The following is a 56,811-nucleotide window of genomic DNA, read 5'->3' as shown; positions in this document are numbered from 1 at the left end:
ATGAACTGGCGGGCGGCATCCTTGTCTTCGGCAACAATCGCATCTGTGTGCCCCGACGAATGCGCCTGCACAAAGCCGATGGCCTCGTCCAAGCCATCCACGACACGCACCGACATGATGTTGCTGAGATATTCGGTGTCCCAGTCCTCATCCCTGGCGGCGGTCATATCCGGCAGGATCTTGCGCGCAGCGGCGTCGCCGCGCAGCTCGCAATCGTGCAAGGCCTGCGCCAGCAGTGGCAGAGCAGTTTCCGCAATCGCCGCGTCGATCACCACGCATTCCGTTGCCCCGCAAATACCGGTGCGGCGCATCTTGGCGTTCTGGACGATGCCCACGGCCTTTTCGATGTCGGCGCTGGCATGCAGGTAGGTGTGGTTGTTGCCGTCCAGATGCAGCAGCGTCGGCACGCGCGCCTCTTTCTGGACCAGCGACACCAGACCGCGCCCGCCGCGCGGGATCACCAGATCGACGGTTTCGGTGCTGTGCAGCAGCAGTTTCACCGCCTCGCGGTCGCGGGTGTCGACCAGCTGCACCGCATCCTCGGGCAGACCGGCGGCACGCAGCCCCTGTTTCATGCAGTCCACGATCACCCGCGACGACTGCAAGCTTTCCGAGCCGCCGCGCAGGATCACCGCATTGCCCGACTTGATGCACAAGGCCCCGGCGTCCGATCCGACATTAGGGCGCGATTCATAGATCATCGCAATGACGCCAATCGGCACGCTCACCCGCTCGATCTTCAGCCCGTTGGGCCGGTCAAAGGTGGCCAGCGTCCGCCCCAGCGGATCGTCCTGTGCCGCGATGGCATCCAACGCGTCGGCCATGCCGCCGACCCGTTCCGCGTTCAGGGTCAGACGGTCGACGAAAGCGGCATCCTTGCCGCTGTCCTTGATCGCGTCTACATCACCCGCATTGGCGCGCAGAAGATCGTCCATATTGGCGCGCAGCGCCTCGGCTGCCTTGGTCAGCGCCAGATTGCGCTGTTCGCCCGAGGCCATCGCCAGCCCCTGTGCCGCCGCCTTGGCGCGGGCGCCAAGATCGGCCACTACGGATTGGATGTCTGTCGTGCGTTCCAGAGTCTCGGTGTTCATATCGCTCACTCCTTTATTTCAATTCAACGGCGCGCGTGTACGCGGCATTCACGGTGTCGTGCAGCAGGCTGTGCAACTGGCCGTCGCGCATCAACTGCTCCAGCCCCGCCTGCGTGGTGCCGTTCTTGCTGGTGACCGACTTGCGCAGATCCTCCAGCGTTTCATCCGACTGGCGCGCGGTCTCGACCGTGCCGGTAATGGTGTCGAACACCAGCGCCCGCGCTGTTTTCTCGTCAAAGCCCAGGTCCATCGCCGCCGCCACATAGCTGCGCAGCATCTCGAACACATAGCCCGGCCCGCTGCCGCTAACGGCGGTCAGACGGTCAATGCGGTCCTCGCTGTCAACCGGCACGCAGGTGCCCGTCTGGTCGATCCATGCCGTCACATCGGTCTTTTGCTGCTCGGTGCAGGCGTCATTGGCATAGAGACCAGAGACACCCAGCCCCACCATCGCCGCCATGTTCGGCATGACGCGCACAATCGCACGGTCGCCCACGATCTTGCGAATGCTGTCCACGCTGCAGCCCGCCGCGATCGACACGAAACAGCCATCAGGCTTCAGCGCAAAGCTGTAGTCCGGCAGCACGTCGGCGATCATCTGAGGTTTGATTGCAATCAGGATCACATCAAATTCAGCCTCGGACAAAGATGTCGCTTTTGACACATGACGCACGCCTGCGGGCAGGTCGGGTTTGACCGGATCGGCAACCGTGAACTGGTTGCTGTCATCCTTCGCCCACTGGCGCAACATCGCGCCGCCCATCTTGCCACATCCGATCAAAAGTATGTTCATTTTCGTCTCCGGTTGTTCCGAAACGTCCTGGCCCCCGGACACTTGGTTCAGTGTCGCGAAGATGCCAGATCGTCCGGATTTTATTTTTCGTCGCCGCAGGGCAGTATGTGATGCTGCAATGCAGCACTTCAAGGCGGCCCGTTTGCATTCACGTACGGGGTACGTGTTATACAACGGCGAATCATTTGAGCGCCCAGTGCTACAGGTCGGCGCCTCGATTGGCAAATCGGCCTGGCAATTGCGTTTGAAACCAATAAGATACCGGAGCAGAACATGACCAAGAAGAAAAAGATCGTTGTCAAAATCGGGTCCAGCCTGCTGGCGAACGAAGACAATCTGACCCTGCGCTATGCCTTTATGAACGGTTTGATGAGCGATCTGGCCAAGCTGCAAAAGGCCGGTCACGACATCATCCTGACCTCTTCCGGCTCGGTCGCTTTGGGCCTGAACATGGTCGGCAAACGCCCCGAGGATGCGGGTATTCTGGACAAGCAGGCGGCCGCGGCCTGTGGTCAGCCGCTGTTGATGAACGCCTATCGTCAGGTCGCGTCCGAATATGAACTGGACGTCGCCCAGATGCTGGTCACGGTCGAAGATATGGAAGATCGCCGCCGTTTTCTGAACATCAAGAACACCATGATGAAGTTGTTCGAAAACGACATCCTGCCGATCATCAACGAGAATGACTCGGTCGCCACCCGCGACCTGCGCGTGGGCGACAACGACCGCCTGTCCGCCAAGGTGGCGCAGATGATCCAGGCCGATCTGCTGATCATCCTGACCAGCGTTGACGGCCTGTATGACCGCAACCCCTCGGACGCCGATGCCAAGTTCATCGCCGAGGTCGAGGACGTGACCGAACACCTGGAATCCACCACCGGAATTTCCGATCTGGGCAGCGGCGGGATGCTGACCAAGATGCTGGCCGCCAACATGGCCCAGAACGCCGGAGTCGAGACGATCATCGCCGAAGGCATCATCGAACGCCCCATCTCGTCCCTGCTGGGCGAGGAACGCCGCTATACCCGCTGTCTGGTGACCGGCGAAACCGCGTCGCCGCTGAAAATCTGGCTGAGCAACCGCTTGCAGGTTTCTGGCACGCTTGTGATCCCCAACGCTGTGGCCGACTCCGTGGTCGCGGGCGATTGTGGCATCAGCCGCGGCGACGTGATCTCGATCCAGGGCGAGTTCACCAAGGGCGACGTGCTGCACATGTACAACGAAAGCGGCGTCGAAGTGGCGCGCGGGCTGACCAACTTCAGTTCCGAAGAGATCATGCTGCTGGCACGCAACCTGGACATGCCGGTCGAGGCCGTGATCGGCTACAAGACCAAGAGCGACGTGATCGGGGCCGAGAACATCCTCGTGCTTGACGACAACCACCTGCTGCTGGACGCGCCGGAAGACGACCAGAAGCTGGTTGTACCGGTATAAAAGGGACACGGGGCGGGGTGCGTTCGAGCGCCCTGCCCTAACCTTTTCAGAACCAAACCAAATCCTTGGGGGCTGGGCCTGATCAGGCAAACCGCGCAGCATACGCGTGACGATCAGCCTATTGGCCCGCGTATTTTGTCATTGATAAATATTGGTGGGAAAATGGTGGGTGATAAGAGATTTGAACTCCTGACATCTTCGATGTGAACGAAGCGCTCTACCACTGAGCTAATCACCCTTGCAGGGGCAGATACAAAAATGCGGCCCCCCTTGCAAGAGGCCGCATCAAAAATCTGGGCGGATTGTGCAGAACTTATTCCGACGCGCTGTCCTCTGCGGCTGCGGCGTTGGCGGCTTCGATGGCTTCGGGTTTGCGCTGGCGGATCTTGGTGGTCAGGACGCGGGCCTTGACCATGTCCTTGGCGCGGCGCACCTTGACGCTGCCAAAGGGGTGCAGGTTCAGCTCGCGGCCATCGCGCAGGGCGTTGCCCATGACCTTCAGCATCGCCTCGACAACCGGCTTTGCGTCTTTCTTCTTGGCACCAGAGGCCGCCACGACCGCGTCGATCAGTTCTTTCTTACGCATCATCGGCCCTGTCACGACCTCTTCGGCACCGCCTGTTGTTGCGACATTCGCCGCTTTGGGCGCCTTCGAGGTGCGGGCTGCCGTGGTGGCCGTTGCGGCCTTGCTTGCAGCAGCAGCGGTGGCTGCGGCGCTTTTGGTGCGGGGGGTTTTGGACGTTGCCATGCTTATGCCTTTGGTCACGTGTGAAGTTTGGCACGAGGTTAGTCGCATTTTGCGCACATTTCCACTGAACACTGTGATCCGACACGGCCAGCGTGCGCTCTGAGCCAATTTCGTCACGAAAATCAGCGGTTGCATGCCAAGGTGACCAAATTCCACCCCGAAACGCAAAACGCCCCGCAGTGTCCTGCGGGGCGTTTGTTCGGGCTTTCAGCGACGGATCAGTGGGCGGTGGCCCCTGCCCCGGTCTCTTTCGATGCGGCAGCGGCGGCGGCGGCGGCTTCTTCTGCCGCCTCGTCCCACTCGATCGCCTCGGGTTCACGCACCAGCGCGTGCTTCAGCACTTCGGACACGTGGCTGACCGGAATGATCGTCATACCCTGTTTCACGTTGTCAGGGATTTCGGCCATGTCCTTTTCGTTTTCCTGCGGGATCAGCACAGTCTTGATGCCGCCACGCAGGGCCGCGAGCAGTTTTTCCTTCAACCCACCGATCGGCATGGCGTTGCCGCGCAGGCTGACCTCGCCCGTCATCGCAATGTCCTTGCGCACGGGGATCTGGGTCAGAACCGAAACGATCGACGTCACCATCGCCAGACCAGCCGATGGGCCATCCTTGGGCGTGGCGCCGTCAGGGACGTGCACGTGGATGTCCACCTTGTCGAACTGCGTCGGCTTCACCCCGATTTTCGGGCTGATCGACCGCACATAGCTGGAGGCCGCGTCGATGCTTTCCTTCATCACGTCGCCCAGCTTGCCGGTGGTCTTCATCCGGCCCTTGCCCGGCAGGCGCAACGCTTCGATCTGCAACAGCTCGCCACCGACAGAGGTATAGGCCAGCCCGGTGACAACGCCGATCTGGTCCTCAAGCTCGGCCAGACCATAGCGGTGTTTGCGCACGCCCAGGAACTCGTTGATGTTGTCCGAGGTCACCGAAATACTCTCGGCCTCTTTCTTGACGATCTTGGTCAACGCCTTGCGCGCCACCTTGGCGATTTCGCGCTCCAGGTTCCGCACCCCCGCTTCACGTGTGTAATAGCGGATGATGTCGGTCAGCCCTTCATCGGTCAGCTCGAACTCGGACTTTTTCAGACCGTGGTTCTTGATCTGCTTGGCCAGCAGGTGATGCTTGGCGATCTCGCGCTTTTCGTCCTCGGTGTAGCCGGCCAGCGGGATGATCTCCATCCGGTCCAGAAGCGGGCCGGGCATGTTGTAGCTGTTCGACGTGGTCAGGAACATCACGTTCGACAGGTCATATTCGACCTCGAGATAGTGGTCGACGAATGTGCCGTTTTGTTCCGGGTCCAGCACCTCAAGCATGGCCGATGCGGGATCACCACGGAAATCCTGACCCATCTTGTCGATTTCATCGAGCAAGATCAGCGGGTTGGTGGTTTTCGCCTTTTTCAGCGCCTGGATGATCTTACCGGGCATGGAGCCGATGTAAGTCCGGCGGTGACCACGGATCTCGGATTCGTCACGCACACCGCCCAGGCTGATGCGGATGAATTCGCGGCCCGTCGCCTTGGCCACGGATTTGCCCAAGGATGTCTTGCCGACGCCCGGAGGGCCGACGAGGCACATGATCGGGCCTTTCATCTTCTTGCTGCGTTGCTGCACAGCCAGATATTCGACGATCCGTTCCTTGACCTTCTCAAGGCCATAGTGGTCGTCATCCAGCACCTTTTGCGCGCGGCCCAGGTCCTTTTTGACGCGCGATTTCACGCCCCACGGGATCGACAGCATCCAGTCCAGATAGTTGCGCACAACGGTGGCCTCAGCGCTCATCGGGCTCATGTTCTTGAGCTTTTTGATCTCGCTATCGGCCTTTTCGCGGGCTTCCTTGCTCAGCTTGGTCGCGGCGATCTTGGCTTCCAGCTCGGCAACTTCGTTCTTGCCGTCCTCACCATCGCCCAGCTCTTGCTGGATCGCTTTCATCTGTTCGTTCAGATAATACTCGCGCTGCGTCCGCTCCATCTGGGATTTGACGCGGGTCTTGATCTTTTTCTCGACCTGAAGGACGGACATTTCGCCCTGCATCAGGCCGTAAACCTTCTCAAGCCGCTCGGAGATGCTGAGCGTTTCCAGAAGCTCCTGCTTCTGGTTCACTTCAATGCCCAGGTGCCCCGCCACAAGGTCGGCCAGTTTCGCAGGCTCGACCGTGTCGCTGACCGCTGTCAGCGCCTCTTCGGGCACGTTCTTGCGGACCTTGGCGTAGCGTTCGAATTCATCCGCCACGGTGCGCAGCAGCGCCTCGGTGGTGGTGACATCGCCCGGCATCTCGGTCAGATACTCGGCGCGCGCTTCGAAAAAGTTATCGTTTTCAAGGTATTCGGTGATGCGCACCCGCGCCTGCCCTTCGACCAGCACCTTAACGGTGCCATCGGGCAGTTTCAGCAGTTGCAGCACATTGGCCAGCACGCCGGCCTTGTAGATGCCTGTCGCTTCGGGATCGTCCTCGGAGGGGTCGATCTGGCTGGACAGCAGGATCTGCTTGTCATCGGCCATCACTTCTTCAAGCGCGCGTACGGATTTGTCGCGGCCAACGAACAGCGGCACGATCATATGCGGAAACACCACAATGTCGCGCAGCGGCAGGACCGGGTACGAAGCGTTAAGGGGCTCTTGCATGCTCTTTTCCTTATCTAGCAAGACGACCGGTCCCTGTTTGCGGCAACCTGATGTCGTCTCCTGGTTTCAGAGTAGTAAACTGTGTTTGACCACTGCCTGTTTCAAGGTTTCACAATGACGGCACGTTCAGAGCTGCGCAATGGGACCTTGCAAAGTGACCGAAATTTTTGGCGCGGTTTTGTACTTTTTCAGCCGAAATATGTACAAAATCCGGGTTTGTATGCGCTTGGGGACAATTTGCGTGCCCTTGCAAACCCTGACATCACAATTGTTCGATGTCCCCGTTCGCGCGGTTCGCGTGAAAATCGGCCTGCCATTGGGTAAAGCTGCCCGCGGCAATCGCCGCGCGCATTTCGCCCATGATCTGCTGGAAGTAATGCAGGTTGTGCCATGTCAGCAGCATCGAGCTGATCATTTCCTGGCTGCGGAACACGTGATGCAGATAGGCACGCGAATAATTGGTGCAGGCCGGGCATGTGCAGGCATCGTCAATCGGGCGCGGGTCGTCCTGATGGCGGGCGTTCTTGATGTTCAGCACACCGTGGCGCGTGAACACCTGCCCCGTGCGCCCCGAACGTGACGGCAGAACGCAGTCCATCATGTCGATGCCGCGCGCGACGGCACCGACGATGTCGTCGGGCTTGCCCACGCCCATCAGGTAACGCGGTTTGTCCTGTGGCAACTGCTCGGGCGCGAAGTCGAGACAGCCGAACATGGCCTCCTGCCCCTCGCCCACGGCCAGACCGCCCACGGCATAGCCGTCAAAGCCGATCTGCGTCAGCGCCTCGGCGCTTTCGGCGCGCAGGTCTTCTTCCAGCCCGCCCTGCTGGATGCCAAACAGCGCATGGCCCGGACGGTCGCCAAAGGCGTCGCGCGACCGCTCTGCCCATCGCATCGACAGGCGCATGCTTTCGGCAATCCGCGCCTTGTCGGCGGGCAGCGCGGGGCATTCGTCGAAACACATCACGATGTCCGAGCCCAGCAGCTTTTGAATCTCCATCGACCGTTCCGGCGTGATTTCGTGGCGTGAGCCGTCGATGTGGCTTTTGAAGGTCACGCCCTTTTCGGTCAGCTTGCGCAGGGCCGCGAGGCTCATCACCTGAAAGCCGCCTGAATCGGTCAGGATCGGCTTGTCCCAGTTCATGAACTTGTGCAGCCCGCCCAACCGGTCGATGCGCTCTGCCGTGGGACGCAGCATCAGGTGGTAGGTGTTGCCAAGCAGGATGTCCGCCCCCGTCGCTGCCACGCTTTCGGGCATCATCGCCTTGACGGTGGCTGCTGTGCCGACCGGCATAAAGGCAGGCGTGCGGATATCCCCACGCGGGGTGTGGATGGTGCCGGTGCGCGCGCGCCCGTCGGTGGCGGCCAGTTCGAATGAAAAACGTGTCATAGCCGCGCTATAGGCGCTTGCGACGGCGCGCGCAATGTTGCGCGGTTTCCCTCAGGGGACATTGCGCTATATCGCTGGGATACTTAAAAACGGGAAAGGAACCCCGCCACATGACACGTTTGCTGCACCCGCTCGCGTCGGCCCTGTGGTTGCGCCTTGGCGCCTTTCTGACGTTGGTTTTCCTTGCTTGTGCTGCCCATGCACAGGCCGAGATCGAATTTTTTGAAGTCGATGCCCTGAACCCCGGCCTGCCCGCCGGTCCCGAGGGGCTTGACCGGGCCACCCCGATGAGCGCGATGGACAGCTTTTTCGACATGGCCGAAGAGGGACGTTTCGAAGACGCAGCGCAGGTGCTTGATCTGACCAACCTGCCCCGCGAGGAACAAAGCGCCAAAGCCGCCCAGCTTGCACGGCAGTTGTTCGTGCTGATGGATCGCAAGGTCGTGGTGCCGTGGCGGTCGCTTTCGGACCGACCCGACGGTTGGCTGATCGGGTCCACCGAATCCGACAACACCGGCCGCGTGCGCCGTTCGATTGTCATCGACTGGCTGGAGCTGGGACGTCACGACGTGGCGCTGCGGCTGAACCGGGTCATGCCGCCGGACGGCACGCCGGTCTGGGTGTTCTCGCGCGAAACCGTCAACCGCATCCCTGCCTTGTATGAATTATACGGGCCGACATCGCTGGAACAGGCGCTGCCGCAATGGGCCCGCAATGATGCGTTCCTGGGCATGTATGTTTGGGAAGTCATCTTTGTCCCGCTCATGCTGTGGGTGGCCGCCGCCCTGGGCTGGCTGACTTACCGCTCTGTCACCATTTTCGGACGCAAGATGAACACCGCCCTCAGCCACTCTATCGTGCGGGCGCTGCGCTGGCCTGCGACCATCGCGGTGACAACCACCGTTGTCGGCGTATCGACGACGCGGGTGCTGGTGGTCTCGGGCGTATTGGACAGCCTGATCAGCCCGATGACGATCATCGGTTTTGTCACGGCGGCCACGCTGGCGGTCGTGTTTGTCATCGACGAGATTTTCGACCGCATCAGCTTCAACACCCCCGACGAGCTTGCCGACCCGAGCAATGCCCATATGCGCAGCATGGCCACGATGATTTCCGCAGCGCGCAAGGGCGTCATCGTCATCGCGCTGCTGGTGGCGTCGGGCATTGTGCTGTCCTCGGCCAATGCGTTTCAGTCCATCGGCCTGTCGCTGCTGGCCTCGGCCGGTGCGCTGACCATCATCCTCGGCTTTGCCGCGCGCGAGGTTCTGGGCAATATTCTGGCCTCTGTGCAGATCGCTTTGAACCGGTCGGCGCGGATTGGCGACATGGTGATCTTTGAAGGGCGGTATTGCACGGTCGAGCGGATCAACTTTACCTATGTGCAACTGCTGATCTGGACCGGGAACCGCTATATCGTGCCGGTCAGCTATTTCGTGAAGGACGCCTTTGAAAACTGGTCCATCGAAGACACCAAGATGACCCGTGTGATCGAACTGACCCTGGCGCATGGCGCTGACGTGGACCGCCTGCGCAAGGTGTTCCTGGACACCGTGGAACACGAGGACGGCGACGACACCGGCCCCGTCGACCAGGCCGCGGTGCATGTGAACGATCACAATGTCTTTGGTCAGCAAGTGTGGTTCGAACTGCCCACGCCCAACCCCACAACCGCGTGGGCGATGCAGTGCAAGATACGAGAAATGCTGATCCGCGCGGCGCGCCAGATTGAACGGGAAACCGGACAGCCCATGCTGCCCAGCGATGCACCGCGTGAGCTGCCCGCCCCCGAAACCAAGGATTTGACCCAACGGTTCTAGGGCCGAAGCCCCGGCTGTCACGCTTGCTTTATCCCGTGACTGGGGCCAAAACAGATCCATTGTTCCGGATGAAGGATTACGCACGTGGACATCGAACAAATGCTTCTGGATCTGTTGCAGAACAACCTTGTGTATCTCCTTGCCGCGCTTTTGCTGGTGATTGTGGTCTTCAAGTCGGTAAAGATCGTGCCGCAGTCCGAACAGCACGTGGTACAGCGTTTTGGCCGTTTGCGGGCGGTGCTGGGCCCGGGCATCAACATGATCGTGCCCTTTATCGACCACGTGGCACACCGGATTTCCATCCTGGAACGGCAGTTGCCCACCGCCAGCCAGGATGCGATCACCCGCGACAACGTGCTGGTGCAGGTGGACACATCGGTGTTCTACCGCATCATCGAGCCGGAAAAGACCGTCTACCGCATCCGCGACGTGGATGGCGCGATCTCGACCACCGTGGCAGGGATTGTACGCGCCGAGATCGGCAAGATGGACCTGGACGAGGTTCAGGCGAACCGGTCGTCGCTGATCACCACCATCAAGGCCAATGTCGAGGACGCGGTGGACAACTGGGGCATCGAAGTGACCCGCGCCGAGATCCTGGACGTGAACCTGGACGCCGCGACCCGTGCCGCGATGATGCAGCAGCTGAACGCCGAACGCGCCCGCCGCGCGCAGGTGACCGAGGCCGAGGGCAAGAAACGCGCCGTTGAACTGGGGGCCGATGCCGAGCTTTATGCCTCGGAACAATCCGCCAAGGCCCGCCGCGTTCTGGCTGACGCCGAGGCCTATGCCACCGAGGTCGTGGCCAAGGCCATTGCCGAACACGGGATCGAGGCCGCGCAATATCAGGTCGCCCTGAAACAGGTCGAGGCGCTGAACGCATTGGGCAACGGCACGGGCAAGCAAACCATCGTGGTCCCTGCCGCAGCACTCGAAGCCTTTGGCGACGCGTTCAAGCTGCTGAAGGGCCGCGGCTGATGGCGGGTCTGGTCGGCATCTGGTGGATCTGGCTGGCCTTTGCCATCGCCCTGGGCGTGGTCGAGGTTCTGTTGCCCGGTTTCATCTTTCTGGGTTTTGCGCTGGGGGCGCTGGCGATGGCGGCCATCGTGGGCCTTGTAGTCCCTGCGATTGGCGTGGCGCCGGCAATGGCGCTGTTTGCGGGTCTGTCGCTGCTGGCATGGATTGTGCTGCGGCTGGCATTCCGCCGCCAAAGCTCGGGCGCACGGCGGGTGATGCACGACATCAACGACGGCTAGGTGATCTGGGGCGCGGCTTGCTGGCCGCTGTCGAAGGGCAACCAAAAACCTTCAAGAAACACTTGGGTTTTGAACAGGGTTCTTGGCAGCGTCGAAAAGGGGTGGTTTGCGAGTGTTCCAAAAGCGAGCGATTTTTGCAGCATGTGTTGCCGTCTGTTTTCGAGAGAAAACAGACGTAGGCGTACTGCGTGCCAAAGCCTCACAACACCCAATAACATCACACTAAACAGAAGTTGCAAAATCTGTTTAGCTCAACCTGCAAGATTGAAACGTCAAATGATTAAACTCATGATTATGGAGCAGCTTCCTACATGCCTGAATTGACTTTGGCAGAGCGCCTTACTCTAACCACTACGCGCATTTCAGCCTCGCTGAACGGCGCCCAGGTGGGGGTCGGAACTGGATTTTTCTTTAACTTCAAGGTTACGGAAGACCAGTTTATTCCAGCAATCATCACAAACAAACATGTCGTTAACGGATGCGACCAAATCACTGTAGTTTGCCATACCGCAGAAGAATCTGGACCTTCAGGAAAATTCATTCCTTGTCATCTGGATGCCAGACCTGGCGCTGTATTGCTTCACCCAGACCCAGATGTTGATCTGTGCGCAATACCATTTGGACCAATTTTGAATCAAGCAGAGGCCAATGGCACTCCATTATTCTATAGTCCTTTAGGCTTTGAGGTCGTACCAAAAGACGATGATTGGCAGTACTTTGATGCATTGGAAGAGGTCATAATGATTGGATGTCCTAGAGGCATATTTGACGACTTCAACAACCTGCCAATAACGCGACGAGGAAATACAGCATCTTCGTTAACCAAGCTATACGGAGGCAAACATGAGTTCATGGTAGATATGGCCTGTTTTCCGGGCTCGTCTGGGTCGCCGATCTTCGTATATGACCGCAATGGATACCTCGACCGAAGAACCAACACCTACAATATTGGGGCTAGTAGGATCCATTTTGTTGGCATCCTTTATAGTGGCCCATTAATTACAAATGATGGCAAGATAGTACTGCAGCAACAACCTAAGGTTCAGGTGTCGGCCATGATGCACTTAGGCAATGCAATTCGATCATCTCAATTATATGGAATTGAGAAAGAGATTTTAGCCCGTTTCCCAAAAGAAGCGCCAAAAAATGACGATGTAGGCGAGGTCAACTTCGATCCTTGAGTGGCCTACACTTAGTCACAGCCAGAACCCATAACAGCTTGTTGTGCGGTGTCCGAGACATCCTGCACCGTCCTTTGTGCTAATAAGTGTGCGGTGCAGAATAGGCCACAATGGCTCGAAAGGGACACTCACGACCTTCCAAAACCCACCGATTGTCGAACGGCTGTAGCAGCGCACTGCATCCCGCTCCCATGTGACGAATGCCTCTCGCGCCCCACCCCGCCGGATCGCGTTGCGCACCATTGCCGCGCCATGGCATACTGTGCCAAAGGAGCCGCGATGAACCAGATGCAGACCCCAGATCTTGTCACCTGTGATGTGACCGATGGCGTGGCGACGCTGGCCCTTGGCGGCGGGGTGGCCCATGCGTTGTCGCTGGGCATGATCAGGACACTGCACGCAACGCTGAACGATCTGGCCGCAGATGATACCGTGCGTGTCGTGGTGATCACCGGCCCCGGCCACATCTTTTGCGCCGGTCACGACCTCAAGGAAATCGCCCGCCACCGGGCGGATGCGGATCAGGGCCGCGCCTTTCTGACCGAGTTGTTCGAAGCCTGCGCCGCGATGATGACGACGCTGGCCACCTTCCCCAAGCCGACCATCGCCATGGTGGACGGCATCGCCACGGCGGCGGGGCTGCAACTGGTGGCCTCGTGCGATCTGGCTTTCGCCAGCCCGCGTGCCACTGTCTGCCTGCCCGGCGTGACCAACGGCGGCTTTTGCACCACGCCAGCGGTGGCGGTCTCGCGCAATGTAGGGCCGAAACACCTGATGGAGCTGACGCTGACCGGCACGCCGATGACGGCGGACTGGGCGCAGGCTGCGGGGCTGTTCAACCGGATCTGTCCGGACGGAACGCTCGACGCCGAAACGACGTCTTTTGCCACCACCCTTGCCACCCGCAACCCCGGCGCTATTTCCTCGGGAAAAGCCGCGTTGCAGGCCCACCGCGACCTGCCGCTGCACGAGGCCTATGCGGTGGCGACACCGGTGATGATCGAACACTTCTTGGACCCCGGACGTCTTGCAGCCGAAGCCGCCAAGGCCACTGTGAAAACGTTCAAGGCCTGACAGCCCCTTAACATCTTTGACACAATTGCCGCGCCACATTGGCGCCGCCCGCCTTTGACAGGAGTACCCAATGGACAGTCTACATTTCGGCTGGGAAGAATGGATCGGATTGCCCGAACTGGGCCTGCCCGCGCTCAAGGCCAAGATCGACACCGGCGCACGCACCTCGGCGCTGCATGCCCATGACATCGAAGTGTTCGGCCCCGCCGCCAAGCCCAAGGTGCGCTTTAACGTATACCCTGTCGCGGGACAGACGCAGGTACAGGTGACATGCTCGGCCCCGATCAAGGACCGCCGCGAGGTGACCTCGTCCAACGGCGAATCCGAACTGCGCTATGTGATCGAAACCACGCTGTCGGTCGCAGGGCAATCGTGGCCCATCGAAGTGACCCTGACCGACCGCTCCGGCATGACCAGCCGCATGTTGCTGGGCCGTCAGGCCCTGCAGGATCACATCTCGATCACTGCCACGGAAAAGCGTCTGCAACCGGACCTCAGCTATGATGTCTACCATTCCGCAGCCGTCCGTCGCGCCGCCCCCAAGCGCGCCCTGCGCATCGCCGTGCTGAGCCGTGAGGACAATTATTCCACCAACCGGCTGGTCGAGGTCGGCGAGGCACGCGGCCACACGGTCGAGGTGATCGACACCACGCGCTGCTACATGGCGATCAACACCATGGCGCCCGAGGTGCATTACGACGGCAAGCGCCTGCCCCGCTATGACGCCATCGTGCCGCGCATCGGTGCGTCGATCACGCCCTATGGCACTGCCGTGATCCGCCAGTTCGAAACCATCGGCACCTATTGCGTCAACGGAAGCGCAGGCATCACCGCCAGCCGCGACAAGCTGCACGCGCATCAGGTGCTGGCCAGCAAGCGCATCGGTATGCCGACAACCGCCTTTGCCGCCTCGCCAAAGGACACCGGTAACCTGATCGGTCTGGTGGGCGCGGCCCCGCTGATCGTCAAATTGCTGGAATCGACCCAGGGCAAGGGCGTTGTTCTGGCCGAAACCAAGAAGGCCGCCGAAAGTGTCATCGACGCCTTTCGCGGCCTGCGCGCCAACTTTCTGGTGCAGCAGTTCGTCAAGGAAGCCGCGGGCGAGGACATCCGCTGTCTGGTGATCGACGGCAAAGTGGTCGCATCGATGAAACGCACCGGGGCCGAGGGCGATTTCCGCTCGAACCTGCACCGGGGCGGATCGGCCAGAACCGTGCGCATCACCAAGGAAGAACGCGACACCGCCCTGCGTGCCGCACGGGCTTTCGGTCTGGGCAAGGCGGGCGTTGACCTGTTGCGGTCGGAAACGGGGCCGAAAGTGCTCGAGGTCAACTCGTCACCCGGGTTCGAGGGCATCGAAAAGGCCACTGGCAAAGACATCGTCGGCATGCTCTACGACATGATCGAGGCACGGGTGAAACCGCAGCCAGTGCGCAAGCGCAAGGGGTGAGGCACCGGACCGGCCAGCAAGTGCGGCGCAGCCTGGTTGCGCACCCAAGTCCCCACAATGCCCAGACAGCGTCATGAACTGACCATTTTTGTCCCTCAGAACCAGTCGACGCCAGTTTTGAGGGACACAGATTATGTCAGCCAATCCAACGATCATCCTTGATCTGATCTCGGGAACCTACACCGACACCACGGACGGCTGGCGTGACACCAGCTATACGCTTGTGTCGATGCAGGACTTTCAGGGCAGCACCGTTCAGATCTACCTGGGGTTCGACACCGCGCTGAATGCCGAAAATCTGTTCAACGACGTGTTGCTGGCGGGGATGACTTCGGAAGACGATTTTACGCTGACCCAAGCCGGCGGCAGCCAGTTGAACTTTGCCGATGGCGCGCGGGTGGGCAGTGCGGATCGTGATCTGTTCACGCTCGACGGGGGCATCATTGCCAGCGCAGGTACGTTGACCTTTGACGGCGAGACCGCATTGCGCAACGTGTTCTTTGACAACGATTTATTCGATCTGAATACCAATGGCCCCGCCGGTCCCGGCGGAACCGTCAACCGCGCCGTAAACGTGGTTTTCGAACAGTCCGACAAATTCTATCGCACGGCGACCTGGGACAGTGTTGAACTGGACGGAACGGCCACGACGGACAAATTCACCAGCCTGGACATCGATGACAGCTATATCGGGGGCACCCTGACGGTGGGGGGTGGTGCACAGTTTGACAACTCGGAATTGTCCGGCCTGCTACGACTGAACGGGACTGAGGCGTTCAGCGCCTACAGTGCCTCTCAACTGACCTCGGCCGATGGGCGCGCAGGGGCGCTTGTTGTACTGGGTGATCGCGCAGGGAACCGTTTGGAGGGCGCATTTGACGTCATCGGGCGCATCGACATGGGTGACGGCAGCGATCTTGTCGACCTGACCGGTGATGTGCACGGGCGCATCATTCTGGGCAACGGCAGCGACACGCTGACCCTGACGGGGACCGTCACCTCGAAGATTTTCGGCGGGCGTGGAGCGGACACCATCAACCTGTTCGACGCCACCAACGCAGGCATCAGCGTTCACGGCGGCAATGGCGACGACCTGATCTATGGCTCGTCCGGCAACGAGGTGATCGTCGGCGATGGTGGCAACGACACGATCTCTGGCGGCGCGGGCCGTGACATTCTGGTGGGTCGTTCAGGGGCCGACGTGTTCGTCTTTGCCGCCGGCGACAGCACGCCCGAAGCGCGCGATATGATCCGCGATTTTTCAAAGGCCGATGGCGACAAGATCGACCTGACCTTTACCGCGAACCATTTCCACGACGGCAACAGCTTTACCGGCGCTTCGGGCGAGGTGATCGCTGTGGGCCGGTTGGTTCAGATCGACATCGACGGCGACCGCGTGGCCGATATGGAAATCGACATGCGCAGCGATCTTGGCCTGACGGCGGATGATTTCATCCTGACCTTCGGGTTTGAAATGTTCTGATTTTCAGCCCCCCTGCCACACCATCCGGCTTTTGCCCCCCACACAACCGTGTGCCGGGGGCAAAAGGCCGTGTCGAAGGGACACAGTCGGGGACGCAAGTTGAGAAAAAGGAAAAAATCCTTGCCACACAATCGCCACATTTCCTAACGTGCTGCCCATCGCATTGAATTATATGTGACTTTTTTCTACTTTGAATTGAAAGAGACTGCGCATGCCCATCACAACCCTTCGCCTGGACGCCTCTTTCGAGGGTACAATCCTGGAAACCTCGGACGCCTGGTTTGACGAAACAGACACCCTGGTGTCGATGGACGATTTCGTCGGTCAGACCGTCGACATCATCCTGGACGCCCCGCCCAGCGTACCGCTTCAAGCCAATCAGGTTTTCAACAATGTCGTGATCAACAGCATCACCAGCAATGGGGCTCAGTACCTATCCGGCGACAGCCGCGACGATCTATATCGCGTTGTCGATGGTGGCGTGATTGGAAATGGCAACGGCGACCGGATCTTTTTCGATTACGGGGCTTTCGGCAGCACAGGGACGATCAACTTTGACGGTCTGGTGCGGTTCTCGTCCATCGAATTTGACAACGAAGAGTTCGCCGGCCTTGAAGAAACACCGCTGTTCCTGAGCTTTATGCAATCCGATGCGGTGGACCGTTCGATCAGTATCAGTTCATCATCCGTTTACGCCGACGTCATGACCGATGAATATTCACAGCTTGATATGATCTATTCTTCGGTGATTGGCGGGCACACGCTGACGGTGAACGGCGGCTTGCTGACGGGTGTGTTTTATCTCCAAGGACAGATTTTTCTGAATGGTGAGGACGCATGGGTCAACCGTGCCGGAAGCAGCACGGTCACCAACGCGACCAATGATGCGACGGCCCTGACCGTTCAGGGCGACAACACCGCAAACACCATCACCGACAACACCACGCTTTCGATCACCGGCAGGATCGACATGGGCAGCGGCTTTGACAGTGTCACGCTGAACGGTGCCGTAAACGGCGACATCGCTTTGGGCGGTGGTGCGGACACGCTGGTGCTGACCGGCAGCTATATCGGCAACATCACGGGCGGCAAAGGCGATGACATCGTGGACATGAGCCTGAGCAAGTCAAAGGACGTGCGCGCGACGCTGGGCAACGGCGACGACGTGTTCCTGGGCGGTTCGGGCGACGAGACCATTCTGGGCAGCGGTGGCAACGACACGATCTCTGGCGGTGCAGGACGCGACATCATTGTCGGCGGCAAGGGTGCGGACGTGTTCGTGTTCGTTGCAGGCGACAGCGATCCGTCGGCGCGCGACCAGATCCGTGATTTCCGCAGACCGCAGGGCGACCTGATCGACATGTCGGGCATCGAAGGCGCGTTTTTCAACGATGCGGGCAGCTTCTCGGGCACCGCGGGAGAAATCATCGCAGTAAGCAAATACATCCTTGTCGATGTGGACGGCGACGGTTTTTCGGACCTGGAGATCGACATGCGCAAGAACCACTTGCTGACCGAGGCCGATTTCATTCTCGATATCGCCTGACTGTGACGGCCTGCCCCTCTGGACGCTTGGGTGTGTTATCCCTATATAATCAGTCAGGAACCAGAGTGAGGCCCCATGGACCAGTCCAAAGAAATGCTAGAGGGGACGCCGCTGATTGCGCCGTCCTCGACCGACCACCCGCTGTACGACGCGGTCGTCGATGCGTGTCGTACGGTTTATGACCCTGAGATTCCTGTGAATATCTACGAACTGGGCCTGATCTACACCATCGACATTTCCGACGATGGCGCGGTGCGTGTGATCATGTCTCTGACAGCTCCTGGCTGCCCTGTGGCCGGTGAGATGCCCGGCTGGGTTGCCGATGCAGTGGAACCTTTGCCCGGTGTCAAAACCGTTGATGTCGAACTGACGTGGGAGCCGCCCTGGGGCATGGAAATGATGTCGGACGAGGCGCGGCTGGAATTGGGGTTCATGTAAGGGCTTCGCGTCTGACGCGCCCCAGAACATCCTTCAAAAGCGCATTGCGCAAGTCGGACAAAAGCGGGACCAATGGCCCCGCTTTTTTCAATTTACTTCCCGCCGATGCTCTCTGCCGAGGCCATGCCGGGAGCCTTGGATTTTCCGCCCAGCTTCTCGCGCACGGCGGCTTCGATCTTGTCACCCACATCGGCGTCGATGTTCCGCCAATACTCGAAGGCGCGCACCAGGACCTTTTCGCTGACGCCGTCGCACAGGTGGCCCGCCACGTTCGACACCAGCCGGTCGCGTGCCGCATCGTCCATCACGTCACGCACCAGCGCGCCCGCCTGGCTCCAGTCGTCGTCATCCTCGCGCAGCGTATAGGCCTGGCGCACCATGTCACCGTCGGTGTACCACAGCCCCGCATCGTGTGCCGTGGGCTGCGCGGACGGTCCGCCGTAGGAGTTCGGCGCATAGACCGGATCGGCCACGTTCTGCGTGCGCCCTGCCCCGTCCCTGGAATAGCTGTTCACCTCGGATTTGGCACCGTTCACCGGGATTTGTTTGTAGTTCACCCCCAGCCGCGCACGGTGCGCGTCGGCATAGGCAAATCCGCGCGCCAGCAGCATCTTGTCAGGTGACAGGCCGATACCCGGCACCATGTTGTTCGGCTCGAAGGCGGCCTGTTCGATCTGGGTGTGGAAATCGGTCGGGTTGCGGTTCAGCGTCAGCTTGCCCACCTCGATCAGCGGATAGTCGGCATGCGGCCAGACCTTGGTCAGATCAAAGGGGTTGATGCGATAAGTCTTGGCATCCTCGAAGGGCATCACCTGCCATTTCAGCGTCCAGCTTGGGTGATTGCCGTCGCGGATCGCGTTGAACAGGTCACGGCGGTGATAGTCGCCATCCGTGCCCGCCAGTTTGTCGGCCTCGTCCTGCGACAGATAGGCATTCCCGTCGCCCTGATCGGTGTGAAAGTGGAACTTGACCCAGAACTTTTCACCCTCTGCATTGACCAGCGAATAGGTATGGCTGGAATAGCCGTTCATCTCACGCCATGTTTTCGGAATGCCGCGGTCGCCCATCAGATAGGCCACCTGATGCGCGCTTTCAGGTGACAGCGTCCAGAAATCCCACTGCATGTCGTGATCGCGCATGTTGTTGTCGGCGCGGCGCTTCTGGCTGCGGATGAAATGCTGGAACTTCAGCGGGTCGCGGATGAAGAAGACGGGCGTGTTGTTGCCCACCATGTCAAAGTTGCCTTCGTCGGTGTACATCTTGACCGAAAACCCGCGCGGGTCACGCCAGGTGTCGGGGCTGCCACGTTCGCCGGCCACGGTGGAAAAGCGCATGACCACGTCACAGCTTGCACCCTTCTGGAAGATACCGGCCATGGTGTATTTGGACATATCCTGCGTCGTCTCGAAGGTGCCGAACGCCCCCGACCCCTTGGCGTGTGGCTGACGCTCGGGGATGCGCTCGCGGTTAAAGTTCGCCATCTGCTCAAGCAGGTAGTGGTCGTTCAGAACAATCGGGCCATCCGGGCCTACGGTCAGCGAGTGTTCGTCGCTCTGGACGCGAATGCCTGCGTCTGTCGTGGTGTGCGGGGTGTCTTTGCGATCTGCCATGGCCATTTCTCCGATGTCTGGTGCGTCACGGGGGAAACGGATGGCACGACGTTAAGTTCCCCGACGCAATTCGCACCCTGTGGCATAGAGAGGCCCGCGAATTTGGCCTCGGTGCACCAGCAGATTCCCGCCCAGATAGAACGTTGATTTTACGCGAGCTTCGCAAAATGATCACAGATCTGTTACACACAGCCTCCAGAAGGCCTTGAGATAACAATCTGACAATCGGAGCTTTTCATGCGTATCACATTGATCGCGGCCACCCTTGCCGCGCTGCCTGCCGTGGCTTTTGCCGACGGTCACGGCCAGTCGACAGCCGTATCCTACGGCGCCCGCCCTGCCTATCTGGTCGACAAGCTGCCCGAGGGTCCGCTGAAGGAAAAGCTGGCAAGCTGCATGGGGCAGACACCCGCGCCGACCGCCTTTTCCATCGGTCACCGTGGTGCGGCATTGCAGTTCCCCGAGCATACCGACCAATCCTATATCGCCGGTGCCCGTCAGGGCGCAGGCATCCTGGAATGTGACGTGACATTTACCAAGGACCACGAACTGGTTTGCCGCCACGCACAGAACGACCTGCACACCACCACCAACATCCTGGTGAGCGATCTGGCCGACACCTGCAACACCGCGTTCACACCTGCGTCGGGCGACACCAAGGCCAACGCCGAATGCCGCACATCCGAGCTGACGCTGGACCAATTCCGCACGCTGACGCCGAAGATGGACAGCGCCGACGCCACGGCCACCACCGCCGAAGCCTATCAGGGCGGCGTCGCGGGGTACCGCACCACGCTTTACACCGACAAGGCCAACCTGATGACCCACGCGGAATCGATCGAACTGATCAAATCGCTGGGCGCCAAGTTCACACCCGAGTTGAAAAGCCCGTCGGTCGAGATGCCGCATGACGGTTTCAGCCAGGAAGACTATGCGCAGAAGATGATCGACGAATACAAGGCCGCAGGCATTCCTGCGTCCGACGTCTGGGCGCAATCGTTCAACCTGGACGACGTTCTGTACTGGGTGAACAACGAGCCCGAATTTGGCAAACAAGCCGTGTATCTGGTGGAATGGTCCGACGGCTTTGACGAGCAGGACAAGGCCACATGGAACGAAGATTTCGCTGCGCTGAAAGAGCAAGGCGTGCAATATCTGGCACCCTCGCTGAACATGCTGCTGACCGACGACAACGGCGCGATTGCCGCGTCGGCCTATGCGCTGGCCGCCAAAGAAGCGGGTCTGAAGCTGATTGCATGGACACTGGAACGCTCGGGCCCGCTGGCCTCGGGTGGCGGCTGGTACTTCCAGTCGGTCGGTGACGTGGTCAAGGACGACAGCGACTATCTGGTGGCACTGGACGTGATCGCGCAAGACATCGGTGTCGAAGGCGTGTTCTCGGACTGGCCTGCAACCGTGACCTATTACGCCAACTGCATGGGTCTCTGAGTACCCCCAACCCTATGCGGTGATCGGGCCGTCCTTTCGGGGGCGGCCTTTTTTGTCGAAGATCGCGTGCGAAGCAGCACCAACCCGTTGTCCTGTTTTGCCATATCACCGCAGGGACAGTCTGGCGCACGTTCACCCCAGCGCTATAAAGCCTGCATGACACGTCTGATCCCCCTCGACCTGCCCGTGTGGCGTATCCTGCCTTGTGGCCTGCCGCCGGCGACGGCTGCACGCGCGCCCGAGGGGCGGTTCCACCATTCCGGCCAGATCGCCGCCTATGCCTCGCTCAGCGCCGAGGGTGCACGGGTTGCGATCCAGCGGTATCTGACCGATGCAGTTCCACGCGAATTGGTTCCGATGTGGCTGACAGCGCCGCATGTCGTCGACGAACGCGGCAACCTCGCGGCATCGGTCGTCTGGCAGGACATTCGTGCGGGCGGCAAGCCCTCTCCCACATGGGCCATTTCCGATGCCGCGCGTGCCACGGGTGCCCAGGCCATGCTTTATTCTTCCCGGTCGCGCCCCGACCTGTCGCATGTCGTGGTCTTTGACCCCACCCGCCTGCGCGCGGTCGGTCCGGCCACACCGTTCGTCCCCTGAGATCCCTTTTTTAGCCCGCCCGCCTGCGGGACAGTTGCAAGGCCGTGGATTTGCCCGCACAACTGGACGTCAAAGAGGAAGCCCAATGCCGCAACTGGCCGTTCTGACCGGAGACATCGTGAAATCATCCGCCCTGCCCGAGGGCGGGCTGGCGCAGGTCTTTGACGGGCTGGACGCCGCTGCGGCGGCCGTGGCGGAATGGCAGGACGTGGCCCCCCGTCTGACCCGTGCGCGCGGCGACAGCTGGCAGGCGGTCTGTGCCGCGCCCTTTGCCTTGCGTGCAGCACTGGTGTTCCGCGCGGGCGTGCGGATGACAGGCAAGGGGCATGACACCCGCATCGGCCTGGCCACGGGTGACGGAACCGTCACGGGCGCGGATTTGTCCGATGCCGACGGCCCCGCCTTTGTCGCCTCGGGCCGGGCGCTGGACGATATGGCCCGCACCGCGCGACTGGCGACAGATACCGCCCCCGTGGCGCTGCAAACCGCCCTGCCCCTTGCCGATCACATCAGCAGCCGCTGGACCGTGCGGCAGGCGCAGATCGCGCTGGTGTCGCTTGCGCTGCCGACGCCGACCCAGGACACGCTGGCCGCGCGCTTTGACGTCAGCCGCCAGACCGTTCACAGCCTGCAAGAGGCCGCAGGCCTGCGCGCGTTGATCGAAGTTTGCGAGATGCTGGAACATGGCTGATTTCTTAAAAAGCAGTCAAATTCGGCTGCATATAGCAATAGCAGCCAAAAACGGCTGCCTCTCTGCGCTATGACCGAGACAGCCCTGGCCCTGATACTGGCGTGGTTGCTGGCCTTTCACCTGCTGCCTGCCCGCGCGCCGCTGGCCCTGCGCATCGCAGTGGTCTTTGCGCTGGGTTGGGGGGCGCTGGGCGGTGCTGCGCATATGGCAGCGGCTGCTGCCCTGGGTCACACGGCCGTGGCCTTGGCCGCGAAACGGTTGCCCGTGCATCTGTGGTCCTATCTGGGCACGCAAGCGGCCCATGTGATGGTGATCGTTGCCGTGCTTTTGTGGATGCCAGGGGCTTTTGCCAACGGCCTTTGGGGCGCCTATGCCCATACAATCGCGCCCATCGCGGTCATGCTGGGCGGCGTGATTGCCGCCACCCTGATGGGTGGTCCCGCCGTTGGCCTGTTGATGGCCCCCTGGCGCGCCGCCGCACAGATCGAAGGACTGGACAACGCGGGCCGCATCATCGGGTTGATGGAACGCGCGCTGATCTACCTGATGGTGATGATTGGCGAGCCAACCGGCATCGGATTCCTGATCGCGGCCAAATCCATCCTGCGGTTCGAGACAGCCTCGCGCGATCAAAAGGCCAGCGAATACGTGATCATCGGCACTTTGGCATCCTTCGGCTGGGCGCTGGCCTGGGGCTTTGCCGCACAAAGCATAATCGCAATGCTGCGATAGCTTGAGATTGCAGCACGACGCCCTTACATTGTGGTCAAAGGAGTTCTGTTTATGTTTTCCATCCCCGGCAAGCAGGCCGTCACCATCACCCCCCGCGCCGCCGCCCAGATTGCCAAGCTTATGGCAGCGGACGGTCACAAGGGGCTGCGCATCGGCGTCAAGAAAGGCGGCTGTGCAGGCATGGAATACACCATGGAGTATGTGGACGAACAGGACCCCAACGACGAAGCTGTCGAACAGGACGGCGCGCGGGTGCTGATTGCGCCGATGGCGCAGATGTTCCTGTTCGGCACCGAGATCGACTATGAAACCTCGCTGCTGGAATCGAGCTTTAAGTTCAACAATCCCAACGTGACCGAAGCCTGCGGCTGCGGCGAGTCGATCAAGTTTGCGGACCCCGCCGAAATGGCCGAACATCTGATCAAGGGCTAAGCGCCCGTGGCCGTGTCCGGTGAAGCCGTTGAAATGGCGCTGGACCTCTTGCGCGACGTGGGGCCGGTGACAACGCGGCGCATGTTCGGCGGCATGGGGTTTTACATCGACGGCCAGATCTTTGCCCTGCTGATGTCCGATGGCCGCCTGATGCTGAAGGGTGCGGGCGACATGCAGGCGCGGTTCGACGCGTTGGGCATGGTGCGCTGGACCTACCAACGGCCCGGTCAAAAACCAGCGGCGATGCCCTATTGGGAGCTGCCGGACAGTGCGCTGGATGATCCTGACGAGGCGACCGATCTGGCGCGGCAGGCGATTGCCCGTCTGTAGAGGTTAAACCGCATCCTCAGCTCGCGCCGACGGTCTCAGCTTGCGATCAGCGCCTCGATAATCGGTGTGAAATCCTGTGCCTTCAGGCTGGCACCTCCCACGAGCGCGCCATCCACGTTGTCGCATTGAAAAATCTCGACGGCATTGCCCGGTTTGACCGAGCCGCCGTACAGCAACCGGATTGCATTGCCGACCTCTGCGCCAAACCGCTGCACCAGACGGGCGCGGATGAAATCATGCACCTCGTCGATCTGTGCGGTGGTGGCGACCGCACCCGTGCCGATGGCCCAGACAGGTTCGTAAGCGACCACCAGATTGTCGCCCGTGCTGCCGTTTGGCACAGATCCCGACAATTGCCCCGCGATGATATCCAGCGTGTTGTCGGCCTCGCGGTCCTCGGCGCTTTCTCCGATGCACAGGATCGCAACCAGCCCCGCCTCCCAGGCCGCCTTGGCCTTGGCCCGCACATCGCTGTTGCTTTCGCGATAGGCGTCGCGGCGTTCCGAATGGCCGACGATCACATGGGTCGCACCGGCATCCGCGATCATCGGTGCCGCGATGTCGCCGGTAAACGCCCCTGCGGTTTCGCTGTGACAGTCCTGTGCACCGATGGTCACCGCACTGCTGCGTGCAATTTCGCTGGCGCGGAACAACAGGGGCGCAGGCGGGCAGATCACGATGTCAGTGTCGGTGTTGTCGGCATGGGCCGCCGCGAGATCCGAGATCACGCTGAGCGCGGCGCTGCTGCCGTTCATCTTCCAGTTGCCTGCTGCCATCTTGCGCCGCATCTTTGTCCCGCCTGTTTGTGGATTGCTTTGCCCTGATTTAGCATTGCGGTGCCGGGCGGGCAATGTAGGGTTTGGCGGGCAAGGCGGCGGCCCGCACAATGAGGTGAAGGTACCAGACATGATCCCCAGACTGGACGCGGCCAAGATCGCGGCACGCGACGCGGACACCATCGCAGCCTTGTCGCAGGCGGCACAGGGCACCGGGTTTGCCACAGTTCACAACACCCCGCTGACCGAGACGCGCGTGCGCGAGGTGATCGAAACCTACCGCGCGTTTTTTCACCTGCCCGAGGCGCAAAAGCGTGACGTCGACATGGCCCGCACCGGATCGAACCGTGGCTGGGGTGCGGCGGGGTCCGAACAGGTCGATCCCGACGCCAACCCCGATTACAAACAATTCTTTGACGCAGGCTTTGCCCTGCCCGCGGATGATCCACTGGCAGCGCTGTCGGTCTATGCGCCGAACCGCTGGCCCGCGCAGCCGGAAGCGTTCCAAGCCGTGATAACGGCCTATTACCGCGATGCTTGCAACGTCGCGATGACAGTGCTGCGCGGCATTGCCGAGGCGATTGACGCGCCCCGCGATTACTTTGATGCGGCGTTCGACAAGCCCATGGCGCTGTTGCGTGGCAACTATTATCCGCAACGGCCCGCCTGGGCGACGGCGCAGGATTTCGGCATCGCCACGCACACCGACTATGGATGCCTGACCCTGCTGGCCACGGATGGCACGCCGGGGCTTGAAGTGCGCAAGCGCGGTGGCGGCTGGATTCCGGTGCAGGCGCCACCGGGCGAATTCATCATCAACTTTGGCGAGATGATGGAGATGTGGACCAAGGGCCGCGTTCAGGCCACACCGCACCGCGTGGTGGGCACCGATGCCGAACGCATTTCCGTCCCGCTGTTTTTCAACCCCGCCCATGACACCAATGTGGCCCCCATCGGCTCTGCGGACGTCATCCGCGCGGGCGATCACATGGAAAAGCGGTTTTCCGAGACTTACGTGCACCTGCAAACGCGACCCGCTGCGCCATAGGCACAGCCAAAGCCGCGCGGATAGCCTCGTGTATACCCCCAATCTGACGCCCCAGAGGCACAAACGAAACAACCCCCGCAGTTTCCTGCGGGGGCTTACTCTCCGGGTCACAAGGTGGCCCGACACTCATTAAAAACTATTTGGTGATAATCTCCGGCCCCATCATCATCGTGGGCAACCAGGTTGAAATCGCCGGAATATAGGTCACCATGATCAGGAACACGAACAGCACGGCCAGGAACGGCAGCGCCGCGCGCACCACGGCCATCATCGGCATCCCTGCCACGCCAGAGGTCACGAACAGGTTCAGACCCACGGGCGGCGTGATCATCCCGATTTCCATGTTCACCACCATGATGATGCCCAGATGGATCGGATCGATGCCCAGTTCGATGGCAATCGGGAACACCAGCGGAGCGACGATGACCAACAGGCCCGAGGGCTCCATGAACTGACCGCCGATCAACAGGATCACGTTGACGATGATCAGAAACACCACCCAGTTGAACCCCGCGTCCAGCATCGCCGCTGCGATCTGTTGGGGGATCTGCTCATCCGTCAGCACATGTTTGAGGATCAGCGCGTTGGCGATGATGAACATCAGCGTCACCGTCAGCTTGCCCGCTTCAAAGAAGGCATCGCGCGTATCGCGGTGCCAGAAAACGGTCAGCAGCGCCCAGGGTTTGGTCAGCAGACTGTGGTTCGCCACCCCCTCTTCCTTGGAATGCAACGGTCCCATGTCGCGGTAGACAAAGCTGGCCACAAGGAACGCATAGACCGCCGCCACCGCCGCCGCCTCGGTCGGGGTGAAGATACCGCCGTAGATGCCGCCCAGGATGATGACGATCAGGAACAGGCCACCGGACGCGCTCAGGCCCGAGTTCAGCACTTCGTTCCAACCCTGCCATTCGCCCTTGGGCAGTTTCTTGACCACGGCCATCGCATAGATGGTGATCATCAGCATGGTGCCCGCCATCAGGCCCGGAATGACACCCGCCAGGAACATCCGCCCCACCGACACGTCCGTGGCGCTGGCGTAAACCACCATCACGATGCTGGGCGGGATCAGGATGCCCAGCGTCCCCGCGTTGGCGATGACACCGGCGGCGAATTCCTTGGTATAGCCCACCTGCCGCATCCCGGCGATCACGATGGACCCGATGGCCACAACCGTTGCCGGGCTGGAGCCGGACAGGGCCGCGAACATCATACAGGCAAAGACACCTGCAATCGCCAGACCGCCCGGAAAATGCCCGACAATGGCAATGGAGAACCGGATGATCCGCTTGGCCACGCCCCCCGTCGACATGAAGATCGAGGCCAGGATGAAGAACGGGATAGCGAGCAAGGTATAATGCCCCGCCATCGCCTGAAACAGCGAGTTGGCCACGGACGCCAGCGATGTGTCGGACAGCACCAGCAAGAACACGATCGAAGACATGCCAAGCGACACGGCAATCGGCACCCCGATCAGCATCAGGCCGATGACCATGACAAAAAGAACAACAACTTCCATGACTTATTCCTCGCGGTTCATGTGGGCGACCGCGTCTACATCGTCTTCGGCCTCGTGGCTGACGATCAGGCTTTCGGCTTCGCCGGTCCAGATGCGCACGCCGGCCTGAATGAACCGGAACAACAGCAGTGCCATGCCGAACGGCAGGATCGCATAAGGGATGAAACGCGGGATCTTCTCGTAGTGCTCACCCTCGTTCATGATCGGTTCGATCCATCGCAGCCATTCGGGAAACGGAATGTCGATGACCTCGTACCAGCCCCGATAGGACGAGCGTTTCATCTCTTCGAAACCCGTGGGCAGCACGCTGCCCGTGGTCTGCGGCAGGTTGGCGAAGTTCGCCCAATAGTCCCAGGAGCCTTTCAACAACAGAACCGCGTAAGCTATGCAGATCGCTGCCGCCACCAGCGCAATCACGCGCCGTACAGGCATGGAAAACAGGTTGATCAGCGCGTCCACACCCAGGTGCGACGTGGTTTTGACCGCATAGCTGACCCCGAACAGAACCAGCCAGGCAAAGAGAAAGGTCACCATCTCCAGCCCCCAGATCAGGCCGGTATTATAGCCATAGCGCAGGATCACGTTGATGAACGTAATGATCGTCATACCCGCCAGCAGCAGCGCGATCACGGTCTCTTCGAGCTCGTTGACGATGCGGCCCAGCGTGGTTTTGGGTTCATAGCTTTGTGCCATGCCCGCCCCTCCCTGATGTGTGAAAGACTGCGCCCGGCCTTTTTCTACGAAGGGCCGGGCGCGCAAGCCGCGAAGGCTTAGTTGATTGCGGCGTTGATCGCCTGTGCTGCGTCGATGTTTTCCTGACCAACGTCAGCTTTGAACTCTTCCCAGACGGGTTTCATCGCGTCGACCCAGGCCTGACGCTGTTCCGGTGTCAGTTCGCGCACGACGCCACCGGCATCGATAATCGCCTGCTTGGCTTCTGCGTTCACACGCGTGGACTCGGCGTTCCGCGTCGCGGTGACTTCGTCGATGATGGTCGCAAGTTGTGTGCGCGTGTCATCGTCCAGGCTGTCCCAGAAGTCGGTCGAGGTGACCAGCATATAGTCCAGAACACCGTGGTTGGTTTCGGTCACACCGTCCTGCACTTCAAAGAACTTCTGGCCATAGATGTTCGACCAGCTGTTTTCCTGCCCGTCCACAACGCCGGTCTGCAGCGCGCCATACACTTCGGAAAAGGCCATCGGCTGGGGCGAACCACCCATGGCGGCCATTTGCGCCTTGAGCACGTCCGAGTTCTGCACCCGGAATTTCAGGCCCTTCGCGTCGGTGGGTTCAATAAGCGGAACGTTGGCCGACATCTGTTTCATGCCGTTGTGCCAGAAACCCAGGCCCAGCAGGCCGCGGCGTGTCATCGATTCTTTCATCGCCTGGCCGGTTTCCGAGTTCTGGAACTGGTCAACCGCGTCGATGTTGGTGAACATGAAGGGCAGATCGAAGATGCGGAATTGCTTGGTGAACTGCTCGAACTTCGACAGCGACGGTGCGGCCATCTGAACGTCGCCTTGCAGCATCGCCTCAAGCACCTGGTTGTCGTTGTAAAGTGTGGAGTTCGGGAACACTTCCATGCACACCTTGCCGTTCATCTCGTCGTTGACGCGCTGTTCCAGCAGCGAGGCAGCAATGCCCTTGGGGTGTTTGTCGGTGTTGGTGACGTGGCTGAACTTGATCACGATTTCGCCGTCGTCACAGGCGGCCTGTACGGCACCGGCGGAAACGGACAGGCTCAAGGCCACGGCTGCGGCTGTAAAGAACTTCATGATACTCCTCCCAGAGTTTGCTTTTGCATTTCTGCACGACCCTCTCCCAAGCGTCGCGTCACAGCAGAGTGAACATCAGTGATGGACGCGTCGCAAGTTTGTCAGAAACGGAATGGTGCATCCCAAAATATTGAAATAATTACAGTGGATTAAAGGCATCATCTAAAGTTACGCATCTGGACACAGTTCCGACACCGTGCGGAAAACCGCACGCCGCCCCGCCACCTATGTGCGGAAATCCGCACACCTTCAGCGACGATAATCCTCGGCGCGAATCCCGTAGCGGGCCAGCTTGTCGTAGAAGGTCTTGCGCGGCAGTTTCAACGCCGAGGCTGCCGCGCTGGCATGTCCGTTCTGCCGCCCCAATGCGGCAATCAACAAGGCACGCTCGACCCGCGCCAGCTGTTCGCTCAGCCCCAGTTCAGTGGCCTCGGCCACCTCTTCCGGCATCCCCAACACAAAGCGCATGGCCGCACTCATCAGGGAACGTGCATTGCCCGGCCAGTCCTGCGCCATAAGTGCCGCCAGATGCTCCGGGTTGATCTCGGGCACGCCCAATCCCGCCTGCTCGGCGGCCTGTTCGACATAATGGCGGAACAGCACGGGAATGTCCTCGGGGCGTTCCGACAGCGACGGAATACGCACAGGCATCATCGCCACGCCATAATAGAGGTCGGCGTTCAGCAAGCCGCTCTCCACCGCTGCCTGCAAATCCTGCGTGCTGCCCGCGATCAGCCTGCACCGCAGACCGCTTTCCAAGGCACCGGCCAAGGTCATCTGGGTCGCGGCAGGCAATTGACTGATCTCGTCGATGAACAAGCTGCCGTCCTGCGCCTCTTTCACCGCCTCGCGCAGCGTCTCGGGTTCCATGCCTGCGCTGGCGCGTTTGACAAAAGGCGCCTTTGACCGGGGCGAGCACAGATGTATCACCTCGGCCACCTTGGACACGCCTGTACCGGGAGCCCCCTGCACCAGCACCTGCGTCTCGACCGCCGCCAGTTGCCGCACACGGGCGCGCAGGCTGTGGGCCAGTTCGGACTGGCCGAACAGCATCCGCTCGGCGGCATCTCCGCTTTGCACCAGCGCGCGCAGGCGCCGGTTTTCCAGCACAAGCGCACGGGTTTTCAGGCCGCGTTCCACCGTCGCCAGCAGGTCGGCGGGCGCACAGGGTTTTTCCAGAAAGCCGAACGCGCCCCTGGCCATGGCATCGACTGCCATCGGGATATCACCCTGCCCGGTCAGCAAGATCACTGGCAGGTCCGTGTCCTGCGCCAACGCGTATTGCAGCAAATGGAACCCGTCGCGCCCCGGCATACGCATATCCGACAGGATCACCCCGTCGAACTCCGGGGTGATGTGATCCTTGGCCGCCACAAAGGAACTGGCCGCCAACGGCTCAAGGTCCGCCAGCTCAAGCGTCTGCACCACCGCGTCGCGCACGGCTGCGTCGTCATCCACCACCAGAACCCGAACGCTCATGCCGCCTCGCTTTCGTCCCAGGGGACCAGTTGCACGGTAAAGGCCGCCCCCTCACCCGTGTTTTCGCCGCGTATCTCTCCGCCAAAGCTTTGCACGATACCATAGGAAATCGACAGCCCCAGCCCCATGCCTTCGGCCCGACCCAGGCTTTTCGTGGTGTAGAACGGATCGAACACCTGATCTGGCACGTCGATCCCCGGCCCCGTGTCACGCACGGTCACAGATGGATGCGCGCCGTCCTGCACGGTGATGTGCAAGGCCCGTTCGGGGCGTCCTTCCATCGCATCAACCGCGTTGGTGATCAGGTTCACGAACACCTGCCCCAGCCGCACGTCCCCCCCGCGCACCCAGACCGGCGTGTCGGGCGCATCCAGCGTGGCTGTCACATCCGCCTCGCGCAGGCGCGGGCCGGTGATTTCCACCGCGCTGCGCAACACCGCACAGACATCGACCCGCACCGAGGGCGAGCTTTCCTGACGCGCAAAGGCCCGCAGGTTGCTGATGATCCGCGCCATACGCTGCGCCATCTCACCGATCCGCGACAGATTTTCGCGGGCGCGGTCGGGGCGGTTCTTGTCCAGGAAGGTCACGCCATTTTCGGCAAAAGACCCGATGGCCATCAGCGGCTGGTTCAGCTCGTGGCTGATGCCCGCGCTTAGCTGGCCAAGCGCGCTGAGCTTGCCCGCCTGCACCAGATCGGCCTGCGCCCGGGCCAATGCGGCTTGCGCCTCTTCCCGCTCGGCGGCCTCGCGCAGCAGTTGCGCATTGGTGCCGACAAGGGCCGCGGTGCGTTCCGCCACCCGCGCCTCGAGCAGCGCATTGGCCTGCGCCAGCGTGCGCCGCCGTTCGGTTGCGACCAGCAGCAGCGCACCAAAGGCCAGACACAGCGCGGCAAAGGCCGCCGCCTGCAACACGGCAATGCGCTGCGCCGGGGCCACGTCGATCAATGCGTTTCCCTGAAAGCCGATCACCGGCAAGGGACGCTGGATGAGCAGCCCGATGCGCGGCAGGTAGGGGTCCCATGTCTGATGCCAGATGTCATAGCCCGCAGCGTCGGAATAGCTGAACGCAGATCCGGCCCGCTCGGCAGTTTGCAGCAACCCGTCCGGTCCCCGCCGCCAAAGCAACAGCTCGGACCGGTTGGATATGAACACCACTCCCTGCGGATCGGTCAGGAAAACCGCCGGCTGCGAACCGCGCCAGTCAGCTTCCAGCACGTTGACATCCGCCGCAACGATCACCGCACCAATCACCCGCCCCGAGGATGGGCCAAAGATCGGTGTTGCAAAGTAATAGGCGCGGCCCCGCAACGGCGTGCCGATCCCGTGACCGGTCCCCAATGCCCCCTGCATCGCGCGGCGCACATAGGCGGTTTCACCCAGATTCAGGCCGACGGAGCCATTTGCCGCCGCCCTCACCCGCCCGGAAAGGTCGACCAGCATCACGTCCAGCGCCGATGTCTTGTCGGCCACATCGAGAAACAGGTCAGAGGCAGGTCCTGCGCCGCCTCCGTTCAGCACGGCCGTGACGGTCGGATGCTCGGACATGAACACGGCAAGCTCGCGATACCGTTGCAATTGCGCGGTCAGCCGGTCGGACGCCAGCGCCAGATCCGAAAAGCCCTGCCGCTGCAACCGCTCCAGCGCCTGCACATATCCCGACCGCCACAGGCCCAGTGCGGACAGGGCCACCACGGCAACAAAGCCAAGCACGATCAGGTTGCGTTTGCGGATATGAGCATTCATGCGCCGAAGTTTACCAACGTCAGCCTTGCAAACACCAGAGCCACGCTATCATTTGGCGCTATGATAACGCTTGACCAATCCCCGCTTGAGCCCGCCTTTGTGCAGGACCCATACCGTTTTTACGACACTGCCCGTGCCACGGGTCCGGTGTTGTACTGGGCCGATTACGGAATGCTGGCCGCCTTTGACCATGCCACGGTGCATGCATTGCTGCGCGACAAGCGGTTGGGGCGCGAGATACCGGACGATCTGCGGATGCCGGTGCCCGATCACCTGACGGATTTCTACGCGGTCGAGCAGCATTCGATGCTGGAACACGAACCGCCCCGCCACACCGAATTGCGCGGGCTGGTTCTGCGCGCGTTCACCTCGCGTCGGATTGCGGGGCTGCAAGGCGACATCGAAGAGATTTGTGCCGACCTGATCGCCAAATTCCCCCGCGATGCCGATTTCGACCTGATCCCTGCCTATTGCACCGAGGTGCCGGTGCGCGTCATCGCCCGCTTGCTGGGCGTGCCCGAGGATATGGGCCCCGACCTGCTGCGCTGGTCCGGTGCGATGGTGGCGATGTATCAGGCGGGCCGCGATCGCGCGATCGAGGATGCGGCCAACACCGCCGCCCGCGAGTTTTCCGATTTCCTGCGCGGCTATATCGACGCCCGCCGCAACGATCCGCGCGACGATCTGATCACCCAACTGATTGCCGCCGAGGAGGACGGCCAGAAACTGAGCACCGAAAGCCTGATCGGCACCTGTGTGCTGCTGCTGAACGCGGGCCACGAGGCGACGGTGCATTCACTGGGCAACGCCGTGCACTGCCTGCTGCAAAACACCGTGCCCGCGATCACCCCGCAAGTGGTCGAGGAAGTGCTGCGCTATGACCCGCCGCTGCATATGTTCACGCGCTATGCCTATGAAGAGGTGCAGGTGGGCGACCTGACGCTGTACCCCGGCGATCAGGTGGCGTTGATGCTGGGCGCTGCGGGACGCGATCCGGCGGTCTACACCGCCCCCGAACAGTTCGACCCCGACCGCAAGGCCACGGCCCACGTGGCCTTTGGCGGCGGCCTGCACTTTTGCGTGGGTGCCCCGCTGGCGCGGCTGGAGATGCAGGTGGCGCTGAGCGCGTTGTTTGACGCCTGCCCCGACCTGCACGAGACCCAGGCACCGCGCTATGCCGACAGCTTTCATTTTCACAAGCTTGAACGGCTGATGGTGCGCCTATAGTGGCAGCATGGTGGTCGATTTGATCTCTTCCATCGACAGCAATGCCGTCACGTTGTGCACCTTCACCTCGGAAATCAGCGCCTGATAAAACACATCATAGGCACGCGCGTTCTTCACCCGCACCTTGAGGATATAGTCGATGTCACCCGCCAGCCGGTGTGCCTCTTGCACCTCGGCGCGGTCCTTCAGCGCCTTGAGGAACTTGGCCTGCCAGTCCGCGTCATGCTCTGAGGTGCGGATCAGCACGAAGAAGCACGCCTCGAAACCCAGCGCGTCGGCGTCCAGAAACACCGTGTGCTGGCCGATCACGCCACCATCGCGCAATTTGCGAATCCGGTTCCACACCGGCGTTTTGGAACTGCCCACAGCCTTGGCGATATCGTCCAGCGACTGGCTGGCGTCGCGCTGCAGTTCTGCCAAAATCTTCCGGTCTGTGTCGTCGATGCGAACAGTCATTCGCGCATTCCTCTCATCTTGGTACGAGCGTTCTATCTGCACTGCGGCATGGAACGTATGTCCTTATCTGCGCGGGCATATGGCGCAATAGGGGGAATATTTCCTATATATGAGGTCAAGTCAACGAAGCACGGGATCGCAGCGCCATGAACCATTTTCCGATCTTTCTGGCCACCGCAGGCCGCAGCATCGTCCTTTCGGGCGGTGGCGAGGCTGCGTTGGCCAAGCTGCGCCTGCTGATGAAATCCCAGGCTGCGATCACTGTCTTTGCGGCTGACGCAGATGCGCAGATCAAGACATGGGCCACCCAAGGCAAGCTGACATTGGTCGACCGCGCCCTGCGCGCCGGTGACACCGCCGGTGCCGCTCTGTTCTATGCCGCCGACGAGGACGAGGCCGAGGATGCCCGCACCGCCGCCATCGCCAAGGCCGACGGCGCGCTGGTCAACATCGTTGACAACCTGCACGACAGCGAATTCATCACCCCCGCCATCGTCGACCGCGACCCTGTGACCGTGGCCATCGGCACCGAAGGGGCCGCGCCCGTGCTGGCCCGCGCGATCAAGGCCGACCTTGAGGAACGCCTGCCCACAACGCTGGGCACATTGGCGCGCATCGGCAAGGCGTTTCGTGGCGCCGCCGACGCCCTGCCCTTTGGCCGCCCGCGTCGTGATTTCTGGCGCGACTATTACTTTACCTCCGGCCCGCGCGCGATTGCTGCGGGCGAGGATGCCGTGCGCCCTGCCCTTGATGACCTGTTGGACAGCCATCTGGCCCACACCGCCCGCGACGGTCACGTGGCATTTGTCGGCGCAGGCCCCGGTGATCCGGAACTGCTGACGCTGAAAGCCCGCCGCGCGCTGGACGAGGCCGACGTGGTGATCCACGATCGGCTGATCAGCCCCGAGATCCTGGAACTGGCCCGCCGCGAGGCGGTGATGGTGGACGCCGGCAAAGAGGGCTTTGGCCCCTCGATGACCCAAGAGGACATCAACGCGCTGATCGTCGAACATGCCCGCACCGGCGCGCAGGTCGTGCGTTTGAAATCGGGCGATGCCACAGTCTTTGGCCGTCTGGACGAAGAGATTGACGCGGTGACCGAGGCCCAGATTGGATGGCATATCGTGCCGGGGATCACATCCGCCTCTGCCGCTGTCGCTGCCATCGGGCAAAGCCTGACCAAGCGCAACCGCAATTCGTCGGTGCGGTTCCTGACCGGCCACGACATGAAAGGCTTTGCCGACCACGACTGGTCTGCGCTGGCCCGTCCCGGCGAAGTTGCCGCGATTTATATGGGCAAGAAATCCGCGCGCTTCATTCAGGGCCGCCTGATGATGCACGGCGCCGACCGCGCGACGCCCGTGACCGTGATCGAAAACGCATCGCGCCCCGAACAGCGGATCATCGGCACCACGCTGGCCGATCTGCCGCAAACCCTGACCGATGCCGACATGACCGGCCCCGCCCTGATGTTCTATGGCCTCGCCCCGCGCGCGGCGGCCGCCCAACCCATTGCTCAAATTCTGCAAGAGGCCCTGTGATGCCCAAACCCTACACACCCAAAGTCGTGACCGCGAACCACCTGCTTGCGGGCGACGTGATCTATCAAACCCGTGATGGCTGGAGCCGCAAGCTGGCCGATGCAGAAGTGCTGACCGACGAGGCGCACGCTGACCTGCGCCTGATCGAGGCCGCACAGCAAACCGGCGAAGTGGTCGGGGCCTATCTGGCCGACGTGGACACCTCGAAAGGTGTGCCCGCACCTGCCCACTTCCGCGAAGCCTTCCGCGCCAAAGGCCCCTCGAACTATGCCCACGGCAAACAAACGGAGCTGAACTGATGTATACCTATACCGATTTCGACGCCGCCTTCGTCGCCGAGCGCAACCGCCAGTTCCGCGCTCAGGTTGAACGCCGCATCGACGGCAGCCTGACCGAGGATGAATTCAAGCCCCTGCGCCTGATGAACGGCCTGTACCTGCAATTGCACGCCTATATGCTGCGCGTGGCGATCCCCTATGGCACGCTCAGCAGCCGCCAGATGGATCAGCTCGCCTATCTGGCCGAAAAGTGGGACAAGGGTTACGGCCACTTCACCACGCGGCAGAACATTCAGTACAACTGGCCCGAACTGCGGGATGTGCCGGATATGCTGGACGCCCTGGGCGAAGTGCAAATGCACGCCATTCAGACCTCGGGCAACACCATCCGCAACGTAACCGCAGACCATTTTGCCGGTGCCGCCGCCGACGAGGTCGCCGACCCGCGCCCCGTGGCCGAACTGGTGCGCCAGTGGTCCACCGACCACCCGGAATTCCAGTCGATGCCGCGCAAGTTCAAGGTTGCGGTGACCGGTGCCGAAAACGACCGCGCCGTGATCCGCGCCCATGACATCGGCCTGCGCATCGTCGAACGCGACGGTGTGATCGGCTACGAGGTTCTGGTCGGCGGCGGTCTGGGCCGCACGCCGATGATCGGCAAGGTGATCCACGACTTCCTGCCCGAAGAAGACCTGCTGCCCTATCTGGAAAGCATCGTCAGCGTCTGGAACCAGATCGGCCGCCGTGACAACAAGTACAAGGCGCGCATCAAGATCACCGTGCACGAGGTTGGCCTGGACGAAATCCGCCGTCTGGTGGAAGAGCGTTTCGCGCTGGTCAAACCGCTGTTCACCGGCGTCGATCAGGACCACTTTGCCCGCATCAAGGCCCAGTTCGAAGCCCCTGATTTCGTGAAAAAATCCGTGGGTCCGTTCAATCAGGCCTATAACGACGATCCGGTGTTCCGCGCCTGGGCCGACACCAACCTGACCGCGCACCGCGCCGAAGGGTATTCGATCGTGTCGATCTCGCTCAAGGCACACGGAGCGACCCCCGGCGACGCCACAGCCGAGCAGATGCGCGTGATGGCCGATCTGGCCCGCCAGTACGGCCATGACGAGCTGCGCATCAGCCACGAGCAGAACGTGATCCTGCCACATGTGCACCGCGCCGACCTGCCCGCGATCCACGCCAAGCTGAAAGAGCACGGGCTGGCCACGGCCAACATCAACCTGATCTCGGACATCATCGCCTGCCCCGGCATGGACTATTGCGCGCTGGCCACCGCCCGTTCGATCCCGATCGCACAGGAAATCGCCACCCGCTTTGACGACCTCAAGCTGGAACACGACATCGGCGAGCTGAAGATCAAGATCTCGGGCTGCATCAACGCCTGCGGCCACCACCATGTCGGACACATCGGCATTCTGGGTCTGGATCGCGCCGGCGTGGAGAACTACCAGATCACGCTGGGCGGCGACCACACGCAGACGGCTGCCATTGGCGAGCGTGCAGGCCCCGGTTTCTCTGCCGATGCCATCGTGCCCGCCATCGAACGTCTGGTCGATGCCTATCTGGAACACCGCACAGAGAAATCCGAGACTTTCCTGCAAACCTATCGCCGCCTCGGCATGGCGCCCTTCAAGGCCGCCCTCTACCCTGAATCCAAAGCCGTCGCGGCCGAGTAAGCAAAAGTGAAACCCATGCTTCATCTAGCCAAGGACACTCTGCCGCGGGACCAGGTCTCTGCGGACCTGCACCGTCAGGCGGCAGAGCTGAACGACCGGTTGCGCCACCACGGCGCAACGGATGTGTTGCGCGCGGCCGTGAACGAAATCGAAGGTCTGGCACTCGTGTCGTCCTTTGGCGCGGAATCGGTGGCGCTGCTGCACCTTGTGGCGATGGTTGACCCATCCGTGCCGGTGCTGTTCATCGACACCGAAATGCTGTTCACCGAAACGCTGGTCTATCAACAAGAGGTGGCCGAACGGCTGCGCCTGAAAGACCTGCGCATCATCCGCGCCGACGACCACGAGCTGCACATCGAAGACCCCGACGGCACGCTGCATCAGTTCGACACCGACGCCTGCTGTGCGCTGCGCAAGACGCGCCCGCTGCAAAATGCGCTGGCGGGTCATGGTGGCTGGATCACCGGACGCAAGCGCTACCAGTCGGGCCAGCGCGCCCAGCTGGAGTTTTTCGAGGTCGAAGAGGCCCCCACAGGGGCACGGATCAAGGTCAATCCCCTGGCCCGCTGGACCCCGGAAGACGTGCGCGAATACATGACCGAAAACCGCCTGCCCCGTCACCCGCTGGTGGCGCAGGGCTATCCGTCCATTGGCTGTGCCCCCTGCACATCGCCCGTGGCCGAAGGCGAAGACCCCCGCGCCGGACGGTGGCGGAATTCACAAAAAGACGAATGCGGCATTCACTTTGTCGACGGCAAGATGGTTCGCACAGGAGCACAACAATGAGCATTATCGTGACAGACACCGGATTTGGCCCGGACACCTGGGAACAGGGCTATACCGCCTTTGGCGAGGCCACAAACGACGTGACCGCACTGGACGTGCCCAGCGACACCAACCCCGCCGACATTCCCCTGTCGTCCAGCCTGAAAATGGTGCGCGTTGATTTTCCGTCCTCGCACGACGGACGCGGGTTCACCATTGCGCGGCTGCTGCGTCTGCGCGGCTATACGGGCCGCTTGCGTGCCCGTGGCCACGTGATCGCCGACCAATACGCAATGGCACGCCGCTGTGGCTTTGACGAGGTGGAAATCAGCCAGACGCTGGCCGCCCGCCAGCCCGAAGACCAATGGCTGTTCCGCGCCGACTGGCAGGCCCACGACTATCAGGCCCGCCTGCGTGGCCAGACCAACGCGGCCATCTGACGCCTTTCGCCCATTCGCCCTCCCCGTTATCAAGAAGGCGCGCAGCTCCGATGCCTGCGTGAATGTGAACAAATGACCGAGCAAACACCCGTGAACCAAGCTGCCGCCGTCAAGGCCCCCACCTTGCCCGATGCCCAGACCGTCACATCGGTGACCCACTGGACAGATCGCCTGTTTTCCTTCCGCGTGACGCGCCCTGCGTCGCTGCGGTTCCGGTCGGGTGAATTTGTGATGATCGGCCTGATGGGCGACCCGCACCCCGAGACCGGCAAGCAAAAGCCGCTGTTGCGTGCCTATTCCATCGCGTCGCCCGCGTGGGATGACGAGTTGGAGTTCTATTCGATCAAGGTGCCGGACGGTCCGCTGACATCGAAACTGCAGCACATCCAGGTGGGCGACGAGATCATCCTGCGCCCCAAGCCTGTCGGCACGCTGGTGCACGATGCGCTGCTGCCCGGCAAACGGCTGTGGTTCTTCTCGACCGGCACCGGCTTTGCCCCTTTTGCGTCGCTGCTGCGCGAACCGCAGACCTATGAGGATTACGACGAGGTCATCATCACCCACACCTGCCGCGATGTTGCCGAGCTGGCCTATGGTGCCAAACTGATCGAGGATCTGAAAGCAGATGAGCTGATGCAGGAACTGATCGGCACCGAGAACCTGGCCAAGATCCGCTATTATCCCACCACAACGCGCGAGCAGAGCCCCAAGATGGGCCGCATCACAACGCTGCTCGAGAACGGCACCGTCTTTGCCGATCTGGGCGTGCCGGCGATTTCTCCGAAAACCGACCGCGCCATGGTCTGTGGATCGCTGGCGTTCAACAAGGACATCCAGGCGCTGATGGAAGGCTATGGCCTGAAAGAAGGCGCCAACAGCGAGCCGGGTCACTACGTGATCGAGAAAGCATTCGTGGGCGACGGCGTCTAAGCGCCCTAACCCCTTGCCGGACATGAAAAAACCGCGCCCCGATCAGGGCGCGGTTTTCCTGTTTCAGCCTTGAGTGACGGACCTTACATGCCCATCGCTTCACGGATTTGCGCCAGCATCAGCTTCAAAGCTTCGGGGTTGTCACGGGCTTTTTCCAGACCGCTGGTCAACAGTTTCTTCTGCACGGCACCCAGATCGGATTGTTCGACCATCGCGCTGACCTTGTCATAGTCGAAACCCTCAACGGTCAGCAGTTCGGCCATCGACGCCGGATCGGTCGGAACATCGGCTGCGGCCTCTGCCTCGGTGTTCATGTCCACCGAGACCGACGCGCCTTCGGTGCCTTCGGCAACGGCGGTGGTGGTGTCGTTGGTTTCGGTTGTCGCTGTGTCAGCGGATGCAGCGGCACCATCGGTCGATGTGGTGGCGGTGGTGTCCGTCGATGTCGTGGTATCGGTCGATGTTTCAGTCGTGGTGGCCGGTGTTTCCGTCACAACCTCTTCTGTCGCTGTCGCCGCTTCCGATGCCATGTCTTCGGTGGCCTCTGCCGCGTCGTTTGTCGCAGCGGCGGCTTCCTCAGCGGTTTTCTTTGCGCTTTCCGAAACGGCGTCAACTGCATCGGAAACGGCTTCACCCGCTGCAGATGCGGTGTCGGCAATGGCTTCGGATGCATCTTTTGCAGCTTCGGCAACCGCAGTGCCCGCTTCGCTTGCGGCTTCGACAGCCTCCGCAACGGCACCTTCGGTCACTTCGGCAGCAGTGCCCGCCGCATCCGATGCGCTGTCCAGCGCGGCAGGTGCATTCACGGCGTCAGCCGCTTCTGTTGCGACCTCCTGAATGCTACGACCCGACCACAAAAGATAGCCGCCAATGGCAATCACAGCAGCCACAACAATCCACAACAGGTTTTTCATTTCAAAGTCCTCTGATAGTCCATTCGCAGCAAGACCCGCGCCCCGCGCAGTTCATTAAGCCTCAGATGCGCACTGTTTGGAACCGGTGCAAGGGGAATTTCCGTCGTTTCCTGTCCTCGATGCCGTTTTGCGCCTTGAATGCAGACAGGGCTGGGTCTAGTTTGACACCTTGAAAATATTGCAATGATCAAAGGACCTACATCATCGCTCGCAGACCACATAACGCGCCGCCGCAACGTGAAACCGGCCCGCGCATCAATGAGAAAATCCGTTCCAATGAAATCCGCCTGATCGGCGCCGAGGGCGAGAACGTCGGTGTCGTAACACCGGCCCGCGCGATGGCGATGGCCGAAGAGGCAGGGCTGGACCTGGTCGAGATTTCGCCAAATGCTGTGCCGCCCGTGTGCAAGATCATGGATTTCGGCAAGTTCAAATATGAACAGCAGAAACGCGAGAGCGAAGCCCGCAAGAAACAAAAGATCATCGAGATCAAAGAGGTCAAGTTCCGTCCCAACACGGATACCAATGACTATCAGGTCAAGATGCGCAACGTGTTCAAATTCCTGGAAAACGGCGACAAGGTGAAGATCACCCTGCGCTTTCGTGGCCGCGAAATGGCACACCAGAACCTGGGCCGCGAGTTGCTGGAACGTGTCGCCGAAGACACCAAGGACGTGGGCAAGATCGAGAACTTTCCCAAGATGGAAGGCCGCCAGATGGTCATGCTGATCGGGCCGGTCGCATCCAAGGGTTAAGGCCGAACAGCCTCTCCAACAAAAGCGGCCTTCTGACGCGCCCGGCCATGCCGGACTTTGAGAAGGCCGCCAGATGGTCATGCTGATCGGGCCGGTCGCATCCAAGGGTTAAGGCCGAACAGCCTTTCCAACAAAAGCGGCCTTCTGACGCGCCCGGCCATGCCGGACTCTGAGAAGGCCGCCAGATGGTTATGCTGATCGGGCCGGTCGTATCCAAGGGTTAAGGCCGAACAGCCTTTCCAACAAAAGCGGCCTTCTGACGCGCCCGGCCATGCCGGACTCTGAGAAGGCCGCCAGATGGTTATGCTGAACGGGCCGGTCGCATCCAAGGGTTAAGGCCGAACAGCCTTTCCAACAAAAGCGGCCTTCTGACGCGCCCGGCCATGCCGGACTCTGAGAAGGCCGCCAGATGGTTATGCTGAACGGGCCGGTCGTATCCAAGGGTTAAGGCCGGTCGCCTCCAAAGGCTGATCCCCCATCATCCCAATGCAAAAGGGCGCTGCACGAAGCAGCGCCCTTTTTGTTTTCTTGTGACTGCAGATTAACGCATGAGCGAAGTCACGTTGCGCACGGCGGCACGACGGTTGGCCCGTTCGGCGGCCTGGGTGCGGATCTTCAGCGCGCTTTCACCATAGCCTTGCGTGATCAGGTTTTCCGGCGGAACGTCGAAATACTCGGTCAGCGCCAGCGCCACGGTTTCCGCACGACGGTCAGACAGCGCAAGGTTATAGGCATCGTCGCCCACCGCATCTGTGTGACCTTCAATCAGGAAAATCGCACTTGGGTCTTGCTCAATCGCGTCCACGATGGCCCCACCCACTTCTGCCAACTCTTCGGCCTGCGAGGCACGAATAGCTGCCGACCCGGTGTCAAAGGTAACGTTGTTCAGCTCGATCGTTGGCACCAACTCGCGCACGGCACGGATTTCGCGCACCTGGCTCAGCGAGAACGTCCGACCCGATGTGTTGCCCTGTTGCGCGGACAAGGCCGAACGCAACGCAGCCACATCATCTGCACTCGCCGCGGGGGTGGTGCGGTCGGTGCGTGTCTCCAGGAACGACATGGACACGGGCTCTACATCGCGGGTATCGTCGATCAATGTGATCTCCGAGCCATCGGTGCGACGCAGGAAACGTTCCACAACCGTACCGTCAGCAGAGGCGATCGTGACCACCTGGCTGCCATCCTGACGGGTGACCGTGGTGCGGGTCGAACCGTCGTTGAACTGCTCGGTGCGCACGTCCGAACCCGGCTGGCGCAGCAATTCGTTGTCGCTCTTCAGAACGCGCAGGTCGCCGTCACGACGCACGACCACACGGTCGCCCGAGTTTGACACGACTTCGTCACCGTTGCTCAGCACTTTGCCGACAACCACGGCACCAAGACCGACCAGCAACGCTTTTTCAAACTTGCTCAGACCGCCGCTGTCTTCTTCGATGGCAGCAGATGCGTTGGCTTTGGTGTCAAAGTCTTCGTCACTCGAACGCGAATTTTCTTCGGTCACGACTTCCTCGACGACGTTCTCGGCTTCGGCTTCTTCCTGAGCGGCTGCGGCTTCCTTACGGGCAGCCTGACGCTCTTCCTGACGGGCCGCGCGGCGTTCTTCGATTTTCGCCTCTTTGGCCTTTTCCTCTTCGGTCATCGCCGCCTGCTCTTCTTCAGCAGCTTTGTCCTCACGCTGGGCCTGCTTGCGGGCAGCGCGCTCTTCCTTCGCCTTGGCTATGGCCTCGGCGTCCAGATCAGCGTCGGCATTCGTGCCTGTCGCTGTATCAGCCGTGGTGTCAGCAGTCGTGTCCGTCGCGGTATCGCTTTCGGTTTCAGCTTGGGTTTCAGCTGTTGCTGCTTCGGCCGCAGCTTTGGCCTCGGCTTCCTTCGCAGCGCGTTGCTCTGCCTTGCGGGCTGCGCGCTCTGCCTTGGCCACCTCATCAGGATCTGCATCTGTTGCGGCAGTGCCTTGGGTTTCGGTCACAGGCTCGGGCGTTGCGCCGGTGTCGGCTTGCGTTTCTGCAGTGGCCTTGGCGTCTGCATCTGCTTGCGCTTCAATCGCAGCCTTGGCGTTTGCATCTGCCTCGGCTTTGGCCGCTGCATCAGCATCCGCTTGCTGGGCGTCAGCATCGGCCTGTGCCGCCTTTTCAGCGCGCTGCTGTTCCTTGCGTGCGGCGCGTTCTTCCTTGGCCTTCGCCTCGGCTTCGGCAGCCGCCGCTTCGGCAACCGCCGCATCCGCATCAGCGGCATCCGCGTCGGCTTCGGCCTTCAGCTTGGCCTCGGCTTCCGCAGTTGCGGCCTCGGCGGCTTCAGCAGCTTTGGCAGCTTTGCGTTCGGCCTTGCGAGCTTTCTTCTCGGCTTTTGTGGCTTCGTCGTCCGTGGCCTGAACCTCGTCCGCCGCATCGGCCGAAGCCTCTGCATCCGCAGAAGCGTCCGCTTCGATCGCGATGCCGTTTTCGTCCAGCTTCAGCTGCGCGTCACCCTGGGTTTCGCCTTGGGCCGCGACCTGTGCATAGCTTGGCACCGGCACCATAAGGGCAGTGCACAACACCATAGCTGTCGTTCGTTTAAGAATAGATTTCATCTTTTCGACCTTTCTTTATGCGCTCGAACATTCAACGCTCTGCCGCTCCAACGCGGAAAGGCAGTTGCGCGTTCCCAAGAAAGGTGGGGCTATGGGGCTTTGTTATTCAATATCAGCCGGAATAATTGCGGTTTTTCAAACAAATAAGGCCCCCGCCATCGGCGAGGGCCCGCTCATGTTCACGCGCTGGTTGTCAGCTTGCTGCAGCCACGGCCCGTTTTGCCATGACGCCTACCAAATGTGCACGATAGGCAGCCGTGCCATGCAGGTCACCGATCATATCGTCGCTGGCCACGGTCAGCCCGTCCAGCGCATCGGCCGCAAAGTTGCCCGACAGCGCCGCCTCGGCCTCGGACCACCGGAAGACACCGTTGTTCGACGCCCCGGTCACGGCAACACGCACACCGTCGGCGTATTGCGCCACGAACACCGCCACCAGCGGGAACCGCGAGGCAGGCTGTGCGATCTTGGCATAGGCCGACTTTTTCGGGATCGGAAAGCGCACTTCGGTGATGATCTCACCCTCTTCCAGCGCGGTTGTGAACATGCCCTGGAAATAGTCGTCCGCCGCGATCTCGCGGCTGTTGGTGACAATCGTCGCGCCCGATCCCAGTGCGGCGGCCGGATAGCAGGCAGAGGGATCGTTGTTGGCCAGCGACCCGCCAATGGTGCCCCGGTTGCGCACTGCGGGATCACCAATGCGACCGGCCAGGTCCGCCAGCCCCGGATAGGCGCTTGCCGCCTCTTCCGCCACCGTGCGGTGGGTGGTGCCGCCGCCGATCACGACCGTGTCGCCTTGTTTCGACACGCCCTTCATCTCGGCAATACCGGTCAGACTGACCAGCTTTGACGGGCTGGCCAGCCGCTGTTTCAGCGTGGGGATCAGCGTCTGACCGCCGCCCAGCGCCTGTGCCTCGTCGTCGGCCAGCGCCTTGACGGCCTCGTCCACCGTCGCGGGTTTCACAAAATCAAAGTTATACATTCCTGCGTCCTTTCCATGTGGCCAAAGAAACGGCTTTGCCGGGTCTGTTGGCCCAAAATAACCCGGGGGTCCGGGGGCTGGCCCCCGAACCACCCTTCAGCTTATTGCATCGCCGCCCAAACGCGCGACGGTGACAGCGGCATATCGACGTGCGTGACATCCTTGCCTGCCGAGCGCAGCGCATCGACCACGGCCCCCACCACCGCAGGCGGCGAGCCGATGGCCCCGGCCTCGCCACAGCCTTTCACGCCCAAGGGGTTGTGCGTGCACGGCGTCTGACAGGAATGGTCAACCGAGAAGAACGGCATGTCATAGGCACGTGGCATGGCGTAATCCATATAGGACGCGCTCAGAAGCTGACCGTTCTCGTCGTAGGCACAGTTTTCCAGCAAGGCCTGCCCGATCCCTTGGGCAATGCCGCCATGCACCTGACCCGACACGATCATCGGGTTGATGATGTTGCCAAAGTCGTCCGCAGCCGAGAACCGTTCGATGGTCACCTGCCCCGTGTCACGGTCCACTTCGACCTCGCAGGCATAGGCACCCGAGGGATAGGTAAAGTTGGACGGATCGTAAAACGCCGTCTCTTCCAGCCCCGGTTCGATGTCCTCCAGCGGATAGTTGTGCGGCACATAAGCGGCCAGCGTCACATCCCCCCAGGCAACCGACTTGTCGGTGCCGGCCACGCTGAACGCGCCGTCCTTCAACTCGATGTCGCTTTCCGAGGCTTCCAGCAGGTGGCTGGCGATCTTCTTGGCCTTGGCGATGATCTTTTCGGTCGCGCGCACCATGGCCGACCCGCCCACCGCAATAGAGCGCGATCCATAGGTACCCATGCCCATCGGCGTGTTGGCCGTGTCGCCATGCACGATTTCGATCATGCTTTCGTCAATGCCGATCATCTCGGCGATCACCTGCGGGAACGCGGTTTCGTGGCCCTGCCCGTGACTGTGACTGCCCGTCATCACGACCAGCCCGCCGGTCGCATTGACCCGCACCGTGGCGCTTTCGTACAGACCGGCCCGTGCGCCCAACTGCCCGACAAGGTTGCTGGGCGCGATGCCGCAAGCCTCGATATAACAGTTCACGCCAAGGCCCCGCAGCTTGCCACGCGCTTCGCTCTCCTTGCGGCGGGCCTCGAACCCGGCGAGATCCGCAATCTCGGTCAGCTTGTCCATCGTCGCAAAATAATCGCCGGTGTCATATTCCACTGCCACAGGGGTGGCATAGGGGAACTCGGTGATAAAGTTCTGGCGGCGCAGCTCGATCGCATCCACGCCCAGTTCGATCGCGGCCTTGTCGATGACCCGCTCCAGCTGGAACGTCGCCTCGGGCCGTCCGGCACCACGATAGGCGTCAACGGGTACGGTGTTGGTGAACACCGCCTTGACGTTCACGTAGATCAGCGGGGTCTTGTAGTTCCCTGCCATCAGCGTGCCATGCAGCCATGTGGGCACCGACGGCGCAAAGGTGCTGAGGTACGCGCCCATATTCGCATATGTGTCCGTGCGCAGCGCGGTAAAGTTGTTGTCCGCGTCCAGCGCAAGCTGGATCGTGGTCACGTGGTCGCGGCCATGGGCGTCCGACATGAACGCCTCGGACCGGCTGGATGTCCATTTGACCGGACGGTTGCACGCCTTGGCCGCAAAGGTCACGAACGCCTCTTCCTGGTAGTGGAAGATCTTGGTGCCAAAGCCGCCGCCCACATCCGGTGCGACGACCCGCAGCTTGTGTTCGGGAATGCCCAGAACAAATGCGCCCATCAACAGACGGATCACATGGGGGTTCTGGCTGGTTGTGTACAGCGTGTGCTCGCCGGTGCCGCGGGCAAAATCACCCACTGCCACGCGCGGTTCCATCGGGTTGGCCACCAGACGGTTGTTGCGCAATTCCAGCGTGGTGACATGCGCCGCCTTCTGGAACGCCTCTTCGACGGCGGCCTTGTTCTCCTCGACAAAGCCCCAGTCATAGCAAAGGTTGTTCTTCAGATCGTCATGCACCTTGGGTGCGTCGGTCTTCAGCGCATCCTTCATGTCGATCACCGCAGGCAGTTCGGTGATGTCCACATCGATGGCCTCGGCCGCATCACGCGCCTGTCCCAAGGTCTCGGCGACGACGGCGGCGATTGGCTCTCCGACGTGGCGGACCTTGCCGGTGGCCAGAATCGGGTGCCCCGGTTCCTGCATGACTTCACCGTGCTTGTCGGTGACCTGCCAGCCGCATGGCATTCCGCCCACGCCCGCAAAATCCTCGGCGGTAAAGATTTTCACAACACCCGGCATCCCCTCAGCCGCCGATGTGTCGATATTGTTGATCGTCCCGTGCGCGATATCCGAGCGCAGGAAAAACACATAGGCTTGTCCACGCAGGTTGATATCGTCGGTGTAATTTCCCGCACCCGTCAGAAACCGGATGTCCTCACGCCGTTTCGAGCTGGCGCCGATGCCTCCGTCTTTTGGCATATTTAGTCCTCCCTAAATGCGACCCTCTCCCGCGCCCCCTTTTCTTCTGGCATTCGATATCCCGGGGGTTTGGGGGCTGGCCCCCAATTGATTTCAGATTATTCCGCGGCGATGGCGCTGACATCCTGACCGGATGCCGCGAGGATCGCTTTGACGATGTTGTGGTATCCCGTGCAGCGACAGATGTTCCCCTCCAGATAGTCGCGCACTTCGGTCTCGGTGGGCTTGGGGTTGTCTTTCAACAGCGCCGCCGCACTCATCACCATGCCGGGGGTGCAGAAACCGCACTGCAGGCCGTGGTGGTCCTGAAACGCCTGCTGGATCACGTTCAGCGATCCATCCGCATTGGCCTGACCTTCGATGGTGCTGACCTCGGCCCCGTCGGCTTCCAGCGCCAGCATGGTGCAGGATTTCACCGCCTTGCCATCCACATGCACGACACAGGCGCCGCACTGGCTGGTATCGCAGCCGACGTGGGTGCCGGTCAGCCCCTGTGAGTCACGCAAGAATTGCGCCAGCAGTGTCCGGCCTTCGACATCGCCCGACGCCGCCTTGCCGTTCACAGTCATATTGACCTGTGTCATGATGATCTCCCTGATTTCGTCTCCATTGTTCGAAGTTAAGCACGCAACCTGCGGTTTGAAAACTGCTATCTTCGGGAGGCTCGCGACAAAACAGCGTGAACTGTCTCAGGGCTTTGATGCGCTGCGGGGGCGCGGACGCGTGGGAATTTCCTTGAGCAAACCGCCCACGCCCATTGCAGAAATGTCACCCTGATCCAGGGTCAGACCGCACACCAGCCGTTCCAGCACCCAGTCGGCCCCGTTCAACGCAGGCGACCGCGCGCAACCCGGCAGGCCGATCACCGGCTTGTCTCCGATGGCTCCGAAAAACAACAGGTTGCCCGGATCAACCGGCATGCCAAAGGCCGCCACCTGCCCCCCCGCCACGCGCAGCGCCTGTGGGGCGACATCGTCAGGGTCCGAGGTGGCCGAGGCTGTCAGCACCAACACCACGTCACCGGCAGCCTGCGCAATCGCCTGCGCCAGCGCTTCGGTTGTATGGTCACAGACGACGCGGGGGGTCAGCGTCATATCCAGACGCTCCAGCCGTCCGGCCATGGCCTCTCGCCCCTTGGTCGATGGCGTGGCACCGGCCACCTGGCTTTCGACCAGAGTCGCCGTGGCATAACGGGGCGGCGCGATGTGCAGCGCAGCGCGGCCCGCTGTCGCGGCCTGCGCCAATGCCTCGCGCGGCACGCCATAGGCAATGATCTTGATCGTCGCCACCATGCCACCGGCGTCACAACGGTGATATTGCGGAACGGTGGCCAGCGTGATCATCGGATGCACCGCGTTCAGCGCATTTATCGCAGCCACATCCATCACCGCCACGCCGGGCGTGGTGGCATAAAGGTTTACCCGCCCGGCACCAGCCCCCGAGATCCGCAGGCCCTGCGTCGCGGCGTCGGGCACCAGCGCCTGCGCCAGTTCCAGCGCGGCGGCGTTTTCCTCGATGTCGTCGGCCCCCAGTCGTGCCACCACCACGTGATCACGCCCCGCCTCCGCCAATGCGCGCAGGTGGTCGGCGGTCAGCACCGTGCCCTTGGCAATCCGGTGCGGCTGGCCGTCTTTGACCGCAGGCATCGAATGGGCCAGGATCGCCCCCTCGGCCTGATCCAGCGGCACGTCTCCAAAGATCATGCGCCGCGCCTCAGCGCCTGCACCATCTGGGCCAGGATCGACACCGCAATCTCGGGCGGGCTGGCGGCACCGATGTCCAGCCCCACCGGCCCCTTGATCCGTGCGATGGCCGTGTCGTCAAAGCCTGCCTCCTGCAAACGGGCCACACGCGACGCATGGGTGCGTTTCGACCCCAGTGCGCCGATATAGAACGCCTTTGAGTTCAGCGCACGGTGCAGCGCCGGATCGTCCAGCTTGGGGTCATGGGTCAGCAGGACCAGCGCCGTGCGCGCGTCCAACCCGACATTGTCCAACGCCTCGTCAGGCCAGTCGTCCAGGATCGTCTCGCCGGGAAAGCGCGCTTGCGATCCAAATGCCCCACGCGGATCAATCACCACGGGATCGTATCCCGCAATCCGTGCCATCGGCAGCAATGCCTGCGCGATATGCACCGCCCCCACCACGATCAGCCGCAAGGGCGGGTTGTGGATGTGCACAAAGGTGCTGCCGTCCTCCTCCAGTCCCGATCGGTCCATGGCAAAACGGCTCTCGTGCCCCTCGGCCACCACAGAGCGCGACCAATCGGCCGTGTTGACCACATAGGCCACAGGCCGCCGCGCCGCCCTTGCCTGCACGATCTGTTCCAGAACGCTTTCGTCCAGCGCCGCCCCCACAGGTTCCACCAGAATGCGGATGTTGCCACCACAGGCCAGTCCCACGGCAAAGGCATCGCCGTCGCTGACGCCATATTCCAGCAGGCGGGGCTTGCCGTCGGCCAGCGCGTCCTGCGCCTCCATCACCACAGCGCCCTCGACGCAGCCGCCCGAGACCGAGCCCATCATCTCGCCGTCACCCGACACCACCAGCATCGCGCCTGTGCGACGCGGCGCGCTGCCCCATGTCTCGACCACGGTGGCGAGCGCCGCCCCGCGCCCTGCGCGGTGCCAGTCCAGCGCCAATTCGGGTGCATTCTCAAAAATATCCATGCGCATTCTCCCTGACGTACCCCGCAATCGCGCGGCCCGCACGTCCCGTCTGACCGCAAGCTAAGCAGCCCGCGTGCCGCCCGCAAGCTTAGTCGCTTGCACAGTCCCCTCATGGCCCCTAAATCTAGAGAGAACATCACGACCAGACTGGAGAGCCGCATATGGCCATGCAAGCCAAGGACATCGAAGACCTGATCCGGTTGTCCTTTCCTGACGCCAAGATCACGATCACCGACCTTGCGGGGGACGGCAACCACTATGCCGCCGAGGTGATTGATGCGTCTTTCAAAGGCCAGAACCGCGTGCAGCAACAACGCGCCGTCTATGCCGCCCTCAAGGGCAAGATGGATGGCAGCCAAGGCGAATTGCACGCGCTGGCCCTGACCACCAAGGCGCCGGAGTAAGCCCGCCATGGACCTGACCCTCATCATCGTATTAAGCGGCGCGGTGCTGCTGTTTGCGGTGCTCAGGGCGGCCCAGTCGATCCGGCACCACAAAGACAGCGAACGCGGCTCTGATCCCGGTACGGGCTATCACGAGGTCGAAGCCAACTATCACTCCGGCGGGGCCGGAGGCGGACACTCTTACAGCTTCAAGGTGCCGCGCGACCCGCAGGAATACGCAAAAACCTTTGTCCCAAGGAACAAACGCAAATGACCGATGCAACAACGCAAATCAAAGAGACCGTGACCAGCAACGACGTTGTGCTGTTCATGAAGGGCACCAAAACCATGCCGCAATGCGGCTTTTCCAGCCGTGTGGCCGGGGTGCTGAACTATATGGGCGTCGAGTTCACCGACGTTAACGTGCTAGCCGATGACGGTATCCGCCAGGGCATCAAGGATTATTCCGACTGGCCCACGATCCCGCAGCTTTACGTAAAGGGCGAATTCGTCGGCGGCTGCGACATCATCACCGAGATGACCCTGTCCGGCGAGCTGGACACGTTGTTCGAACAGAACGGCGTGGCTTACGACAAGGACGCCGCAGAAAAGATCCGCGAAGCCAACGGCTGAGACGGTTTTGGATTGACGTTGAAAGGGCTGGCCTTGGGCTGGCCCTTTTGCGTTTGGACGGACATCGCAGATCGGCCTTGAAGGTCCGATCAAACTTGGTTTTTCTGCGCCTATGGCTTTACGCGCACCCGACATCTCAGATGCATCCAGCATCGCGGCAATCTCGATCGAGGTTTGGGTTGGCACCTATCTGAAACGCGGGGTGAACAGGTTCTTTGCGGACTACGTTCTGGAACAGTTTACCACCGCAAAGATCGCTGCGCTGATCGACGATCCTGACCGGTTCATCCTTGTTTCCGACAATGCAGAGGGGATCGACGGATTTATATGTGTCGCCTCATCAAGCGTGGCACCCGTTGAAGGGTGTTCTGACATGGAGATTGCGACATTCTATGTGCAACCGCGCCATCATGGCAAAGGGATCGGGACACAGCTTCTGAAGGCAGCTCTGAACCATTGCCGCGCTTGCAATGTTCAATCTGTCTGGCTGACAACCAATGCCGGAAATGATCCGGCTATCGCATTCTACCTGTCCCAAGGCTTTGAGAAAGTTGGCGAAACGCATTTTCGTATCGGCGACGAGGGCTATCTGAACAACGTTTATGCCTATCGGTTGGGTTCAGTTCAATAAAGCATATTTCACGGCCGCAGACCTTGCATTCTCGGTCTGTGAGGAAGGTCTGAAAAAGCCCAGAACGACCTTGCCACATAGGGCAGCGCCCGACCGTCGCACCAAAGGTGCGCCCACTGTCTTAGGCACGCCTTCGGCGTGACGGGCGGTCGGGCGCGAAAAATCACCTTAGATTGATCTATCAAGCCTTTGATCGAAAAGGATACCTATCCTTCGTATGTCCCGTCCAGCCGCTCCTGCACCTCTTCGGCCAGCGACTCGGCGCGGGCGGCCAGTTCGGCCAGCGTGTCCGTCACCGATTGCGGCACCACCGGGACCTCGATCCGCTCGGGCTCGATCACTTGGTTGCGCAGCCCTTCCAGCTCCGCCTCGCGCTCGGCAAGCTTGGCCTGGATCTCGGCCACGCGGTCCTCGACGCTGGCGGTCTTGTCGGCCAGCATCAGGCCCGCCATCAGCAGCATCCGCGCCTCGGGCATCCGGCCCACCTGATCGGACAGCACCTTGGCCTCGTCGTCCAGCATCTTGGCGGCGGAATGCAGATAGGCGTCCTCGCCCTCCTGACAGGCCACTTCGAACTGGCGGCCCCCGATGGTAATGATCACTTCGGGCATCAGGCGTCTCCTTCTGGCTTGGCTTGGGCTGCTGCGGCAGGTTCGCCACCGGGTGCATCCTGCAACAGGGGTGTCATCGCCGCGATGATCGTATTGGCTTCCGAGATGTCCGCCGCACGGGCCGCGCGCAGCGCCTCGAGCTCGGCCATCATCGCCTTGTTGATCAGGTGCGGCTCGGCCACGCCTGCGGCATTGGCATCGCGCAGCGCCTGATTGGACTGCGACAGTTGCGCGTTGGCCTTGCGCAGCTTTTGCAGGTCCGCGTCCAGCTTCGCCAGTTGCGCCTGCGTGCTCTCGGTTGTCTCGCGCAGCTTTGTCATATCGTTCTCGTGACGCTGGCTCAGCATCCGGATGCGCTCCGTCAGCTGTGCGTTGACAATCTTTTCGTCTTCCAGCGCCTGCTGGGTGGCCGCGTCGCCCCCCCCGCTGCCTGACAATTCTCCCAGCCCGCTGGCCACACGGTCCATCGCGGCCATGATCCGGCGCTGCAACTCGATTATATCGCTCATCCGTCGTCCCTGTTTGCGTTCGGCTTGTACCGTTTCTCTATCGTTTTTCACGCTTTGGCCACCGGCGAATCGCTCGGGCGGCCCCCAATAGGCAAAGTCTAGCGAAACGGTACCCAAAATTCGCCCTCTTTGCGATCAACGACTTGCGGGCAGGCGTTGATGTGCAAGACCGCGCGGATGGCCTCGGGCGCTTGACCCCTGCCCTTGGGCTGATATGGAACGTGGCAAGCTCGCCATTTCCAGCCAAAGGACTGCTGCCGTGGATCTCAAAGCACTTGCAAACGCCAACCCTGACCACTGGTCCAAAGCCACCGCCATCCGTGCGCTGACCCTGGACGCGGTCGCCGCTGCCAACTCCGGTCACTCGGGCATGCCGATGGGCATGGCTGATGTTGCCACCGTTTTGTTCGAAAAACACCTGAAGTTTGACGCCTCTGCCCCCAACTGGCCGGACCGCGACCGGTTCATCCTGTCGGCAGGCCACGGCTCGATGCTGCTGTATTCGCTGTTGTATCTTGTGGGCGACGCACAGTTCCCCATCGAAGAGATCAAGAATTTCCGCCAGATGGGCGCACGCACGGCGGGCCACCCGGAAAACTTCCTGGCCGATGCGATTGAAACCACCACCGGCCCGCTGGGTCAGGGCATTGCCAATTCGGTCGGCTTTGCCATGGCCGAAGAAATGCAGCGCGCGCAGTACGGGCGCAAGGTTGTCGATCACTATACCTATGTCATCGCGGGCGACGGCTGCCTGATGGAAGGTGTGAGCCAAGAGGCGATCACCCTTGCGGGCCGTCACAAGCTGGGCAAGCTGATCGTGCTGTGGGACAACAACAACATCACCATCGATGGCACCGTTGAGTTGAGCGACCGCACCGATCAGGTGGCGCGTTTCAAATCCGCCGGCTGGCAGGTGATCGAGATCGACGGCCACAACCCCGACGAAATCGACGCCGCCCTGACGCAGGCCAAGAAGGGCAGCAAGCCCACGATGATCGCGTGCAAGACGCACATCGCCCTGGGCCACGCGGCGCAAGACACCTCGAAAGGGCACGGTGCGCTGACCGATCCGGAACAGTTGACGGCGGCAAAGGCTGCTTATGGATGGACCACCGGCCCCTTCGAAATTCCTGCCGATGTCAAAGCGGCGTGGGAAGCCATCGGCAAACGTGGTGCTGCGGAACATGCCGAGTGGCAAATCCGCATGGAAGCGATCAGCAACGCCAAGCGCACCCAGTTTGAACGCGCCTATGCGCTGGACGCCCCGCGCAAGCTGAGCGCGACCATCAAGGCGTTCAAAAAGCAGATGTCGGAAAGCGCGCCCAAGCTGGCCACGCGCGCCAGCAGCGAAAAGGTGCTGGAAGTGATCAACCCGATCATGCCGGAAACCGTGGGCGGTTCGGCTGACTTGACCGGTTCGAACAACACCAAGACCGGTGATCTGGGCGTCTTTGACGTGGACAACCGCAAGGGCCGCTACGTCTATTGGGGCATCCGTGAACATGGCATGTCGGCGGCGATGAACGGCATGGCGCTGCACGGCGGGATGCGCCCCTATGGCGGCACGTTCATGTGTTTCACCGACTACGCCCGCCCCGCCATGCGTCTGGCAGCGTTGATGCAGGTGCCGACGGTATTCGTCATGACCCACGACAGCATCGGTCTGGGCGAAGACGGCCCGACCCACCAGCCGGTCGAGCATCTGGCGATCAGCCGTGCAACGCCTAACACCTATGTGTTCCGTCCCGCCGACACCATCGAGACCGCCGAGGCCTGGGAGGTCGCGCTGACCTCGAAAACCACGCCGTCGGTTCTGTCGCTGACCCGTCAGGGCCTGCCGACCGTGCGGACCGAGCACAAGAACAAGAACCTCACCGCTCAGGGCGCTTATGTTCTGGCCGAGGCCGAGGGCAAGCGTCAGGTGATCCTGATTGCCACCGGCTCCGAGGTCGAGGTTGCGCTGAAAGCCCGCGAGGCGCTGCAGGCGGACGGGATCGGCACGCGCGTCGTGTCCATGCCCTGTATGGAGCTGTTTGCCGAGCAGGACGAAGCCTATCGCCGCAAGGTTCTGCCTGCGGGCAGCGCCGTGCGCATCGGCATCGAAGCCGCCGTGCGCCAAGGCTGGGACCAGTGGTTGCTGGGCGAACGTGGCCGCGCGGGCAAGGCCGATTTTGTCGGCATGGACCGGTTCGGCGCATCGGCCCCTGCGGAAGAGTTGTTCGAAAAATTCGGGATCACCGCAGAAAACGTCGTGGCCAAGGCCAAGGCGCTGCTTTGATCTGATACCGGGTTACGGAAAGAAACGGGCCGGTCAGGACATCCCTGACCGGCCCGTTTTTCTTTTGTACCGAAAGAAGCACGATGGCGGCGCGGCTCAGGCCGCTTTCTTTTCGCGATGAAACACGGCCCGCCAGATCGGCGTGATGATCTTTTCGCCAATCGGGATCAGCACCAGACCCAGCCCCAGACCGAACACACCGTCCATCGCCGCCTTGGTCGTCCATTCGACCGCCCCGCGCCAGCTTTCGCTGACCGCATGACCCGCTGCCGCAGCCCAGTCGTGGGTAAAGTGGCCCAGCGTGTCATAGCCCTGCACTTCAAGCCCGTGAATAACGATGTTGCCCCCAACCCACAGCATCGCCGCAGTGCCGACCACCAATAGCGTTTTCAACACCCACGGCATCGCCCGGACAATGCCGCGCCCCAGCGCCTGCGTCAGCCCCAGACGCCCGCGATTGGCCATCGCCAGACCCAGGTCGTCCGCTTTGACGATCAACCCGACCGAGCCGTAGACCACCAGCGTGATGATGATCGCAGCCCCGGCCAGCGTCGCCGCTTCCATCCAGAAGTTGCTTTCGGGGATCGCGGCCAGCGTGATGGTCATGATTTCGGCGGACAGGATGAAATCTGTCTTGATCGCGCCCTTGGCTTTTTCCTCTTCCAGATGGGCGGGATCGACGATTTCTTGTTTTGCCTTTGGATGGTCCTCGTGGCCCTTGCCGCCGACACCGACCGCATGGGCGATCTTTTCGGCCCCTTCGAAACACAGGTAACAGCCGCCCAGCATCAACAGCGGCGTGATCGCCCATGGCGCAAACTGGTTCAGCGCCAGACCCGCAGGCAGCAGGAACAGCAGCTTGTTGCGCAGCGACCCCTTGGCGATCCGCCAGATGATCGGCAGTTCGCGTTCGGCGGCAAAACCGGTCACATATTTTGGCGTCACCGCGGCATCGTCGATTACGGCACCGGCCGCCTTGGCACTGGCCTTGGCCGCCTGCCCGATCACATCATCGACCGAGGCAGCCGCCACTTTGGCAATCGCTGCCACGTCGTCCAATAGGGCCAGTAATCCGCTCATGTCGTTCCTTTCAAACTGCCTGGCTACAGAGCTAACACTGACCGGGCGAAAGACAAACGTGCAAACGCAGCAAATGGGTCACAGGTTTATCGCTAACAGCTTGTTTTCAGGTGTTTCGCCCATTTTGGCCTGTCGCTATACAGCCCTCAACATCCCACATAAGGACGCAGACCATGACCATCAGAGTTGGCATCAACGGGTTTGGCCGCATCGGCCGCTGCACCCTGTCCCACATCGCCGCAAGCGGCCGCAACGACATTCAGGTCGTCAAACTGAACGCCACCGGCCCGCTGAAAAGCGCCGCACACCTGATCAAGTACGATTCGGTTCACGGTGCATTCCCCGGCATGGTCGAAATCGGTGAAAACACGCTGGACCTGGGCCGTGGCCCCATCGACGTGATGTCCACCTATGACATGGACGCGCTGGACTGGGAGGGCTGTGATGTCGTTCTGGAATGCACCGGCATGTTCAACGACGGCCTGAAAGCGAAAACCCAC

At 61.4% G+C, this 56,811-nt stretch carries 54 protein-coding genes and 1 tRNA gene (2 of these 55 running past the window's edge); 31 read left to right on the top strand and 24 right to left on the bottom strand.

Annotation, left to right across the window (positions count from 1 at the left end):
• Nucleotides 1–1,091, bottom strand: the 5' portion of a protein-coding gene (locus tag BUC08_RS02410) for a glutamate-5-semialdehyde dehydrogenase (RefSeq protein WP_037920928.1). It extends 187 nt beyond the left edge of the window; the window shows 1,091 of its 1,278 coding nt (coding positions 1–1,091); the start codon lies at nt 1,089–1,091; the stop codon falls past the left edge of the window.
• A 13-nt stretch (nt 1,092–1,104) separates the two neighbouring features.
• A complete protein-coding gene (gene proC / locus BUC08_RS02405) occupies nt 1,105–1,884 on the bottom strand; it encodes a pyrroline-5-carboxylate reductase (protein WP_037920930.1) in 780 nt (259 codons plus the stop codon).
• 273 nt (nt 1,885–2,157) lie between these two features.
• On the opposite strand from proC, the gene proB reads away from it, so the two are divergent.
• Nucleotides 2,158–3,318 carry a glutamate 5-kinase gene (proB, locus tag BUC08_RS02400; protein ID WP_037920932.1) on the top strand — a complete coding sequence of 387 codons (1,161 nt, stop codon included), beginning with the start codon at nt 2,158–2,160 and terminating at the stop codon, nt 3,316–3,318.
• A gap of 163 nt (nt 3,319–3,481) precedes the next feature.
• Here proB and BUC08_RS02395 read toward each other — a convergent pair.
• From BUC08_RS02395 to tgt, 4 genes are all read right to left on the bottom strand, one after another.
• Nucleotides 3,482–3,556 (bottom strand) — tRNA-Val (locus BUC08_RS02395).
• Between the two features lie 75 nt (nt 3,557–3,631).
• Nucleotides 3,632–4,066, bottom strand: a complete 435-nt coding sequence (locus tag BUC08_RS24885) for an HU family DNA-binding protein (RefSeq protein ID WP_224769738.1) — start codon at nt 4,064–4,066, stop codon at nt 3,632–3,634.
• Between the two features lie 218 nt (nt 4,067–4,284).
• Nucleotides 4,285–6,693: an endopeptidase La gene (gene lon, locus BUC08_RS02385; protein WP_037920934.1), complete on the bottom strand. Its 2,409-nt coding sequence runs from the start codon at nt 6,691–6,693 to the stop codon at nt 4,285–4,287.
• Between the two features lie 262 nt (nt 6,694–6,955).
• On the bottom strand, nt 6,956–8,083 hold the full coding sequence (gene tgt, locus BUC08_RS02380; RefSeq protein ID WP_037920940.1) for a tRNA guanosine(34) transglycosylase Tgt: 1,128 nt from the start codon (nt 8,081–8,083) through the stop codon (nt 6,956–6,958).
• Nucleotides 8,084–8,193: 110 nt separating this feature from the next.
• Here tgt and BUC08_RS02375 point away from each other — a divergent pair, with 110 nt between their 5' ends.
• The 9 genes from BUC08_RS02375 (at nt 8,194) to BUC08_RS02335 (ending at nt 18,328) form a co-directional block, all read left to right on the top strand.
• Complete coding sequence (locus tag BUC08_RS02375) at nt 8,194–9,900, top strand: mechanosensitive ion channel family protein (protein ID WP_051693839.1); 1,707 nt, start codon at nt 8,194–8,196, stop codon at nt 9,898–9,900.
• Between the two features lie 99 nt (nt 9,901–9,999).
• Nucleotides 10,000–10,878 carry an SPFH domain-containing protein gene (locus tag BUC08_RS02370; RefSeq protein ID WP_037922069.1) on the top strand — a complete coding sequence of 293 codons (879 nt, stop codon included), beginning with the start codon at nt 10,000–10,002 and terminating at the stop codon, nt 10,876–10,878.
• The gene (locus BUC08_RS02365; protein ID WP_037920942.1) at nt 10,878–11,156 is read left to right on the top strand and encodes an NfeD family protein; all 279 of its coding nucleotides are present in this window, start codon (nt 10,878–10,880) and stop codon (nt 11,154–11,156) included. Before BUC08_RS02370 ends, BUC08_RS02365 begins: the two co-directional genes overlap by 1 nt.
• Before the next feature lie 311 nt (nt 11,157–11,467).
• Nucleotides 11,468–12,337 carry a S1 family peptidase gene (locus BUC08_RS02360; RefSeq protein WP_073194103.1) on the top strand — a complete coding sequence of 290 codons (870 nt, stop codon included), beginning with the start codon at nt 11,468–11,470 and terminating at the stop codon, nt 12,335–12,337.
• Between the two features lie 279 nt (nt 12,338–12,616).
• Nucleotides 12,617–13,411: an enoyl-CoA hydratase-related protein gene (locus BUC08_RS02355; RefSeq protein ID WP_037920945.1), complete on the top strand. Its 795-nt coding sequence runs from the start codon at nt 12,617–12,619 to the stop codon at nt 13,409–13,411.
• Between the two features lie 70 nt (nt 13,412–13,481).
• On the top strand, nt 13,482–14,861 hold the full coding sequence (rimK, locus tag BUC08_RS02350; protein ID WP_037920948.1) for a 30S ribosomal protein S6--L-glutamate ligase: 1,380 nt from the start codon (nt 13,482–13,484) through the stop codon (nt 14,859–14,861).
• Between the two features lie 133 nt (nt 14,862–14,994).
• Nucleotides 14,995–16,344: a calcium-binding protein gene (locus tag BUC08_RS02345; protein ID WP_037920950.1), complete on the top strand. Its 1,350-nt coding sequence runs from the start codon at nt 14,995–14,997 to the stop codon at nt 16,342–16,344.
• Nucleotides 16,345–16,555: 211 nt separating this feature from the next.
• Complete coding sequence (locus BUC08_RS02340; protein WP_051693841.1) at nt 16,556–17,890, top strand: calcium-binding protein; 1,335 nt, start codon at nt 16,556–16,558, stop codon at nt 17,888–17,890.
• Nucleotides 17,891–17,965: 75 nt separating this feature from the next.
• Nucleotides 17,966–18,328 carry an SUF system Fe-S cluster assembly protein gene (locus BUC08_RS02335; protein ID WP_028956272.1) on the top strand — a complete coding sequence of 121 codons (363 nt, stop codon included), beginning with the start codon at nt 17,966–17,968 and terminating at the stop codon, nt 18,326–18,328.
• A 92-nt stretch (nt 18,329–18,420) separates the two neighbouring features.
• Here BUC08_RS02335 and BUC08_RS02330 read toward each other — a convergent pair whose 3' ends face one another.
• The gene (locus BUC08_RS02330; RefSeq protein WP_037922071.1) at nt 18,421–19,938 is read right to left on the bottom strand and encodes a catalase; all 1,518 of its coding nucleotides are present in this window, start codon (nt 19,936–19,938) and stop codon (nt 18,421–18,423) included.
• Nucleotides 19,939–20,175: 237 nt separating this feature from the next.
• Between BUC08_RS02330 and BUC08_RS02325 the strand changes: the two genes are divergently transcribed.
• The 6 genes from BUC08_RS02325 to BUC08_RS02300 all read left to right on the top strand — a co-directional run bounded on the left by BUC08_RS02325 (nt 20,176) and on the right by BUC08_RS02300 (nt 24,172).
• A complete protein-coding gene (locus BUC08_RS02325; RefSeq protein ID WP_037920952.1) occupies nt 20,176–21,387 on the top strand; it encodes a glycerophosphodiester phosphodiesterase family protein in 1,212 nt (403 codons plus the stop codon).
• A gap of 156 nt (nt 21,388–21,543) precedes the next feature.
• Entirely contained in the window at nt 21,544–21,987 is a 444-nt protein-coding gene (locus BUC08_RS02320) for an RES family NAD+ phosphorylase (protein ID WP_037920954.1), read from the top strand.
• Nucleotides 21,988–22,072: 85 nt separating this feature from the next.
• Entirely contained in the window at nt 22,073–22,678 is a 606-nt protein-coding gene (locus BUC08_RS02315; RefSeq protein ID WP_051693844.1) for a hypothetical protein, read from the top strand.
• 69 nt (nt 22,679–22,747) lie between these two features.
• Nucleotides 22,748–23,410, top strand: coding sequence for a hypothetical protein (locus BUC08_RS02310; RefSeq protein ID WP_051693846.1), 663 nt, complete (start codon nt 22,748–22,750; stop codon nt 23,408–23,410).
• Nucleotides 23,411–23,461: 51 nt separating this feature from the next.
• Nucleotides 23,462–23,842 carry a HesB/IscA family protein gene (locus tag BUC08_RS02305; RefSeq protein ID WP_028956267.1) on the top strand — a complete coding sequence of 127 codons (381 nt, stop codon included), beginning with the start codon at nt 23,462–23,464 and terminating at the stop codon, nt 23,840–23,842.
• A 6-nt stretch (nt 23,843–23,848) separates the two neighbouring features.
• Entirely contained in the window at nt 23,849–24,172 is a 324-nt protein-coding gene (locus BUC08_RS02300; protein WP_037920957.1) for a TfoX/Sxy family protein, read from the top strand.
• Nucleotides 24,173–24,207: 35 nt separating this feature from the next.
• Here the strand turns inward: BUC08_RS02300 and tpiA are convergent, their stop codons facing one another.
• Nucleotides 24,208–24,960 carry a triose-phosphate isomerase gene (tpiA, locus tag BUC08_RS02295; RefSeq protein ID WP_037920960.1) on the bottom strand — a complete coding sequence of 251 codons (753 nt, stop codon included), beginning with the start codon at nt 24,958–24,960 and terminating at the stop codon, nt 24,208–24,210.
• A 118-nt stretch (nt 24,961–25,078) separates the two neighbouring features.
• Here tpiA and BUC08_RS02290 point away from each other — a divergent pair, with 118 nt between their 5' ends.
• Nucleotides 25,079–25,996 (top strand): isopenicillin N synthase family dioxygenase, encoded by a 918-nt coding sequence (locus BUC08_RS02290; RefSeq protein ID WP_037920963.1) that lies wholly within the window; start codon nt 25,079–25,081, stop codon nt 25,994–25,996.
• Nucleotides 25,997–26,132: 136 nt separating this feature from the next.
• Here BUC08_RS02290 and BUC08_RS02285 read toward each other — a convergent pair whose 3' ends face one another.
• From BUC08_RS02285 to BUC08_RS02265, 5 genes are all read right to left on the bottom strand, one after another.
• Nucleotides 26,133–27,512: a TRAP transporter large permease gene (locus tag BUC08_RS02285; protein ID WP_037920964.1), complete on the bottom strand. Its 1,380-nt coding sequence runs from the start codon at nt 27,510–27,512 to the stop codon at nt 26,133–26,135.
• Nucleotides 27,513–27,515: 3 nt separating this feature from the next.
• Complete coding sequence (locus tag BUC08_RS02280) at nt 27,516–28,205, bottom strand: TRAP transporter small permease (RefSeq protein WP_037920965.1); 690 nt, start codon at nt 28,203–28,205, stop codon at nt 27,516–27,518.
• 77 nt (nt 28,206–28,282) lie between these two features.
• Nucleotides 28,283–29,287, bottom strand: a complete 1,005-nt coding sequence (locus BUC08_RS02275; protein WP_037920967.1) for a TRAP transporter substrate-binding protein — start codon at nt 29,285–29,287, stop codon at nt 28,283–28,285.
• A gap of 249 nt (nt 29,288–29,536) precedes the next feature.
• Nucleotides 29,537–30,766 (bottom strand): sigma-54-dependent transcriptional regulator, encoded by a 1,230-nt coding sequence (locus BUC08_RS02270; RefSeq protein WP_037920969.1) that lies wholly within the window; start codon nt 30,764–30,766, stop codon nt 29,537–29,539.
• A complete protein-coding gene (locus BUC08_RS02265) occupies nt 30,763–32,511 on the bottom strand; it encodes a sensor histidine kinase (RefSeq protein ID WP_174861674.1) in 1,749 nt (582 codons plus the stop codon). The genes BUC08_RS02270 and BUC08_RS02265 overlap by 4 nt, the downstream gene beginning before the upstream one ends.
• 60 nt (nt 32,512–32,571) lie before the next feature.
• On the opposite strand from BUC08_RS02265, the gene BUC08_RS02260 reads away from it, so the two are divergent.
• A complete protein-coding gene (locus BUC08_RS02260) occupies nt 32,572–33,738 on the top strand; it encodes a cytochrome P450 (protein WP_037920971.1) in 1,167 nt (388 codons plus the stop codon).
• Here BUC08_RS02260 and BUC08_RS02255 read toward each other — a convergent pair.
• Complete coding sequence (locus tag BUC08_RS02255) at nt 33,733–34,194, bottom strand: Lrp/AsnC family transcriptional regulator (RefSeq protein ID WP_028956257.1); 462 nt, start codon at nt 34,192–34,194, stop codon at nt 33,733–33,735. The genes BUC08_RS02260 and BUC08_RS02255 overlap by 6 nt on opposite strands.
• A 146-nt stretch (nt 34,195–34,340) precedes the next feature.
• Here BUC08_RS02255 and cysG point away from each other — a divergent pair, with 146 nt between their 5' ends.
• From cysG to BUC08_RS02225, 6 genes are all read left to right on the top strand, one after another.
• Complete coding sequence (gene cysG / locus BUC08_RS02250) at nt 34,341–35,735, top strand: siroheme synthase CysG (protein ID WP_037920977.1); 1,395 nt, start codon at nt 34,341–34,343, stop codon at nt 35,733–35,735.
• Nucleotides 35,735–36,034 carry a DUF2849 domain-containing protein gene (locus BUC08_RS02245; protein ID WP_037920980.1) on the top strand — a complete coding sequence of 100 codons (300 nt, stop codon included), beginning with the start codon at nt 35,735–35,737 and terminating at the stop codon, nt 36,032–36,034. The genes cysG and BUC08_RS02245 overlap by 1 nt, the downstream gene beginning before the upstream one ends.
• Nucleotides 36,034–37,701, top strand: a complete 1,668-nt coding sequence (locus tag BUC08_RS02240; protein ID WP_037920981.1) for a nitrite/sulfite reductase — start codon at nt 36,034–36,036, stop codon at nt 37,699–37,701. The genes BUC08_RS02245 and BUC08_RS02240 overlap by 1 nt, the downstream gene beginning before the upstream one ends.
• Nucleotides 37,702–37,716: 15 nt before the next feature.
• Nucleotides 37,717–38,487: a phosphoadenylyl-sulfate reductase gene (locus BUC08_RS02235; RefSeq protein ID WP_037920982.1), complete on the top strand. Its 771-nt coding sequence runs from the start codon at nt 37,717–37,719 to the stop codon at nt 38,485–38,487.
• Nucleotides 38,484–38,906: a DUF934 domain-containing protein gene (locus tag BUC08_RS02230; RefSeq protein WP_037920985.1), complete on the top strand. Its 423-nt coding sequence runs from the start codon at nt 38,484–38,486 to the stop codon at nt 38,904–38,906. Before BUC08_RS02235 ends, BUC08_RS02230 begins: the two co-directional genes overlap by 4 nt.
• Before the next feature lie 72 nt (nt 38,907–38,978).
• On the top strand, nt 38,979–39,836 hold the full coding sequence (locus tag BUC08_RS02225) for a ferredoxin--NADP reductase (protein WP_037920987.1): 858 nt from the start codon (nt 38,979–38,981) through the stop codon (nt 39,834–39,836).
• Between the two features lie 83 nt (nt 39,837–39,919).
• Here BUC08_RS02225 and BUC08_RS02220 read toward each other — a convergent pair whose 3' ends face one another.
• On the bottom strand, nt 39,920–40,750 hold the full coding sequence (locus BUC08_RS02220; protein ID WP_037920995.1) for a hypothetical protein: 831 nt from the start codon (nt 40,748–40,750) through the stop codon (nt 39,920–39,922).
• Nucleotides 40,751–40,950: 200 nt separating this feature from the next.
• Between BUC08_RS02220 and infC the strand changes: the two genes are divergently transcribed.
• Nucleotides 40,951–41,505 (top strand): translation initiation factor IF-3, encoded by a 555-nt coding sequence (gene infC, locus BUC08_RS02215; RefSeq protein WP_318011044.1) that lies wholly within the window; start codon nt 40,951–40,953, stop codon nt 41,503–41,505.
• 541 nt (nt 41,506–42,046) lie between these two features.
• On the opposite strand, the gene BUC08_RS02210 is transcribed toward infC, so the two are convergent.
• From BUC08_RS02210 to BUC08_RS02185, 6 genes are all read right to left on the bottom strand, one after another.
• Nucleotides 42,047–44,074: an OmpA family protein gene (locus tag BUC08_RS02210; RefSeq protein ID WP_037921000.1), complete on the bottom strand. Its 2,028-nt coding sequence runs from the start codon at nt 44,072–44,074 to the stop codon at nt 42,047–42,049.
• A 193-nt stretch (nt 44,075–44,267) separates the two neighbouring features.
• Entirely contained in the window at nt 44,268–45,056 is a 789-nt protein-coding gene (locus tag BUC08_RS02205) for an FAD binding domain-containing protein (protein WP_037921002.1), read from the bottom strand.
• 101 nt (nt 45,057–45,157) lie between these two features.
• A complete protein-coding gene (locus BUC08_RS02200; protein WP_037921003.1) occupies nt 45,158–47,518 on the bottom strand; it encodes a xanthine dehydrogenase family protein molybdopterin-binding subunit in 2,361 nt (786 codons plus the stop codon).
• A 98-nt stretch (nt 47,519–47,616) separates the two neighbouring features.
• Entirely contained in the window at nt 47,617–48,102 is a 486-nt protein-coding gene (locus tag BUC08_RS02195; protein WP_037921004.1) for a (2Fe-2S)-binding protein, read from the bottom strand.
• Between the two features lie 105 nt (nt 48,103–48,207).
• On the bottom strand, nt 48,208–49,221 hold the full coding sequence (locus BUC08_RS02190) for a molybdopterin-binding protein (protein ID WP_037921008.1): 1,014 nt from the start codon (nt 49,219–49,221) through the stop codon (nt 48,208–48,210).
• A complete protein-coding gene (locus BUC08_RS02185; RefSeq protein ID WP_037921010.1) occupies nt 49,218–50,186 on the bottom strand; it encodes an XdhC family protein in 969 nt (322 codons plus the stop codon). Before BUC08_RS02185 ends, BUC08_RS02190 begins: the two co-directional genes overlap by 4 nt.
• A gap of 161 nt (nt 50,187–50,347) precedes the next feature.
• Here BUC08_RS02185 and BUC08_RS02180 point away from each other — a divergent pair, with 161 nt between their 5' ends.
• The 4 genes from BUC08_RS02180 (at nt 50,348) to BUC08_RS02165 (ending at nt 51,833) form a co-directional block, all read left to right on the top strand.
• Nucleotides 50,348–50,590 carry a BolA/IbaG family iron-sulfur metabolism protein gene (locus BUC08_RS02180; protein ID WP_037921011.1) on the top strand — a complete coding sequence of 81 codons (243 nt, stop codon included), beginning with the start codon at nt 50,348–50,350 and terminating at the stop codon, nt 50,588–50,590.
• A gap of 7 nt (nt 50,591–50,597) precedes the next feature.
• The gene (locus BUC08_RS02175) at nt 50,598–50,843 is read left to right on the top strand and encodes a hypothetical protein (protein WP_028956241.1); all 246 of its coding nucleotides are present in this window, start codon (nt 50,598–50,600) and stop codon (nt 50,841–50,843) included.
• Nucleotides 50,840–51,202, top strand: coding sequence for a Grx4 family monothiol glutaredoxin (gene grxD, locus BUC08_RS02170; RefSeq protein WP_037921013.1), 363 nt, complete (start codon nt 50,840–50,842; stop codon nt 51,200–51,202). Before BUC08_RS02175 ends, grxD begins: the two co-directional genes overlap by 4 nt.
• 112 nt (nt 51,203–51,314) lie before the next feature.
• The gene (locus tag BUC08_RS02165) at nt 51,315–51,833 is read left to right on the top strand and encodes a GNAT family N-acetyltransferase (RefSeq protein WP_037921015.1); all 519 of its coding nucleotides are present in this window, start codon (nt 51,315–51,317) and stop codon (nt 51,831–51,833) included.
• 206 nt (nt 51,834–52,039) lie between these two features.
• On the opposite strand, the gene BUC08_RS02160 is transcribed toward BUC08_RS02165, so the two are convergent.
• Together BUC08_RS02160 and BUC08_RS02155 are read right to left on the bottom strand one after the other, a co-directional pair.
• Nucleotides 52,040–52,444, bottom strand: a complete 405-nt coding sequence (locus tag BUC08_RS02160; RefSeq protein ID WP_037921019.1) for a cell division protein ZapA — start codon at nt 52,442–52,444, stop codon at nt 52,040–52,042.
• A complete protein-coding gene (locus BUC08_RS02155) occupies nt 52,444–52,953 on the bottom strand; it encodes a hypothetical protein (protein WP_037921021.1) in 510 nt (169 codons plus the stop codon). Before BUC08_RS02155 ends, BUC08_RS02160 begins: the two co-directional genes overlap by 1 nt.
• A gap of 259 nt (nt 52,954–53,212) precedes the next feature.
• Between BUC08_RS02155 and tkt the strand changes: the two genes are divergently transcribed.
• Nucleotides 53,213–55,231, top strand: coding sequence for a transketolase (gene tkt / locus BUC08_RS02150; protein WP_037921022.1), 2,019 nt, complete (start codon nt 53,213–53,215; stop codon nt 55,229–55,231).
• Between the two features lie 96 nt (nt 55,232–55,327).
• Here tkt and BUC08_RS02145 read toward each other — a convergent pair whose 3' ends face one another.
• Nucleotides 55,328–56,311, bottom strand: a complete 984-nt coding sequence (locus BUC08_RS02145; RefSeq protein ID WP_037921024.1) for a DUF808 domain-containing protein — start codon at nt 56,309–56,311, stop codon at nt 55,328–55,330.
• Nucleotides 56,312–56,484: 173 nt separating this feature from the next.
• Here BUC08_RS02145 and gap point away from each other — a divergent pair, with 173 nt between their 5' ends.
• Nucleotides 56,485–56,811: the 5' portion of a type I glyceraldehyde-3-phosphate dehydrogenase gene (gene gap, locus BUC08_RS02140; RefSeq protein ID WP_037921025.1), read on the top strand. It continues 675 nt past the right edge of the window; only the first 327 of its 1,002 coding nucleotides appear in the window; it begins with the start codon at nt 56,485–56,487; the stop codon falls past the right edge of the window.

It is taken from the genome of Pseudosulfitobacter pseudonitzschiae (assembly GCF_900129395.1).
Lineage (GTDB): Bacteria > Pseudomonadota > Alphaproteobacteria > Rhodobacterales > Rhodobacteraceae > Pseudosulfitobacter > Pseudosulfitobacter pseudonitzschiae.
Note: the sequence above shows the minus strand (reverse complement) of the source record. Positions and strands in the feature narration are given on the sequence as shown.

Excerpts from the sequence above, each read along its gene's own strand:
- proC (WP_037920930.1), bottom strand. The coding sequence starts at position 1,884 with ATGAACATACTTTTGATCGGATGTGGCAAGATGGGCGGCGCGATGTTG.
- proB (WP_037920932.1), top strand. The coding sequence starts at position 2,158 with ATGACCAAGAAGAAAAAGATCGTTGTCAAAATCGGGTCCAGCCTGCTG.
- BUC08_RS24885 (WP_224769738.1), bottom strand. The coding sequence starts at position 4,066 with ATGGCAACGTCCAAAACCCCCCGCACCAAAAGCGCCGCAGCCACCGCT.
- lon (WP_037920934.1), bottom strand. The coding sequence starts at position 6,693 with ATGCAAGAGCCCCTTAACGCTTCGTACCCGGTCCTGCCGCTGCGCGAC.
- tgt (WP_037920940.1), bottom strand. The coding sequence starts at position 8,083 with ATGACACGTTTTTCATTCGAACTGGCCGCCACCGACGGGCGCGCGCGC.
- BUC08_RS02375 (WP_051693839.1), top strand. The coding sequence starts at position 8,194 with ATGACACGTTTGCTGCACCCGCTCGCGTCGGCCCTGTGGTTGCGCCTT.
- BUC08_RS02370 (WP_037922069.1), top strand. The coding sequence starts at position 10,000 with ATGCTTCTGGATCTGTTGCAGAACAACCTTGTGTATCTCCTTGCCGCG.
- BUC08_RS02365 (WP_037920942.1), top strand. The coding sequence starts at position 10,878 with ATGGCGGGTCTGGTCGGCATCTGGTGGATCTGGCTGGCCTTTGCCATC.
- BUC08_RS02360 (WP_073194103.1), top strand. The coding sequence starts at position 11,468 with ATGCCTGAATTGACTTTGGCAGAGCGCCTTACTCTAACCACTACGCGC.
- BUC08_RS02355 (WP_037920945.1), top strand. The coding sequence starts at position 12,617 with ATGAACCAGATGCAGACCCCAGATCTTGTCACCTGTGATGTGACCGAT.
- rimK (WP_037920948.1), top strand. The coding sequence starts at position 13,482 with ATGGACAGTCTACATTTCGGCTGGGAAGAATGGATCGGATTGCCCGAA.
- BUC08_RS02345 (WP_037920950.1), top strand. The coding sequence starts at position 14,995 with ATGTCAGCCAATCCAACGATCATCCTTGATCTGATCTCGGGAACCTAC.
- BUC08_RS02340 (WP_051693841.1), top strand. The coding sequence starts at position 16,556 with ATGCCCATCACAACCCTTCGCCTGGACGCCTCTTTCGAGGGTACAATC.
- BUC08_RS02335 (WP_028956272.1), top strand. The coding sequence starts at position 17,966 with ATGGACCAGTCCAAAGAAATGCTAGAGGGGACGCCGCTGATTGCGCCG.
- BUC08_RS02330 (WP_037922071.1), bottom strand. The coding sequence starts at position 19,938 with ATGGCAGATCGCAAAGACACCCCGCACACCACGACAGACGCAGGCATT.
- BUC08_RS02325 (WP_037920952.1), top strand. The coding sequence starts at position 20,176 with ATGCGTATCACATTGATCGCGGCCACCCTTGCCGCGCTGCCTGCCGTG.
- BUC08_RS02320 (WP_037920954.1), top strand. The coding sequence starts at position 21,544 with ATGACACGTCTGATCCCCCTCGACCTGCCCGTGTGGCGTATCCTGCCT.
- BUC08_RS02315 (WP_051693844.1), top strand. The coding sequence starts at position 22,073 with ATGCCGCAACTGGCCGTTCTGACCGGAGACATCGTGAAATCATCCGCC.
- BUC08_RS02310 (WP_051693846.1), top strand. The coding sequence starts at position 22,748 with ATGACCGAGACAGCCCTGGCCCTGATACTGGCGTGGTTGCTGGCCTTT.
- BUC08_RS02305 (WP_028956267.1), top strand. The coding sequence starts at position 23,462 with ATGTTTTCCATCCCCGGCAAGCAGGCCGTCACCATCACCCCCCGCGCC.
- tpiA (WP_037920960.1), bottom strand. The coding sequence starts at position 24,960 with ATGCGGCGCAAGATGGCAGCAGGCAACTGGAAGATGAACGGCAGCAGC.
- BUC08_RS02290 (WP_037920963.1), top strand. The coding sequence starts at position 25,079 with ATGATCCCCAGACTGGACGCGGCCAAGATCGCGGCACGCGACGCGGAC.
- BUC08_RS02285 (WP_037920964.1), bottom strand. The coding sequence starts at position 27,512 with ATGGAAGTTGTTGTTCTTTTTGTCATGGTCATCGGCCTGATGCTGATC.
- BUC08_RS02280 (WP_037920965.1), bottom strand. The coding sequence starts at position 28,205 with ATGGCACAAAGCTATGAACCCAAAACCACGCTGGGCCGCATCGTCAAC.
- BUC08_RS02275 (WP_037920967.1), bottom strand. The coding sequence starts at position 29,287 with ATGAAGTTCTTTACAGCCGCAGCCGTGGCCTTGAGCCTGTCCGTTTCC.
- BUC08_RS02270 (WP_037920969.1), bottom strand. The coding sequence starts at position 30,766 with ATGAGCGTTCGGGTTCTGGTGGTGGATGACGACGCAGCCGTGCGCGAC.
- BUC08_RS02265 (WP_174861674.1), bottom strand. The coding sequence starts at position 32,511 with ATGAATGCTCATATCCGCAAACGCAACCTGATCGTGCTTGGCTTTGTT.
- BUC08_RS02260 (WP_037920971.1), top strand. The coding sequence starts at position 32,572 with ATGATAACGCTTGACCAATCCCCGCTTGAGCCCGCCTTTGTGCAGGAC.
- BUC08_RS02255 (WP_028956257.1), bottom strand. The coding sequence starts at position 34,194 with ATGACTGTTCGCATCGACGACACAGACCGGAAGATTTTGGCAGAACTG.
- cysG (WP_037920977.1), top strand. The coding sequence starts at position 34,341 with ATGAACCATTTTCCGATCTTTCTGGCCACCGCAGGCCGCAGCATCGTC.
- BUC08_RS02245 (WP_037920980.1), top strand. The coding sequence starts at position 35,735 with ATGCCCAAACCCTACACACCCAAAGTCGTGACCGCGAACCACCTGCTT.
- BUC08_RS02240 (WP_037920981.1), top strand. The coding sequence starts at position 36,034 with ATGTATACCTATACCGATTTCGACGCCGCCTTCGTCGCCGAGCGCAAC.
- BUC08_RS02235 (WP_037920982.1), top strand. The coding sequence starts at position 37,717 with ATGCTTCATCTAGCCAAGGACACTCTGCCGCGGGACCAGGTCTCTGCG.
- BUC08_RS02230 (WP_037920985.1), top strand. The coding sequence starts at position 38,484 with ATGAGCATTATCGTGACAGACACCGGATTTGGCCCGGACACCTGGGAA.
- BUC08_RS02225 (WP_037920987.1), top strand. The coding sequence starts at position 38,979 with ATGACCGAGCAAACACCCGTGAACCAAGCTGCCGCCGTCAAGGCCCCC.
- BUC08_RS02220 (WP_037920995.1), bottom strand. The coding sequence starts at position 40,750 with ATGAAAAACCTGTTGTGGATTGTTGTGGCTGCTGTGATTGCCATTGGC.
- BUC08_RS02210 (WP_037921000.1), bottom strand. The coding sequence starts at position 44,074 with ATGAAATCTATTCTTAAACGAACGACAGCTATGGTGTTGTGCACTGCC.
- BUC08_RS02205 (WP_037921002.1), bottom strand. The coding sequence starts at position 45,056 with ATGTATAACTTTGATTTTGTGAAACCCGCGACGGTGGACGAGGCCGTC.
- BUC08_RS02200 (WP_037921003.1), bottom strand. The coding sequence starts at position 47,518 with ATGCCAAAAGACGGAGGCATCGGCGCCAGCTCGAAACGGCGTGAGGAC.
- BUC08_RS02195 (WP_037921004.1), bottom strand. The coding sequence starts at position 48,102 with ATGACACAGGTCAATATGACTGTGAACGGCAAGGCGGCGTCGGGCGAT.
- BUC08_RS02190 (WP_037921008.1), bottom strand. The coding sequence starts at position 49,221 with ATGATCTTTGGAGACGTGCCGCTGGATCAGGCCGAGGGGGCGATCCTG.
- BUC08_RS02185 (WP_037921010.1), bottom strand. The coding sequence starts at position 50,186 with ATGGATATTTTTGAGAATGCACCCGAATTGGCGCTGGACTGGCACCGC.
- BUC08_RS02180 (WP_037921011.1), top strand. The coding sequence starts at position 50,348 with ATGGCCATGCAAGCCAAGGACATCGAAGACCTGATCCGGTTGTCCTTT.
- BUC08_RS02175 (WP_028956241.1), top strand. The coding sequence starts at position 50,598 with ATGGACCTGACCCTCATCATCGTATTAAGCGGCGCGGTGCTGCTGTTT.
- grxD (WP_037921013.1), top strand. The coding sequence starts at position 50,840 with ATGACCGATGCAACAACGCAAATCAAAGAGACCGTGACCAGCAACGAC.
- BUC08_RS02165 (WP_037921015.1), top strand. The coding sequence starts at position 51,315 with ATGGCTTTACGCGCACCCGACATCTCAGATGCATCCAGCATCGCGGCA.
- BUC08_RS02160 (WP_037921019.1), bottom strand. The coding sequence starts at position 52,444 with ATGCCCGAAGTGATCATTACCATCGGGGGCCGCCAGTTCGAAGTGGCC.
- BUC08_RS02155 (WP_037921021.1), bottom strand. The coding sequence starts at position 52,953 with ATGAGCGATATAATCGAGTTGCAGCGCCGGATCATGGCCGCGATGGAC.
- BUC08_RS02145 (WP_037921024.1), bottom strand. The coding sequence starts at position 56,311 with ATGAGCGGATTACTGGCCCTATTGGACGACGTGGCAGCGATTGCCAAA.